46 protein-coding genes and 1 pseudogene (1 of these 47 running past the window's edge) are annotated in these 57,671 nt (G+C 60.3%); 25 read left to right on the top strand and 22 right to left on the bottom strand.

Features of this window, described 5'->3' with window-relative positions; all coding sequences use genetic code 11:
* On the top strand, positions 1–570 hold the 3' portion of the coding sequence (locus DTP52_RS25535) for an aspartyl/asparaginyl beta-hydroxylase domain-containing protein (protein WP_109755840.1). The gene continues 369 nt to the left of window position 1, outside the view; only the last 570 of its 939 coding nucleotides appear in the window; its start codon lies off the left edge, out of view; it ends in the stop codon at positions 568–570.
* 339 nt (positions 571–909) lie between these two features.
* A complete protein-coding gene (locus tag DTP52_RS25530) occupies positions 910–1,773 on the top strand; it encodes a DMT family transporter (RefSeq protein WP_109755839.1) in 864 nt (287 codons plus the stop codon).
* A 146-nt stretch (positions 1,774–1,919) separates the two neighbouring features.
* Here DTP52_RS25530 and DTP52_RS25525 read toward each other — a convergent pair whose 3' ends face one another.
* Positions 1,920–2,828, bottom strand: a complete 909-nt coding sequence (locus tag DTP52_RS25525; protein ID WP_109755838.1) for a DMT family transporter — start codon at positions 2,826–2,828, stop codon at positions 1,920–1,922.
* Between the two features lie 129 nt (positions 2,829–2,957).
* Between DTP52_RS25525 and aceK the strand changes: the two genes are divergently transcribed.
* The 7 genes from aceK to DTP52_RS25480 all read left to right on the top strand — a co-directional run bounded on the left by aceK (position 2,958) and on the right by DTP52_RS25480 (position 14,165).
* Positions 2,958–4,679, top strand: a complete 1,722-nt coding sequence (aceK, locus tag DTP52_RS25520; protein ID WP_109755837.1) for a bifunctional isocitrate dehydrogenase kinase/phosphatase — start codon at positions 2,958–2,960, stop codon at positions 4,677–4,679.
* Between the two features lie 228 nt (positions 4,680–4,907).
* Positions 4,908–8,819: an ATP-dependent RNA helicase HrpA gene (hrpA, locus tag DTP52_RS25510; RefSeq protein WP_109755835.1), complete on the top strand. Its 3,912-nt coding sequence runs from the start codon at positions 4,908–4,910 to the stop codon at positions 8,817–8,819.
* A gap of 338 nt (positions 8,820–9,157) precedes the next feature.
* Positions 9,158–10,279, top strand: a complete 1,122-nt coding sequence (locus tag DTP52_RS25505; protein ID WP_109755834.1) for a beta-ketoacyl-ACP synthase III — start codon at positions 9,158–9,160, stop codon at positions 10,277–10,279.
* A gap of 175 nt (positions 10,280–10,454) precedes the next feature.
* The gene (locus DTP52_RS25495; protein ID WP_109755833.1) at positions 10,455–11,066 is read left to right on the top strand and encodes an RNA polymerase sigma factor; all 612 of its coding nucleotides are present in this window, start codon (positions 10,455–10,457) and stop codon (positions 11,064–11,066) included.
* On the top strand, positions 11,060–11,296 hold the full coding sequence (locus DTP52_RS25490; RefSeq protein WP_109755832.1) for an anti-sigma factor: 237 nt from the start codon (positions 11,060–11,062) through the stop codon (positions 11,294–11,296). Before DTP52_RS25495 ends, DTP52_RS25490 begins: the two co-directional genes overlap by 7 nt.
* A gap of 290 nt (positions 11,297–11,586) precedes the next feature.
* Entirely contained in the window at positions 11,587–12,897 is a 1,311-nt protein-coding gene (locus DTP52_RS25485) for an OprO/OprP family phosphate-selective porin (protein WP_109755831.1), read from the top strand.
* A 143-nt stretch (positions 12,898–13,040) separates the two neighbouring features.
* A complete protein-coding gene (locus DTP52_RS25480; RefSeq protein ID WP_109755830.1) occupies positions 13,041–14,165 on the top strand; it encodes a GNAT family N-acetyltransferase in 1,125 nt (374 codons plus the stop codon).
* A 16-nt stretch (positions 14,166–14,181) separates the two neighbouring features.
* Here DTP52_RS25480 and aqpZ read toward each other — a convergent pair whose 3' ends face one another.
* From aqpZ to DTP52_RS25455, 5 genes are all read right to left on the bottom strand, one after another.
* Positions 14,182–14,871 carry an aquaporin Z gene (aqpZ, locus tag DTP52_RS25475; RefSeq protein WP_109755829.1) on the bottom strand — a complete coding sequence of 230 codons (690 nt, stop codon included), beginning with the start codon at positions 14,869–14,871 and terminating at the stop codon, positions 14,182–14,184.
* A 401-nt stretch (positions 14,872–15,272) separates the two neighbouring features.
* Positions 15,273–17,105 carry an ABC transporter ATP-binding protein gene (locus DTP52_RS25470; protein ID WP_109755828.1) on the bottom strand — a complete coding sequence of 611 codons (1,833 nt, stop codon included), beginning with the start codon at positions 17,103–17,105 and terminating at the stop codon, positions 15,273–15,275.
* Positions 17,106–17,188: 83 nt separating this feature from the next.
* The gene (locus tag DTP52_RS25465) at positions 17,189–17,752 is read right to left on the bottom strand and encodes a peptidylprolyl isomerase (RefSeq protein ID WP_109755827.1); all 564 of its coding nucleotides are present in this window, start codon (positions 17,750–17,752) and stop codon (positions 17,189–17,191) included.
* Positions 17,753–17,756: 4 nt separating this feature from the next.
* Positions 17,757–18,560 (bottom strand): alpha/beta fold hydrolase, encoded by an 804-nt coding sequence (locus tag DTP52_RS25460; protein WP_109755826.1) that lies wholly within the window; start codon positions 18,558–18,560, stop codon positions 17,757–17,759.
* Between the two features lie 14 nt (positions 18,561–18,574).
* Positions 18,575–19,498, bottom strand: a complete 924-nt coding sequence (locus DTP52_RS25455) for a LysR family transcriptional regulator (RefSeq protein WP_109755825.1) — start codon at positions 19,496–19,498, stop codon at positions 18,575–18,577.
* Between the two features lie 50 nt (positions 19,499–19,548).
* On the opposite strand from DTP52_RS25455, the gene DTP52_RS25450 reads away from it, so the two are divergent.
* A complete protein-coding gene (locus DTP52_RS25450; protein ID WP_109755824.1) occupies positions 19,549–19,863 on the top strand; it encodes a 3-phosphoglycerate kinase in 315 nt (104 codons plus the stop codon).
* Positions 19,864–20,013: 150 nt separating this feature from the next.
* Positions 20,014–20,613, top strand: a complete 600-nt coding sequence (locus tag DTP52_RS25445) for an FMN-dependent NADH-azoreductase (protein WP_109755823.1) — start codon at positions 20,014–20,016, stop codon at positions 20,611–20,613.
* A gap of 173 nt (positions 20,614–20,786) precedes the next feature.
* Here the strand turns inward: DTP52_RS25445 and DTP52_RS25440 are convergent, their stop codons facing one another.
* The gene (locus DTP52_RS25440) at positions 20,787–21,488 is read right to left on the bottom strand and encodes a cyclase family protein (protein ID WP_109755822.1); all 702 of its coding nucleotides are present in this window, start codon (positions 21,486–21,488) and stop codon (positions 20,787–20,789) included.
* Positions 21,489–21,650: 162 nt separating this feature from the next.
* Here DTP52_RS25440 and DTP52_RS25435 point away from each other — a divergent pair, with 162 nt between their 5' ends.
* Positions 21,651–22,517 carry a carboxylate/amino acid/amine transporter gene (locus tag DTP52_RS25435; RefSeq protein WP_109755821.1) on the top strand — a complete coding sequence of 289 codons (867 nt, stop codon included), beginning with the start codon at positions 21,651–21,653 and terminating at the stop codon, positions 22,515–22,517.
* A gap of 117 nt (positions 22,518–22,634) precedes the next feature.
* On the opposite strand, the gene DTP52_RS25430 is transcribed toward DTP52_RS25435, so the two are convergent.
* Complete coding sequence (locus DTP52_RS25430; RefSeq protein ID WP_109755820.1) at positions 22,635–23,933, bottom strand: mechanosensitive ion channel family protein; 1,299 nt, start codon at positions 23,931–23,933, stop codon at positions 22,635–22,637.
* Between the two features lie 193 nt (positions 23,934–24,126).
* Between DTP52_RS25430 and DTP52_RS25425 the strand changes: the two genes are divergently transcribed.
* Positions 24,127–25,473: a DEAD/DEAH box helicase gene (locus tag DTP52_RS25425; RefSeq protein WP_109755819.1), complete on the top strand. Its 1,347-nt coding sequence runs from the start codon at positions 24,127–24,129 to the stop codon at positions 25,471–25,473.
* 221 nt (positions 25,474–25,694) lie between these two features.
* On the opposite strand, the gene DTP52_RS25420 is transcribed toward DTP52_RS25425, so the two are convergent.
* Positions 25,695–25,967 carry a hypothetical protein gene (locus DTP52_RS25420; RefSeq protein ID WP_109755818.1) on the bottom strand — a complete coding sequence of 91 codons (273 nt, stop codon included), beginning with the start codon at positions 25,965–25,967 and terminating at the stop codon, positions 25,695–25,697.
* A 339-nt stretch (positions 25,968–26,306) separates the two neighbouring features.
* On the opposite strand from DTP52_RS25420, the gene DTP52_RS25415 reads away from it, so the two are divergent.
* From DTP52_RS25415 to DTP52_RS25405, 4 genes and pseudogenes are all read left to right on the top strand, one after another.
* A complete protein-coding gene (locus DTP52_RS25415) occupies positions 26,307–28,793 on the top strand; it encodes a sialidase family protein (protein WP_109755817.1) in 2,487 nt (828 codons plus the stop codon).
* Between the two features lie 247 nt (positions 28,794–29,040).
* Positions 29,041–31,884: pseudogene (locus DTP52_RS25410) on the top strand (hemagglutinin repeat-containing protein); the annotation flags it as partial.
* Positions 31,885–31,890: 6 nt separating this feature from the next.
* Complete coding sequence (locus DTP52_RS31755; protein WP_371925647.1) at positions 31,891–32,973, top strand: hypothetical protein; 1,083 nt, start codon at positions 31,891–31,893, stop codon at positions 32,971–32,973.
* Positions 32,970–33,362, top strand: coding sequence for a hypothetical protein (locus DTP52_RS25405; RefSeq protein ID WP_109755816.1), 393 nt, complete (start codon positions 32,970–32,972; stop codon positions 33,360–33,362). Before DTP52_RS31755 ends, DTP52_RS25405 begins: the two co-directional genes overlap by 4 nt.
* Positions 33,363–33,532: 170 nt before the next feature.
* On the opposite strand, the gene DTP52_RS25400 is transcribed toward DTP52_RS25405, so the two are convergent.
* A complete protein-coding gene (locus tag DTP52_RS25400) occupies positions 33,533–33,805 on the bottom strand; it encodes a hypothetical protein (protein WP_109755815.1) in 273 nt (90 codons plus the stop codon).
* 249 nt (positions 33,806–34,054) lie between these two features.
* Positions 34,055–34,786: a thioredoxin family protein gene (locus tag DTP52_RS25395; RefSeq protein ID WP_109755814.1), complete on the bottom strand. Its 732-nt coding sequence runs from the start codon at positions 34,784–34,786 to the stop codon at positions 34,055–34,057.
* A 184-nt stretch (positions 34,787–34,970) separates the two neighbouring features.
* Between DTP52_RS25395 and DTP52_RS25390 the strand changes: the two genes are divergently transcribed.
* On the top strand, positions 34,971–35,363 hold the full coding sequence (locus DTP52_RS25390) for a transcriptional regulator (protein ID WP_109755813.1): 393 nt from the start codon (positions 34,971–34,973) through the stop codon (positions 35,361–35,363).
* A 142-nt stretch (positions 35,364–35,505) separates the two neighbouring features.
* Here DTP52_RS25390 and DTP52_RS25385 read toward each other — a convergent pair whose 3' ends face one another.
* The 3 genes from DTP52_RS25385 to DTP52_RS25375 form a co-directional block, all read right to left on the bottom strand.
* Positions 35,506–36,372, bottom strand: a complete 867-nt coding sequence (locus DTP52_RS25385; RefSeq protein ID WP_109755812.1) for a DUF6279 family lipoprotein — start codon at positions 36,370–36,372, stop codon at positions 35,506–35,508.
* An 81-nt stretch (positions 36,373–36,453) separates the two neighbouring features.
* On the bottom strand, positions 36,454–37,170 hold the full coding sequence (locus DTP52_RS25380) for a TorF family putative porin (protein ID WP_109755811.1): 717 nt from the start codon (positions 37,168–37,170) through the stop codon (positions 36,454–36,456).
* Between the two features lie 192 nt (positions 37,171–37,362).
* Positions 37,363–37,551, bottom strand: coding sequence for a hypothetical protein (locus tag DTP52_RS25375; protein WP_172436054.1), 189 nt, complete (start codon positions 37,549–37,551; stop codon positions 37,363–37,365).
* Positions 37,552–37,890: 339 nt separating this feature from the next.
* Here DTP52_RS25375 and DTP52_RS25370 point away from each other — a divergent pair, with 339 nt between their 5' ends.
* Both DTP52_RS25370 and DTP52_RS25365 read left to right on the top strand, forming a co-directional pair.
* Positions 37,891–38,727, top strand: coding sequence for a S1 RNA-binding domain-containing protein (locus DTP52_RS25370; protein ID WP_109755810.1), 837 nt, complete (start codon positions 37,891–37,893; stop codon positions 38,725–38,727).
* A gap of 402 nt (positions 38,728–39,129) precedes the next feature.
* The gene (locus DTP52_RS25365; RefSeq protein WP_109755809.1) at positions 39,130–40,575 is read left to right on the top strand and encodes an NCS1 family nucleobase:cation symporter-1; all 1,446 of its coding nucleotides are present in this window, start codon (positions 39,130–39,132) and stop codon (positions 40,573–40,575) included.
* On the opposite strand, the gene DTP52_RS25360 is transcribed toward DTP52_RS25365, so the two are convergent.
* Positions 40,576–41,748: an MFS transporter gene (locus DTP52_RS25360; protein WP_109755808.1), complete on the bottom strand. Its 1,173-nt coding sequence runs from the start codon at positions 41,746–41,748 to the stop codon at positions 40,576–40,578.
* Positions 41,749–41,852: 104 nt separating this feature from the next.
* Here DTP52_RS25360 and DTP52_RS25355 point away from each other — a divergent pair, with 104 nt between their 5' ends.
* Entirely contained in the window at positions 41,853–42,746 is an 894-nt protein-coding gene (locus DTP52_RS25355; protein ID WP_109755807.1) for a LysR family transcriptional regulator, read from the top strand.
* A gap of 139 nt (positions 42,747–42,885) precedes the next feature.
* Positions 42,886–43,014: a PA1414 family protein gene (locus tag DTP52_RS31440; protein ID WP_003198971.1), complete on the top strand. Its 129-nt coding sequence runs from the start codon at positions 42,886–42,888 to the stop codon at positions 43,012–43,014.
* Between the two features lie 268 nt (positions 43,015–43,282).
* On the opposite strand, the gene DTP52_RS25350 is transcribed toward DTP52_RS31440, so the two are convergent.
* From DTP52_RS25350 to speB, 4 genes are all read right to left on the bottom strand, one after another.
* A complete protein-coding gene (locus DTP52_RS25350) occupies positions 43,283–44,671 on the bottom strand; it encodes a sodium:solute symporter (protein WP_109755806.1) in 1,389 nt (462 codons plus the stop codon).
* Positions 44,672–44,867: 196 nt separating this feature from the next.
* The gene (locus DTP52_RS25345; RefSeq protein WP_109755805.1) at positions 44,868–46,379 is read right to left on the bottom strand and encodes a cytosine permease; all 1,512 of its coding nucleotides are present in this window, start codon (positions 46,377–46,379) and stop codon (positions 44,868–44,870) included.
* 54 nt (positions 46,380–46,433) lie between these two features.
* Positions 46,434–46,841 (bottom strand): nuclear transport factor 2 family protein, encoded by a 408-nt coding sequence (locus DTP52_RS25340; RefSeq protein WP_109755804.1) that lies wholly within the window; start codon positions 46,839–46,841, stop codon positions 46,434–46,436.
* Positions 46,842–46,850: 9 nt separating this feature from the next.
* A complete protein-coding gene (speB, locus tag DTP52_RS25335) occupies positions 46,851–47,801 on the bottom strand; it encodes an agmatinase (protein ID WP_003184135.1) in 951 nt (316 codons plus the stop codon).
* 340 nt (positions 47,802–48,141) lie between these two features.
* Here speB and DTP52_RS25330 point away from each other — a divergent pair, with 340 nt between their 5' ends.
* Both DTP52_RS25330 and DTP52_RS25325 read left to right on the top strand, forming a co-directional pair.
* Positions 48,142–49,035 (top strand): LysR family transcriptional regulator, encoded by an 894-nt coding sequence (locus DTP52_RS25330; protein WP_003184133.1) that lies wholly within the window; start codon positions 48,142–48,144, stop codon positions 49,033–49,035.
* A 2-nt stretch (positions 49,036–49,037) separates the two neighbouring features.
* Positions 49,038–49,640: a tRNA-uridine aminocarboxypropyltransferase gene (locus DTP52_RS25325; protein ID WP_109755803.1), complete on the top strand. Its 603-nt coding sequence runs from the start codon at positions 49,038–49,040 to the stop codon at positions 49,638–49,640.
* Positions 49,641–49,783: 143 nt separating this feature from the next.
* Here the strand turns inward: DTP52_RS25325 and DTP52_RS25320 are convergent, their stop codons facing one another.
* From DTP52_RS25320 to DTP52_RS25310, 3 genes are all read right to left on the bottom strand, one after another.
* Entirely contained in the window at positions 49,784–51,148 is a 1,365-nt protein-coding gene (locus DTP52_RS25320; RefSeq protein WP_109755802.1) for an HlyD family type I secretion periplasmic adaptor subunit, read from the bottom strand.
* Positions 51,149–51,255: 107 nt separating this feature from the next.
* Positions 51,256–53,415, bottom strand: a complete 2,160-nt coding sequence (locus DTP52_RS25315) for a type I secretion system permease/ATPase (protein ID WP_109755949.1) — start codon at positions 53,413–53,415, stop codon at positions 51,256–51,258.
* Between the two features lie 27 nt (positions 53,416–53,442).
* Complete coding sequence (locus tag DTP52_RS25310) at positions 53,443–54,801, bottom strand: TolC family outer membrane protein (protein ID WP_109755801.1); 1,359 nt, start codon at positions 54,799–54,801, stop codon at positions 53,443–53,445.
* Between the two features lie 453 nt (positions 54,802–55,254).
* On the opposite strand from DTP52_RS25310, the gene DTP52_RS25305 reads away from it, so the two are divergent.
* The coding region (locus tag DTP52_RS25305; protein WP_146206880.1) for a retention module-containing protein at positions 55,255–57,671 on the top strand (2,417 nt) is incomplete at its 3' end.

Here is a 57,671-nt window from a genome sequence, read left to right as displayed (position 1 = left end):
CTGCCGTCGGCTGAGTTGCTGTGCCCCAGGACTGTCGAGCTGGTCAACCGGATCCCCAACGTGCGGGGCGCGATGTTTGCCCTGCTGCCGGGTGGCAGCCACCTGAACCCACATCGAGACCCCTTCGCCGGTTCGTTGCGTTATCACCTGGGGCTGTCCACGCCCAATTCCGATGATTGCCGGATCTTCGTCGACGGCCAGATCTACGCCTGGCGCGATGGCGAAGACGTCATGTTCGATGAAACCTATGTGCACTGGGTGAAGAACGAAACCCCGCAGACCCGCGTGATCCTGTTCTGTGATGTCGAGCGGCCCTTGAAAAGCCGCTTGATGACCCGCCTCAACCGTACCATCAGCGCTTTCCTCGGCCGCGCCACCGCGCCGCAGAACCTGGACGATGAACACGTCGGCGGCATCAACCGGGCGTATGCCTGGAGCAAGTCGTTCAGCGACGGCATCAGTGGCCGGGTCAAGCAATTCAAGCGCAAGCATCCCAAGGCGTACCGGGTGATGCGGCCCGTGTTGGCGGTGGTGGTGCTCACGGCGCTTGGTTATTGGTTGTTCGTTTAAATATTGCATAGTCCCTCGGGCGCTGGTTATAGTCAGCGCTCTTCGGGTTTTCGAACCCACTCTTCAAGAGATCGGCTCATGCCTGCATCCCCTGTCATCGCGGTCGTGGTTCCAGCGTTCAACGCTGGCGTCGTGCCGTGTGGGAATCAGCAGCCTGCGCAGATCGGTCAATACCCCCCACCTGTCCGTAGCTCATCGGTGTACGCCGTCGTATCACCGCCGGGTGTTGGCATTCAGGGCTGATCGGCAACTGTTGCCATCCCCTGTGCCCGCCTGAAAAAAACTACTGGACTTCAGCCTCGGCTGAGTTGGCTTTTTGCCTGACTACAGGTGGTATCCATGTTTTCCCTTTCCAAAAACGCCTTATTGGCGGCGGCTTCCACGAGCCTGTTCGTTTTGCTGTGGAGCAGTGGGGCGATCTTTTCCAAGCTGGGCCTGGCCCACGCTTCACCCTTCGCCTTTTTGCTGATCCGTTTTGCCATTGCGCTGTTTGCGTTGGTGCTGTTGATTCCGTTGCTCAAGTTCAAGCTGCCCAAGACCGGCAAGCCGATGCTGTACGCGGCAACCACCGGGTTGGTGCTGCTGGGCGCCTACCAGATTTTTTATCTGCTGGCGCTGCAAATGAGTGTCACGCCCGGGGTCATGGCAACCCTGATGGGCGTGCAACCGATCCTGACCGTGGTGCTCATGGAACGTCAGCGATCCTGGTCGCGGATGTTCGGCCTGGTGCTGGGGTTGGTCGGATTGGTCATGGTGGTGTACCAAGGCATTGGCCTGGCGGGCATGTCCCTGGCGGGAATGGTGTGCGGGTTGCTGGCACTGGTGAGCATGACGGCCGGTTCCATCATGCAGAAGCGCATCACCGACAACCCACTGGGTACGCTGCCGGTGCAATACCTGGCCGGATTGTTACTGTGCGCGGTGTTCGTGCCGTTCCAGCCGTTTCACTTCGAATACAGCACGGGGTTCTTCGTGCCGGTGTTGTGGATGGGGCTGGTGGTGTCGGTGCTGGCGACGTTGCTGCTGTATCGACTGATCGCCCGTGGCAACCTGGTGAATGTCACCAGCCTGTTCTACCTGGTGCCGGCGGTGACGGCGATCATGGACTACCTGGTGTTTGGCAATCGGCTGGCGTTGTTGAGCTTGCTGGGGATGGTGCTGATCATCGTGGGATTGGTGTTTGTGTTTCGTAAAAGTCGCTGAGCCTTGGATGCTCGCTGACTGAACAACCGCTATCGCGGGCAAGCCTTGCTCCCACAGGTTATGTACAAGCCTGCTCCCACAGGTTATGTGTAGTCCTTGTGGGAGCAAGGCTTGCCCGCGATGGCATCTTGCGCTGCGCCGATGAACTACCGGGCAGGCACCTCAGCCGGCTTTGCCACCCCAGGCTTGAGCACCAACCACAACGCCGCCGCAATCAACACCCCGCCATACAAATGCGCCATCCCCAACGGCTCATCCAGCAGCAACGCCCCCCACAACACGCCGAACGGCGGAATCAGGAAGGTCACGGTCATCGATTTGACCGGACCGATGGAACTGAGCAAGCGGAAGTAAAGAATGTATGCCAGGGCGGTACACACCAGGCCCAGCCCCAGCAGTGACAACCAGACGCTCCAGCCACCCCAGCTGGCCGGTGGCTGGCTGATGACGCTGTAGCCAAACAGCGGCAGCAAGAACACCGTGGCACCGAACATGCTGCCCAGGGCCGAGAGACGGCTGTCCAGGCCTCCTTGGTGATCGAGCCAGCGACGGGTGAGGAAGCCGGCAAAGCCGTAGCAGGTCGTGGCCAGCAGGCAGGCGAGGGCGCCCATCAACAATTGCAGGTCGAACGCCACCGGGCCGGCGCGGGTCAGGATGCCAACACCCAGCAGCCCCAGGCAGACACCGCTGACCTTGGCCAGGGTGAGTTTTTCGCTGAAGAACAAACCGCCGATCAATACCCCCATCAATGGCGTGGTGGCGTTGAAGATCGCCGAGTAACCGGCCGGTAGCACCTGGGCCGCCACTGAATAGAACGTTGCCGGAATGCCCGAGTTGATCAGGCCCAGCCCCATCACGACTTTGAGCTTGCCGCGAAAATTCCAGTCGACGCGCATCAGGGCCAGGATCACCAGCAACCCGACGAAGGCGATGGACACGCGAAAAAAAGCAGTGGGGATTGTGCCAATGACGGGGGCGATAATGCGCATGAACAGGAAACTGGCCCCCCAGATAGCGGCCAGTGACAGTAAACGCAGGATATCGACGAGGTTCACGAGTCATTCCTTCCTTGATCGGGCGGCAAGTGTCGCCGTCCTGAATAGCGATGGCAATGGTTGCGTTGCCGCCTGATTGGCCTCTAAGCTCAGTCGCCAATAACAAGCATGACCCGCCGAGGTTTACCTATGCCGCAGCCATGGCCCGCCATTGAAATCGCCCGTTCGATCCTCGACGGCTTCGACGATTATCGTGAGCATTTCCGGCAGATCACCGATGGCGCCCGCGCCCGGTTCGAGCAGGCCCTGTGGCTGGAGGCGCAAGCGGCTTCGGCGGCGCGCATCAACTTGTACGAAGAAAAAGTCTTCGAAACCGTCGCCAAGCTGCACAAGGCCTTCGATGCCGAAACCCTGATGGATGTGGGCTGCTGGCCGCTGGTCAAAAGCGCCTACATCAGCCTGATCGACCTGCGCTTCGACGATGAGCTGTCGGAAACCTGGTACAACTCGATCTTCTGCGGGTTGTTCAGCCACGACCTGATCAGCGACGGCACCATGTTCATCCACACCACCCGGCCCAGCCTGCGTCGGGCCCGCGCTGCCCAGACCCGCACCTACAAGCCTCAGGGGCAGTTGGACCGGATACTGGCGAGCGTGTTCGCCGACTACCGTTTCAGCGAGGACTACGCCGATTTGCCGGGCGACCTGCAACGCCTCGAAGCGCAGTTGCGCGAGAACCTGCCGGACTGGGTCTGCAAGGATCCGGAACTGACGGTGGAGTTGTTTTCTTCGGTGCTCTATCGCAACAAGGGGGCCTACCTGGTGGGGCGGATCTACACCCGCGACGATCAATGGCCGCTGGTGATCCCGCTGTTGCACCGTGAGGGCCGGGGTATCCAGATCGATGCGCTGATCACCGACGAGGCGCAGGTCTCGATCATCTTCTCGTTCACCCGCTCGTACTTCATGGTAGACGTGCCAGTGCCGGCGGAATTCATCGGCTTTCTCAAGCGCATCCTGCCGGGCAAACACATCGCCGAGTTGTACACCTCCATCGGTTTCTACAAGCACGGCAAATCGGAGTTCTACCGGGCACTGATCAATCACCTGGCGAACACCGACGACCAGTTCATCATGGCCCCCGGTGTGCGTGGCATGGTCATGAGCGTGTTCACCCTGCCGGGCTTCAACACGGTGTTCAAGATCATCAAGGACCGGTTCTCGCCGTCGAAAAACGTCGACCGGGCCACGGTGATCGAGAAGTACCGATTAGTGAAAAGCGTCGACCGGGTCGGGCGCATGGCCGATACCCAGGAGTTCGCCGATTTTCGTTTTCCCCTGAGCAAATTCGAGCCGGCGTGCCTTGAGGAACTGCTGGAAGTGGCGCCGTCCACGGTGTCGGTGGAAGGCGATACGGTGCTGATCCGTCACTGCTGGACCGAACGCCGGATGACACCGTTGAACCTGTACCTGGAAAACGCCAACGACGCCCAGGTGCGCGAGGCCCTGGAAGATTATGGCCTGGCGATCAAGCAACTGGCGGCGGCGAATATCTTCCCCGGCGACATGCTGCTCAAGAACTTCGGCGTGACCCGCCACGGCCGCGTGGTGTTCTACGACTACGATGAAATCTGCTTCCTCACCGAAGCCAACTTCCGCCACATCCCCCAGCCCCGCACGCCGGAAGACGAAATGGCTTCCGAGCCCTGGTATTCCATCGGCCCGCTGGACGTGTTCCCCGAAGAATTCCCGCCGTTCCTGTTCGCCGACGCGGGGCAGCGCAAGCTGTTCGACCAGTTGCACGGTGAGTTGTACAACGCCGATTACTGGAAAGGCCTGCAAGAGGCGATTCGGGCGGGGAAGGTGATTGATGTGTTCCCGTATCGGCGCAAGGACCTGGACAACGAGTAACCCTGCGACTGCTCTCCACAAAAGGCATCCTTGACGCAAATCCCCTGTGGGAGCGAGCCTGCTCGCGATAGCAGAGGATCAGCCAGCATTCATGTCGACTGACACACCGCCATCGCGAGCAGGCTCGCTCCCACAAGGGAACCGCCGGCAGACTGCCATGTGTCGGCGCAATAGCCGCAAATCTGCGACAATCGCCCTCTGCTCAAACCGACGACCCTTGCGTACCTGATGACTGACCAAGCCCCCGCTATCGACAAGCTGCTGAAAAACCTCGACCACGCCATGCTCGCCGACCGTCACCGGTTGCGGCGCCAGTTGCTTGAGCTGCGCAAGAAGCCCGACGAGGCCAAGCTGGCCCAGTGGGTGACGCGCATGCAGGCGTCGTGCGATCAGGTGCTGGCGCGCAAGGCGAGCTTGCCGGTGATCCGCTATGACGACAATTTGCCGATTGCCGCCAAGCGCGACGAAATCAAGCAGGCGTTGCTCAAGCATCAGGTGTTGATCATCGCCGGCGAAACCGGCTCGGGGAAAACCACGCAGTTGCCGAAGATCTGCCTGGAAATCGGTCGCGGCCAGCATGGCTTGATCGGTCACACCCAGCCGCGCCGGATCGCTGCCCGCAGCGTCGCCAGTCGGGTGGCCGAGGAACTGGCCACCCCCTTGGGGGCGCTGGTGGGTTATCAGGTGCGGTTCGAGGACCAGAGCGACGCCAACACCCTGATCAAGTTGATGACCGACGGCATCCTGCTGGCCGAGACCCAGAACGACCGCTACCTCGAACGCTACGACACGATCATTGTCGACGAAGCCCACGAGCGCAGCCTGAACATCGACTTCCTGCTCGGCTACCTCAAGACCCTGCTGCCGCGCCGCCCGGACCTCAAAGTCATCATCACCTCGGCGACCATCGACCTGGAGCGCTTTTCCAAGCATTTCGATGACGCGCCGATCGTGGAAGTCTCGGGCCGCACCTTCCCGGTGGAAACCTGGTATCGCCCGCTGACCCTGGAGCAGGACGAAGAAGGCAACCGCGTCGAGGACGACTTGACCGTCGACCAGGCGATTCTCGCCACCCTCGATGAAATCGCCGCCTACGAGCGCAGCGAGCGCCGCAGCCCCGGGGATGTGCTGGTGTTCCTGCCGGGCGAACGGGAGATTCGCGACGCAGCCGAAATGCTGCGCAAGGCCCAACTCAAGCACACCGAGATTCTGCCGCTGTACGCGCGCCTGTCGCCGGCCGAACAGCAACGGATCTTCCAGTCCCATCCAGGCCGTCGCGTGGTCCTGGCGACCAACGTTGCCGAAACCTCGCTGACCGTGCCGGGCATCCGCTACGTGATCGACAGCGGCACCGCGCGCATCAGCCGCTACAGCTATCGGGCCAAGGTCCAGCGCCTGCCCATCGAAGCCATTTCCCAGGCCAGCGCCAACCAGCGCAAGGGTCGCTGCGGACGGGTCGAGCCGGGGATTTGTGTGCGGCTGTACAGCGAAGAGGATTTCCTCGGTCGGCCGGAATTCACCGACCCGGAGATCCTGCGCACCAACCTGGCGGCAGTAATCCTGCAGATGCTGCACCTGCGCCTCGGCGAAATCACCGATTTCCCGTTCATCGAGCCGCCGGACGGCAAGGCCATCAGCGACGGTTTCAACCTGCTGCAAGAATTGTCGGCGGTGGACCGCAACAGTCAACTGACCCCACTCGGTCGCCAGTTGGCGCGCCTGCCGGTGGACCCGCGCATGGGCCGCATGCTGCTGGAAGCGGCGAAGCTGGGCAGTTTGCAGGAAGTGCTGATCGTCGCCAGCGCCATGTCGATCCAGGACCCGCGCGAGCGCCCGCCTGAGCGTCAACAAGCGGCCGACCAGGCCCACGCCCAGTGGAAGGATGCAGACTCGGACTTCGCCGGGCTGGTCAATTTGTGGCGCGGTTTTGAAGAGCAGCGCCAGGCCCTGACCGCCAGCCCGCTGCGTAACTGGTGCCGCAAGAATTTCCTCAACTACCTGCGCCTGCGTGAATGGCGTGATTCCCATCGCCAGTTGAGTCTGATCTGCCGCGACATGCAGTTGAGCCTCAACAAAGAACCGGCCGATTACCCGAAACTGCACAAGGCGGTGCTCTCGGGCCTGTTGAGCCAGATCGGCCAGAAAACCGAAGACGGCGACTACCTCGGCGCCCGTCAGCGGCGGTTCTGGGTCCACCCCTCGTCGGGCCTGGGCAAGAAGCGTCCGCAGTGGTTGATGACCGCTGAGCTGGTGGAAACCACCAAGCTCTACGCGCGCATGGTGGCCAAGATCGAGCCGGACTGGATCGAGCCGCTGGCCGGGCACTTGATCAAGAAAAACCACTTCGAACCCCATTGGGAGAAGAAGCGCGGGCAAGTGGTGGCGTATGAGCAGATCACCCTGTTCGGGCTGATTGTCGTCGGTCGGCGACCGGTGCATTACGGGCCGGTGGACCCGGTGGTGTCGCGGGAGCTGTTCATCCGTGAGGCGTTGGTGCGCGGTGAGATCCAGTCCAAGGCCAAGTGCCTGGACGCCAATACCAAGTTGCTGGAGCAGCTCGACGAACTGGAAGCCAAGGCCCGCCGCCGTGACATCCTGGCGGACGAAGAAACCCTGTTCGCTTTCTACGATGCGCGTTTGCCGGCCGAGATCCACCAGACCGCGACCTTCGACAGCTGGTACCGGATCAACAGCCAGAAAGATCCGCAGCTACTGATCATGCGCGAAGAAGACGTGCTGGCCCGCGAGGCCAGTGAAGTCACGGCCGCGTACTACCCGGACACATTGCGCGTCGGCGATCTGACCTTGCCGCTGAGCTATCACTTCGAGCCCAACCATCCTCGTGATGGCGTGACGCTGCGGGTACCGGCGCCGCTGTTGCCGATGCTGCCGCCGGAACGCCTGGAGTGGTTGGTGCCGGGAATGATCGAGGCCAAGTGCATCGCCCTGGTGCGCAACCTGCCCAAGGCCTTGCGCAAGAACTTCGTGCCGGTGCCGGACTTCGTCAAGGCCGCACTGCAACGCATCACCTTCGCCGAAGGCTCGTTGCCGCAATCCCTGGGCCGCGAACTGCTGCGCATGACCGGCGCGCGGGTCAGCGACGAAGCCTGGGCGGAAGCGGCGCAGCAGGTGGAAAGCCATCTGCGTATGAACCTGGAAATCGTCGACGGCCAGGGCAAGTTCCTTGGCGAAGGTCGCGACCTGGCCGAACTGACGGCGCGCTTTGCCGAAGCCAGCCAGGCGGCCTTGGCCGTGCCGCAAACGGCGAAGAGCCAGGCACCGGTGGAGGCGAAGGTTTTCGCACCGGTGGCGGAGAAAACCCAACAGAAGATCGCCGGGCTGTCGATGACGGTCTACCCGGCGCTGGTGGAAGAGGGCGGCGTGGTCAAGGAAGGGCGATTCCCGACCCCGGCCGAAGCCGAGTTCCAGCATCGTCGTGCCTTGCAGCGCTTGTTGATGCAGCAATTGGCCGAGTCGGCCAAGTTCCTGCGCGGCAAGCTGCCCGGCCTGACGGAGCTGGGCCTGTTGTACCGCGACCTGGGTCGCATCGACAGCCTGGTGGAAGACATCCTGCTGGTCAGCCTCGACAGTTGCGTGCTCGAAGGCGAAGCGAGCCTGCCCCGTGACGGCGCAGCGCTGGCTTCCCTGGCCGAGCGCAAGCGTGGCGGCTGGACCGAACACGCCGAACGCCTGGCGAAGCTGACCCTGGACATCCTCAAGCTCTGGCACGGCCTGCAAAAACGCTTCAAGGGCAAGATCGACCTGGCCCAGGCCGTGGCGTTGAACGACATCAAGCAACAGCTCAGCCACCTGGTGTATCCGGGCTTCGTCCGCGAAACCCCGCATCAATGGCTCAAGGAACTGCCGCGCTACCTCAAGGCCATCGAGCAACGCTTCGAGAAACTGGGCAGCCAGGTGCAGAAAGACCGGGTCTGGAGCGGCGAACTGTCGAACCTCTGGGCCCAATACCAGACCCGCGCCAGCAAACACCTCCAGGAAGGCAAGCGCGATCCGCAACTGGAGCTGTACCGCTGGTGGCTGGAGGAGTACCGGGTGTCGCTGTTCGCCCAGCAACTGGGGACCAAGGTGCCGATTTCCGATAAGCGCTTGAGTAAGCAGTGGGGGCAGGTGGAGGCCTGATGCCACAAACCAGATGAACACTACTAACCCCTGTGGGAGCGAGCCTGCTCGCGATAGCGTTGTGTCAGTCGACATAAATACTGAGTAATCCACCGCTATCGCGAGCAGGCTCGCTCCCACAGGGTTAGTTGGTGTAGCTCACTGAGAATGGGCCAAACGCCAGCGTTTGTGGCAAACTTCGCGGCTATAAATGCCGGTCCCGTGGTTTTGAGCTTCAATGCCCCGGGCGGATCGGAATAAAGCGATGCCAGGACTGCTTCCCCGGATGGGAAAAGTCCCTTTGTGTATTGGTACGTCGGTGCCAATGCTTTCTGCCTGAACAGATCAGAGACACGACCATGCATAACGTCGTCATCAGCGGCACCGGCCTGTACACCCCGGCCAACAGCATCTCCAACGAAGAGCTGGTGCAATCTTTCAATACCTATGTCGCGCAATTCAACGCCGACAACGCCGAGGCCATCGAGCGCGGTGAAGTCGAGGCGTTGACCGAATCCAACGCCGCGTTCATCGAAAAGGCCTCGGGCATCAAGAGCCGCTTCGTCATGGACAAGGACGGCATCCTCGACCCGCAACGCATGACCCCTCGTTTGCCCGAGCGCTCCAACGACGAGTGGTCGGTGCTGTGTGAAATGGCTGTCGGCGCGGCAAAACAGGCGTTGGAACGCGCCGGTCGCACCGCCGCCGACATCGATGGCGTGATCGTCGCCTGCTCCAACCTGCAGCGCGCGTACCCGGCCATCGCCATTGAAGTCCAGGAAGCCCTGGGCATCGAAGGTTTCGGTTTCGACATGAACGTGGCCTGTTCCTCGGCCACCTTCGGCATCCAGGCCGCGGCCAACAGCGTGCAACTGGGCCAGGCCCGGGCGATCCTGATGGTCAACCCGGAAGTGTGCACCGGTCACCTGAATTTCCGCGACCGTGACAGCCACTTCATCTTTGGCGACGCGGCCACCGCCGTGATCATCGAGCGTGCGGACCTGGCGACCTCGCCGTACCAGTTCGACGTGGTCAGCACCAAGCTGCTGACCAAGTTCTCCAACAACATCCGCAACAACTTCGGCTTCCTCAACCGCGCCGCAGAAGAAGGCATCGGCAGCCGCGACAAGTTGTTCGTCCAGGAAGGCCGCAAGGTGTTCCGTGACGTCTGCCCGATGGTGGCCGAACTGATCGGTGCCCACCTGGAGGAAAACCAGTTGAACGTTGGCGAGGTCAAGCGCTTCTGGTTGCACCAGGCCAACCTGAGCATGAACCACCTGATCGTACGCAAACTGCTGGGGCGTGAAGCCACCGAAGAGGAAGCCCCGGTGATCCTCGACCGCTATGCCAACACCAGTTCGGCGGGGTCGGTGATTGCGTTCCACAAGTACCAGGACGACTTGCCCAGCGGTTCGGTCGCCGTGCTCAGCTCGTTCGGCGCCGGGTATTCGATTGGTAGCGTGATTTTGCGCAAGCGTTGATCCACTGTTGCTACGCCGAAATTTTTTGTGGAGCAAGGCCATGTGGGAGCAAAGCTTGCTCGCGAAACAGGCGACTTGGTTTATGGAAAACCTCGTCGCCTGCATCGCGGGCAAGCCTTGCTCCCACATGAATTCCCATGCCACAACAGCGATCTATCCAGCCATAGGGCGTTGAATGACGGTCACCGACGACACCCACCTGCTCCAACGCCTCCTGGCCGGTGAGCAGCAGGCCTTCAAGGAACTGGTCAGCACCTACCAGAGCCCGATGCGCGCCGTGGCCTATGCCATCGTTGGCAGCCGTCATGCCGACGAAGTGGTGCAGGACGCCTGGCTGTCGGTGGTGCGCAATCTCAGCGGTTTCCAGGGGCGTTCCAGCCTCAAGACCTGGTTGTTGACCATCACGGCCAATGCCGCCAAGGGCCGCTACAAACAGAACCGTCGGGAAGTGCTGCTCGACGATCTGCCGTCGCCCCACGGCACCCTTGGCGATGATCGTTTCGCCGCCGATGGGCATTGGCTGCTGGCACCGTTCGCCTGGCACCAGGACACGCCCGAAGCGTTGCTCACCGAGCGTGAGTTGCGTGATTGCCTGGAGCATACGTTGCTCAGCCTGTCGGAACTGCAAGGCAGCGTGCTGACTCTGCGGGAACAACAGGGCCTGGAACTGGACGAAATCTGTAATCTGCTGGGCATTTCGCTCTCCAATGTCCGCGTGCTGCTGCATCGCGCCCGACTGAAGGTCTTCGCGACTGTTGAACATTTCGAGGAAACCGGCGAATGCTGACCTGCAAGGAACAAGTGGCGCGCTCCAGCGATTATCTCGACGGCCAGTTAAGCTTTCGTGAACGCCTGATGGTGCGCCATCACCTGATGTTCTGCCCCAATTGCCGACGATTCATCCGCCAGATGCGCCTGATGCAGGCGACCCTCAGAAAACTGCCGCATCCGCCGGTTCCCGACCTGGATCACCTCGCCGAGAAACTCGCCGCCGAGCGTCGCAAAACATCTAAGTAATCTTCGATACACCACCGACCCCCTGTGGGAGCGAGCCTGCTCGCGATAACGGCGGATCAGCCAGCGTTGTGTTGACTGACCCACCGCTATCGCGAGCAGGCTCGCTCCCACGGGGGTTTATGTTTGTGTTGGTTATATTCCCATTCGAAGTAAAAAGTTCCGCTGTCATAAAATCTTTATGTGATAGCAACTCGCCTGACACAACCGGCCGCCAAGATCCCCTCCCAACACCAGCGGGCCCAGTTCCGCGTGTTTTCTAACGCATAGACTACCAACAGGGGAATTCTTCGATGATCCGTAAGCACTTCGCAGGTGTTGCCGCCAGCGCACTGGCAATGGCAGTAACCGCCCAGGCTTTCGCCGGCACCGTCACCACCGATGGCGCCGATATCGTGGTCAAGACCAAGGGCGGCCTTGAGGTCGCTACCACTGACAAAGAGTTCAGCTTCAAGCTCGGTGGTCGTGTGCAGGCTGACTACAGCCAGTTCGACGGTATCTACACCGACAACGGCAAATCGGCCGACGCCGCTTACATCCGCCGTGCGTTCCTGGAACTGTCCGGTGTGCTGTACACGGATTGGGCCTACACCATCAACTACGACATGTCCCACAACAGTGGCGACTCCGATAACGGCTACTTCGACGAAGCGTCCCTGGCCTACAACGGCTTCAAGCCGGTGTCGATCAAGGTCGGTCGTTTCGACCCCGACTTCGGCCTGGAAAAAGCCACCAGCTCCAAGTGGGTGACCGCGCCTGAGCGTAACGCCGCCTACGACCTGATCGACTGGGCCAACAGCCATCAGAACGGCCTGGGCATCCAGGCGTCCAGCACCTTCGCCGATTCGTTCTATGCTTCGGCCGGCGTGTTCAGCAAGGACACCGACGACACCGACGGCGACAGCGTCAAGCAAGTCAACGGTCGCTTCGTGTTCGCCCCGATGCACGAAGCGGGCAACGTGCTGCACTTCGGTTTGAACGTAGCCTCCCGTGACGTTTCGGACACCGCGTTCGATGCGCGTTATCGCTCCCGTCTGGGCATGCGTGGTGTTGAAACCCTGGGTGGTAACGACGCCGGTCCTAACGGCAACCGTCCGGTACTGGGCGGCGCCAACAACTCGCCAGCCGGCTCTTACGACACTGATACCGCTTTCGGCCTGGAAGCCGCGTTCGCCATGGGGCCTGCGTCGATCCAGGGTGAGTACATCTCCCGTAAGACCAAGGCTGACAGCGACGCCTTCGAAGACCTCAAGGGCCACGGCTTCTACGTCCAGGGTGCCTACACCATCACCGGTGAGTCCCGTGGTTATAAAGTCGGCAAGTTTGACGCGATCAAGCCTCAGAACAAATCCATCGGTGCCTGGGAAGTGTTCTACCGCTTCGACAGCATGACCGTCGAAGACGACAACATCACCACTGCCTCGGCGACCCGTGAAGTGGGCGATGCCGAAGCCAAGGTGCACAACCTGGGCGTGAACTGGTACGCCAACGAAGCGGTGAAAATCACCGGTGCCTACGTCAAGGCCAAGACCGACAAAGTCACCAACGCCAATGGCGATGACGATGGCGACGGTTTCGTAGTCCGTGCCCAGTACGTGTTCTGAATCGCGCTGACTTGATACACCGCTCTGACTTCATCCGTTAAAGCGCTCCTTTGAACCCCGCCCCTGGCGGGGTTTTTTTTGTGCCCGGCCGCTCAGGATCGGCGATACTCGCCCCATCCGCCGTCTGGATATCGAGGAACCGCATGCCGCTTCACGTCTTGGATAGCCTGTCCGCCATCGCCCCGCACGAGTGGGACGCGCTGGTGCCCGCCAATCAACCGTTCCTGCGCCACGCCTTCCTCGGTACCCTGGAAGACAGCGCCAGCCTGGGCCTGCAATCCGGTTGGCAGCCCGAGCATTTGCTGCACATTGAAGACGGTCGTCTGCTGGCAGCCTTGCCCAGTTACCGCAAGTGGCACTCCTACGGCGAGTACGTGTTCGATCACGGTTGGGCTGACGCTTGCGCCCGGGCCGGGATCGAGTATTACCCGAAGCTGCTGACGGCGGTGCCGTTCAGTCCGGTCAGTGGCCCGCGATTGCTGGCGGCGCGTGCCGAAGATGGCTTGGAACTGCTGGGCAGCCTGCCGGGTTATCTGGAGATCGAAGAGCTTTCCAGCGCCCATATCAACTTCACCGATGCTTTCACCGATTCGGCACTCGCCGGGCAAGAAGGCTGGCTGCAACGGATCGGCTGCCAGTACCACTGGCAAAATCGCGGTTACCGGGACTTCCAGGACTTTCTCGATGCGCTCAGTTCCCGCAAGCGCAAGCAGATGCGCAAGGAGCGTGAACAGGTGGCGGGGCAGGGCATCGAGTTCGAATGGCTCGAAGGTCATCAGTTGGACGAGGCGCAGTGGGATTTTGTCTACGCCTGTTACGCCAACACCTACGCGATACGACGGCAGGCGCCCTATTTGACCCGGACATTCTTCAGCCTGCTGGCCGAACGCATGCCCGAGGCCATTCGTGTGGTGCTGGCCAAGCAAGGTTCGCGGCCAGTGGCGATGGCGTTCAGCCTGGTGGGCGGCGACAGTTTCTACGGGCGCTACTGGGGCTGCCTGGCGGAGTTTGACCGTTTGCACTTCGAGACTTGTTTCTACCAGGGCATGGACTACGCGATTGCCCATGGCTTGCAGCGTTTCGATGCCGGTGCCCAGGGCGAGCACAAATTGATTCGCGGGTTCGAACCGGTGATTACCCGCTCATGGCATTACCTGCGTCATCCGGGGCTGAAAGCAGCGGTGGCGGATTTCCTCGTGCGCGAGCATGAGGGGGTGCTGGCATATGCCGAAGAAGCGAAAACAGCACTGCCTTATCGGCAGTGCTGATCCTTGAAGGCGTGACTCAGCGGCTTTCCTGGCCTAGCCAGCGGTACGAGAATCCGCCGATGACCGCGCCCAGCAGCGGCGCCACCCAAAACAGCCATAGTTGCTCGATGGCCCAACCACCGACGATCAGCGCCGGACCGGTACTGCGGGCCGGGTTGACCGAAGTGTTGGTGACCGGGATCGAGATCAGGTGAATCAGCGTCAGGGCCAGGCCGATGGCAATCGGTGCCAGCCCGACCGGCGCACGTTTATCGGTGGCGCCGAGGATGATCAGGATGAACATCGCCGTCATGACCAGCTCGGTGACAAAACCGGCCGCCATCGAATAGCCACCGGGCGAATGCTCGCCGTAACCGTTCGCTGCCAGGCCGGAAGTGGCCAGGTCAAAGCCTTCCTTGCCGCTGGCGATGAAGTAGATCAACGCGGCGGCCAGCACCCCCCCGATAACCTGGGCGATGATGTAGGCAGGCAACTCCCTGGCCGGAAACCGCCCGCCCACGTACAAGCCCAGTGAAACGGCGGGGTTCAAATGGCAACCCGAGATATGACCGATGGCGAATGCCATGGTCAACACCGTCAGGCCGAACGCCAGGGCTACCCCCAGCACGCCAATCCCGGAAGCGGCCAATACCGCGCTGCCGCAGCCGCCCAGTACCAGCCAGAACGTACCCAACAACTCAGTCGTTGAACGTTTGAGTAAAGACATAAGCATCCTTGATAGAACAGTCGTGATAATCGGTTATGCATCCAGCAGAATTACGACAGGTTCATCTCCAGAACCTGAGCTGAGTACAGCAGGGTTTATCGACAAATCCAGCGGTACAAAAAACCGCCAGAGTCAGGGACTGTGGCGGTCTTGGCCGTGGTCGGCGGGGAGTATGTCGTTGCTATGTGGGCTAAATGGATTCTGGACAGAATTTTTCAGTATTGCTGATTCAAACCGGATCCCCGTGGCGAGGGAGCTTGCTCCCGCTGGGCTGCGCAGCAGCCCCAATAAGGCTGGGTGTCCAACCTATTGATTGCGTTGGGGCGCAGATTTGGGGGGCGCTTCGCGCCCCAGCGGGAGCAAGCTCCCTCGCCACAGGGTTTGGCTGTGTCAGGTAGAGCTCAGTCGATCCCCACGAACCCACCCGTCTGATGTTGCCACAACCGCGCATACAACCCGCCATGGGCCAGTAACTCGGTATGGCTGCCGGTTTCGGCGATGCGGCCGTTTTCCAGCACCACCAACCGGTCCATCCGGGCAATGGTGGAGAGGCGGTGGGCGATGGCGATCACGGTCTTGCCTTGCATCAGGGTCTCGAGACTTTCCTGGATCGCGGCCTCGACTTCCGAATCCAGTGCTGACGTCGCTTCGTCCATGATCAGGATAGGCGCGTCCTTGAGCAGCACCCGCGCGATAGCGATGCGCTGGCGCTGGCCACCGGACAATTTCACGCCGCGCTCGCCCACATGGGCATCGAAGCCGGTGCGGCCTTCGGCGTCCGACAGCAGTGGGATGAACTCGTCGGCCCGGGCCTTGCGCACGGCTTCCCAGAGTTGCGCGTCGGTGGCGTCGGGCTTGCCGTAGAGCAGGTTGTCACGAATCGAGCGATGCAGCAGCGAGGTGTCCTGGGTGATCATGCCGATGCGCTCGCGCAGGCTTTCCTGACCAACTTCGGCGATGTCCTGGCCGTCGATGAGAATACGCCCGCCTTGCACGTCATAGAGGCGCAGCAGCAGGTTGACCAAGGTGGATTTACCCGCGCCGGACGGGCCGATCAGGCCGATTTTTTCGCCAGGCCTGATGGTCAGGTTGAGGTCGCCGATCACGCCGCTTTTCTTGCCATAGTGGAAATCCACATGCTCGAAGCGTACCTCGCCCCGGCCCACGGCCAGGGGCTTGGCCTGGTCGCGGTCAGTGACGCTGACGGGCTGGGAAATGGTCTGCAGGCCGTCCTGGACCATGCCGATGTTTTCGAAAATGCCGGTGACGACCCACATGATCCAACCGGACATGTTGACGATGCGGATCACCAGGCCGGTGGCCAACGCGATAGCGCCGACGCTGATCAGCGACTGGGTCCACAACCACAGCGCCAGCGCCGTGGTGCCGACGATCAGTAACCCGTTCATGCTGGTGATGGCCACGTCCATGCTCGTCACCACGCGGCCGGCCAGTTGGGCCTTCTCGGTCTGTTCCTCGATGGCTTCGCGGGCGTACTGCTGTTCGAAGTTGGTGTGGGCGAACAGCTTCAGGGTGGTGATGTTGGTGTAGCCATCGACAATCCGTCCCATGAGCTTGGAACGGGCGTCGGAAGACACCACAGAGCGTTCCTTGACCCGTGGCACGAAGTAATAAAGGGCGCCGATGTAACCGGCGATCCAGAGCAGCAAGGGAATCATCAGGCGCCAATCGGCTTCGGCAAACAGCACCAGGGAACTGACGGCGTAGATCAGCACATGCCACAGGGCATCCACGGCCTGGACCGCCGAGTCGCGCAGGGAGTTGCCGGTCTGCATGATGCGCTGGGCGATGCGCCCGGCAAAGTCGTTCTGGAAGAAGTTCAGGCTCTGCTTGAGCACGTAGCTGTGATTCTGCCAGCGGATCAGGCTGGTCATACTGGGGCTCAGGGTCTGGTGCACCAGCAGGTCATGCAGGGCCACGAAAATGGGGCGGAAGATCAGCGCCACCACGGCCATCCAGGCCAGTTCCAGGCCATGGATCTTGAAGAAGTCGACATTGGGCGTGCCCTGGGTCAGGTCGATGATGCGGCTCAGGTAGCTGAACAGTGCCACCTCGATCAGCGCGCCGATCAGGCCGACCACCAGCAGCACGGCGAAGCTGGGCCAGACTTGTTTCAGGTAGTACGTGTAGAAAGGCAGGACGCGGTTCGGTGGGGCCGAGGTCGGGGCGTCGCGGAAGATATCGATCAGTGTTTCGAAGCGGCGATAAACCATTTGTAAATGCCCTGGCAGGGGCTCTCCTTATTGCTATGGGCGGCACGGGATCACCGCGCCGCCCAGGCTTGCCGTGTGCCTCTTCAGTCGATGCGCTTGGCCGACTTGATGATCACAGGGTCGACCGGCACGTTTTGCATGCCTTGTTTAGTGGTGGTCTGGGAGTTGACGATGATGTCCACCACATCCATGCCTTTGACCACTTTGGCGAACACCGCGTAACCGGCGTCGCGGCCCGGGTCGAGGAAGGCGTTGTCGGCGACGTTGATGAAGAACTGGCTGGTGGCCGAGTCCGGGTTGGAGGTGCGAGCCATCGACAAGGTACCGCGAACGTTGTGCAGGCCATTGCTGGCTTCGTTCTTGATCGGTGCCTTGGTGTCTTTTTGTTGCATCTGTGCGGTAAAGCCGCCGCCCTGGGCCATGAAGCCCGGGATCACGCGGTGGAAAATCGTGTTGGTGTAGAAACCACTGTCCACGTACTCAAGGAAGTTCTTGGTACTGATGGGGGCCTTGACGGGGTCCAGTTCGATTTCGATCTGGCCGTTGGTGGTGTCCAGCAATACATGGGGTGCCTTGGCAGGCGTGGCGGCCATCAGGTTGGCAGCAAACAGTACGGTGCCGGCGGCGAGGGCGATTTTTTTCAGCATGGGGTCAGTGATCCTGAGTGGTGGAATCGGTTGCAGTCAAAAATTCGAGCAGGGTCTGGTTGAAGCGTTCGGGTTGATCCAGCGGGGTAGCGTGCCGTGAATCGGCGATGACCGCCAGCCGTGCATCGGGCAGCAGCTTTACATAGGCTTCTTTCAGCGCCACCGGGGTATAGTCGTGGTCGGCGCAGATGACGAGGGTTGGACAGGCGACCTGCGAAAGTCGTTCCTGAACGCCCCACCCTACGATCGCATCGAAGCTGGCGAGATAAGCACGTTTGTCGTTCTTTGCCCAGCGTCGGGCCATTTCCAGGCGCAACTCGGTTTGCTCTGGCTTGGGGAACAACTTGGCGCCCAGGGCCTTGCCGATGGTTTTCAGGCTGAGCAGACGCATCAGGCTCCAGCGCTTGAACCACTGCCAGCAGTCGTCGGGCGTGCGGACCTTGACTTCAGGGGCGCTGTTGACGATGCACAGGCTCTTGATTCGCCCGGGTTCATCCACGGCCAGTTGAAAGCAGATCATGCCGCCCATGGACCAGCCCACCAAGTGCACCGGGCCAAGGTCCAGGTGTTCGATCAGGGCGCTCAGGTCGGCGCTGAAGCCTTTGATGCTGTAGCGCTCCCGTGGTTTGTCGGAGCGACCGTGACCGCGCACATCTACTACGATCAGATGGTAATGGGCGGACAGCACCGGGATCTGCTTTTCCCAGTCCCGAGTGCTGGAGCCCAGCCCGTGGACCAGCACCAGGGGCGTGCCGTGGCCGTATTCCTCGTAGTGCAGGTTGCAACCTTCGTGTTCGAAGTAGGCCATCGGCGAAGTCCTTGTCAGGCTTGTTCAGGGGCGGCGAACGGCGCATCCAGCGGCGCGGTGTCGAAGGTGCGCAGCAATTCGATCAGGATTTGCGTGGCCGGGCCCAGGGGTTTTTCCTTGTTTGAAAAAAGATAGAAGGTCGAGTTGCGGCTGCCTCCCTGTTCCAAGGGTAGACGCTTGAGCAAGCCTTCCTTGAGTTCCCGTTCGATCATGTGCCGGGGCAACCAGGCGAATCCCAGGCCGCTGCCGACAAAGGAGGCGGCGGTGGCCAGGCTGCCCACGGTCCAGCGCTGTTCGGCGCCGAGCCAGCCGACGTCCCGGGGTTGCTGGCGGCCGGAATCGCGGATAACCACTTGCAACTGGCTTTCCAGGTCCTGGAAATTCAACTCGCGATTGAGGCGGTGCAAGGCATGCTCGGGGTGGGCCACCGCAATGAACTCCACATCGCTCAGTTCCGCGCCCAGGTAACCGGGAATGCTGAAGCCACTGATGGCCAGGTCGGCCACGCCTTCGAGCAGCACTTCTTCGACACCCGACAACACTTCTTCGCGCAGCCGCACCCGGCAGCCACGGCTTTGTGGCATGAACGCGGTCAAGGCGCGAACGAGGCGGGCGTTGGGGTAGGCCGCGTCGACCACCAGGCGCACTTCCGCTTCCCAGCCTTGCTCCATGTGGTGGGCCAGGTCTTCCAGTTGGCTGGCCTGTTTCACCAGTTGCCGCGAGCGGCGCAGCAGCACGCCGCCGGCTTCGGTCAACACGGCCTTGCGCCCATCGATGCGCAGCAACGGTACACCGAGCTGATCCTGCATGCGGGCCACGGTGTAGCTCACTGATGACTGGGAGCGATGCAGCACTTCGGCGGCCTGGGCGAAACCGCCATGGTCGACCACGGCCTGCAGGGTGCGCCATTGATCAAGGGTCACGCGGGGCGCTTTCATAATGAGCTCCTCTTGTCCTAAGCTGGCGGTCCCTTGGTGGAGACTGCCGAATGAAAAAAATCTGTTGTGCGGTGCTGGCCTTGCTGCCGCTGACTGCGTTTGCCTACCCGATCGATGTGGAAAAACACCTCAACGGCCTGAGCATCGACTACAACGCCTATGACACCGATGCCGATATCGGCTCTATCCAGGTGAACAACTACGGCAACGTCGACGCGGCCTGTACCGTGGTCTTCAACAATGGCCCCGAGGCGCCTCGTACCCGCAAGATCGAAGTCGCCGCCGGCAAGTTCAAGAACGCCACGGCCAAGTTCAACCGCAACATCATCAAGTTGCGCATCAAGCTGACCTGCCAGCCGAAATAACCTGGCAGAGGGGCAAGCGACATGGCTTGCTCCGCTTATAAACGAAATTATCGATGCTTTACAGCAGTTATTTGCGCTTTTTCATCGATAAGCTCGCGTTTAACCTTCACTCCATCGACTGACAACATTCTCAGATGGAGCCTACAAGCCATGTCCCGCGTTCTGATCATCGAAAGCAGTGCCCGCCAGCAAGACTCGGTTTCCCGTCAACTGACCCAGACCTTCATCAGCCAGTGGAAAGCTGCACACCCGGCCGACGAAATCAGCGTTCGCGACCTGGCCATCAATCCGGTGCCGCATCTGGATGCCAATCTGCTGGGTGGCTGGATGAAGCCTGTCGAGCAGCGCAACGAGGTTGAAAATGCCTCGCTGGAGCGCTCCAACCAACTGACCGATGAGCTGCTGGCCGCCGACGTACTGGTGATGGCTGCGCCGATGTACAACTTTGCCATCCCCAGCACTTTGAAAGCCTGGCTCGACCATGTACTGCGTGCCGGCGTGACGTTCAAATACACTCCAACCGGTCCCCAAGGCCTGCTGGCCGACAAGCGCGCCTTCGTGCTGACTGCCCGTGGCGGCATTCATGCCGGTGGCAGCACTGACCACCAGGAACCCTACCTGCGTCAGGTCATGGGCTTCATCGGGATCCACGACGTGACCTTCATCCATGCCGAGGGCATGAACCTGGGCGGCGACTTCCAGGAGAAGGGCCTGAATCAGGCCAACGCCAAACTGTCCCAGGTCGCCTGATCCGTTAATCCTCGGGTAATCGCCAGGTGGTCTAGTGTCCTGGCGCTTCCCTTCAAACCGTTTTGCGCATCGAACCTCCCTTTGCACTTATTGCTCCTGAGTGCATCAGCCCGATTGAACGCGTTAGCGAGATCGGGCTTTTTTTTGCCTCGATGATCTGCGCCTGACTGGGCTCAGGGTACAAACGCCATGACGGAAACAGGAGAGCCCGAACCCTTTTTCAGTCGAAGCACGCCAATCACCAGCGTCGTGCCTTTCGCGGGCAACTGATCGAGATTGGTCAGGCATTCCAGGACGATGCCCTCATTTGCCAGGATCTGGCTGTTGGTGGCGTAAACCGTGTCCTGGCCCGGATCGGCGCCATGGGTATCGATACCAACGCCAGCTATACGGCGTTCTTCAAGCAGAAATGTGGTGGTTGCAGCACCTATGCCGGGAAAGTGCGGGCCCTTGTCATCCGCATTGATAAAACGCCTGGGGTCGTCCCACAGGGTCTGCCACCCCGTGTAAAAAAGCACGACGCTGCCCTGATCGATGCGTCCGTGAGCCTGTTCCCATTTTTCGATGTCTTGGATGCCGATCACGTAATCTGGATTGTCCCGCGCCTGGATGCGTAGATCGATCACGACGGCCGGCCGGACCAGGGACGCCGGCTCATAGGCATCAATCCCGATGGCATTGGGGTGAAAGCTGTTCGGCGCGTTCATATGGGTTGCACTGTGCTCGCCCATGGCGAAACGGCGCAGGTAATACCCGTCCTTTTCCGGTGATGCCACCTCATCGAACGTCACCGGAGGATCGCCAGGCCAGAGCGGAATGTCCGGGCTGATGATGTGGCTGAGGTCGATGACTTTTCGAAAATCAATACGTTGCATGGAGGGGCTTCCTTATCCTTGGCGAAACTTTGAGCGATGCTGATCGGACAGTACTGCGCTCAGCCTTCCTGTGCATACCCGTGACCCGAAACTAGCGGCCCATCACGCTCGCGCCCATCCCTCAAAACCGCTATCTTCGCCGCCATTCGAAACGAGGGGCTTATGGGCTATCTACTTTTTGTGACGCTGATCCAGGCGTTTTCCTTCAGCTTGATCGGTGAGTACCTGGCCGGACATGTGGACAGTTATTTCGCGGTGTTGGTGCGGGTGCTGCTGGCCGGGCTGGTGTTCATTCCGCTGACGCGCTGGCGCCAGGTGGAGCCATCGTTCATGCGCGGCATGCTGTTGATCGGTGCCTTGCAGTTCGGCGTGACCTACGTATGCCTGTACTTGAGCTTCCGGGTCTTGACGGTGCCCGAGGTGCTGCTGTTCACCATCCTTACGCCTTTGCACGTGACCTTGATCGAAGACGCGTTGAACCGTCGCTTCAATCCCTGGGCGCTGATCGCGGCGCTGGTGGCCGTGGCCGGCGCGGCGGTGATTCGCTACGACCGGATCAACCCGGATTTCTTCATGGGCTTTTTGCTGCTGCAACTGGCCAACTTCACCTATGCGGCCGGACAGGTGCTGTACAAGCACCTGGTGGCCCGTCACCCGAGCGACCTGCCGCATTACCGGCGTTTCGGTTATTTCTATCTTGGTGCACTGATGGTGGCGTTGCCGGCTTTCCTGCTGTTCGGCAAGGCGGATTTCTGGCCCGAAGCGCCGCTGCAATGGGGCGTGCTGGTGTTCCTCGGCCTGGTCTCCACCGCGCTGGGGCTGTACTGGTGGAACAAAGGCGCGTGCCTGGTCAACGGCGGGACGCTGGCGGTGATGAACAACCTGCACGTGCCGGTAGGGCTGCTGGTGAACCTGCTGATCTGGAACCAGCACGAGGAACTTGGGCGATTGCTGCTGGGTGGGTCGGTGATACTGGTGGCGGTGTGGATCAGTCGGTTGGGCGTGCGCCAACCGCTAGTCACACGCTGACTCTCTGTGGGAGCGAGCCTGCTCGCGAAGGCGTCATATCAGTCGGTATATCTGTTGTCTGGCACTCCGCTTTCGCGAGCAGGCTCGCTCCCACAAGGGATCTTGGATGGTTGAGGGTCAGACCACCTGCTTCTGCGGCTCCGGCAGATGGCTCGCCCCCAGCACCGCCGGCAGCAGTCCCGAGCGCAGGTCCATGCCGCTCGGCTGCTGGTACAGGTTCAACCCGAACTCCGGCATCACGGCCAGCAGGTAATCGAAAATATCCCCCTGGATGCGCTCGTAGTCGGTCCACGCAGTGGTGCGGGTGAAGCAGTAGATTTCCAGCGGGATGCCTTGGGCGGTGGTCTGCATCTGCCGGACCATGCAGGTCATGTTCGGCTGGATTTCCGGGTGGCTCTTCAAATACGCCAGGGCATAGGCGCGGAAGGTGCCCAGGTTGGTCATTCGCCGACGGTTGGCCGACATCGCCGCGACGTTGCCCTGGGCCTCGTTCCAGGCCTTGAGTTCGGCTTGCTTGCGGCCGATGTAGTCGGTCAGCAGGCGAACCTGGGTCAGGCGCTGCTCTTCCTCGTCGTGCAGGAAACGCACGCCGCTGGCATCGATGAACAGACTGCGCTTGATCCGCCGTCCACCGGATTGCTGCATGCCGCGCCAGTTCTTGAACGATTCGGACATCAGGCGCCAGGTCGGGATCGAGACAATGGTCTTGTCGAAATTCTGCACCTTGACCGTGTGCAGCGTGATGTCCACCACGTCACCGTCGGCGCCGACCTGGGGCATCTCGATCCAGTCGCCGACCCGCAGCATGTCGTTGCTGGTCAACTGCACACTGGCGACGAACGACAGCAAGGTGTCCTTGTAGACCAACAGGATCACCGCCGACATCGCACCCAGGCCCGATAGCAACAACAGTGGCGAACGGTCGATCAGGGTGGCGACGATGATGATCGCCCCAAACACATACAGCACCATCTTCGTCAGTTGCACGTAGCCTTTGATCGAACGGGTACGCGCATGTTCGGTGCGTGCGTATACATCCAGCATGGCGCTGAGCAGGGCACTGAGGCTCAGCACCATGAACAAGATGGTGAAAGCCAGGGCGACATTGCCGAGGAAAATCATGCTGGTCTTGCTCAGTTCCGGCACCAGGTGCAGGCCGAACTGGATGATCAGTGACGGCGTCATCTGCGCCAGGCGATGGAACACTTTGTTCTGGCGCAGGTCGTTGACCCAGTTCAGGGCCGGTTGGCGCCCCAGCAACTTGGCGGCATGCAAAATCAGGTAGCGCGCCACGCGCCCAAGCACCAGGGCGATGACCAGCAGCAACACCAGGGCGAGGCTGGAATGCAGGAGCGGGTGCTGGTCAAGGGCACCCCAGAGGTCTTGGATGTTGACCCAGAGTTGTTTGATGTCCATGGACGAAACGGTTCTTCTATAAAGATGCGACGTGGCGATTAGAGCATTTAAGCCTGCTCAAGTGACCGTTGATGCAATAACGGCTGATAAAAATGCACTGATTTACCGCCGTTTGTATAAAGAAACTCGGCCTTCGCGCTCGAAACCGTTACCCTATGCAGCTGTTTTTTTGCATTTCTTCGAGGTAGCACCCGTGTTTTCCCAATTCGCCCTGCACGAACGCCTGCTCAAAGCCGTGGCCGAGCTTAAATTTGTCGAGCCAACGCCGGTGCAGGCAGCGGCCATTCCGCTCGCGCTCCAGGGGCGTGACCTGCGGGTGACGGCGCAGACCGGCAGCGGCAAGACCGCCGCGTTCGTGCTGCCGATCCTCAACCGCCTGATCGGCCCGGCCAAGGTCCGCGTCAGCATCAAGACCCTGATCCTGTTGCCGACCCGTGAACTGGCCCAGCAGACCTTGAAGGAAGTGGAGCGTTTCTCGCAGTTCACCTTCATCAAGTCCGGCCTGATCACCGGCGGCGAAGACTTCAAGGTCCAGGCCGCCATGCTGCGCAAGGTGCCGGACATCCTGATCGGCACCCCAGGGCGGATGATCGAGCAGTTGAACGCCGGCAACCTCGACCTCAAGGAAGTCGAAGTACTGGTGCTGGACGAAGCCGACCGTATGCTCGACATGGGCTTTGCCGAAGACGTGCAGCGCCTGGTGGACGAATGCGTCAACCGCCAGCAGACCATGTTGTTCTCCGCCACCACCGGCGGTTCGGGCCTGCGCGAGATGATCGCCAAGGTGCTGAACAACCCCGAGCACTTGCAGCTCAACGCGGTCAGCCAACTGAACTCCACCACCCGCCAGCAGATCATTACCGCCGACCACAACCAGCACAAAGAGCAGATCGTGAACTGGTTGCTGGCCAACGAGACCTACGAAAAAGCCATCGTGTTCACCAACACCCGGGCCATGGCCGACCGTATCTATGGCCGCCTGGTGGCCCAGGAATACAAGGCGTTCGTCCTGCACGGCGAGAAAGACCAGAAGGACCGCAAGTTGGCCATCGACCGCCTCAAGCAGGGCGGGGTGAAAATCCTCGTCGCCACCGACGTCGCCGCCCGCGGCCTGGACGTGGAAGGCCTGGACATGGTCATCAACTTCGACATGCCCCGCAGCGGCGACGAGTACGTGCACCGCATCGGTCGTACCGGTCGTGCCGGTAACGATGGCCTGGCGATCTCGCTGATCTGCCACGGCGACTGGAACCTGATGTCGAGCATCGAGCGCTACCTCAAGCAGAGCTTCGAGCGCCGCACCATCAAGGAAGTCAAAGGCACCTACGGCGGACCGAAGAAGGTCAAGGCCTCGGGCAAGGCTGTTGGCGTGAAGAAGAAAAAGGTCGACGCCAAGGGCGACAAGAAGAAAACCGGCGCCAAGGCCCCGACCAAGCGCAAGACCGCCAACCGCCCGAAGAGCGACGCTCCATCGCTGGTCAGCAAGGACGGCATGGCCCCGCTCAAGCGCCGCAAGCCAGAGGCACCGGCGGCTGAGTGAGTCGGCGTTAGTGCTTGATAAAAAACCGGACGTTGAGTCCGGTTTTTTTATGGGTAACTGAATCTGACGCAAAACCCCGTGGCGAGGCAGATTTGTGGGAGCAAAGCTTGCTCGCGACACAGACGCCTCGATTTCTGAAAGACCGCATCGCCTTCATCGCGGGCAAGCCTTGCTCCCACAAATCCCCTCGCCACCAAAGCGGGTTGTGCGGCTTTGGCTGATCACCCAGCCTTCTTCTCTGCGTTCTTCAACTCTTCCAGACGCTTATCGATCAACTGGCACTTGTCCGGCAAATCCTTGCTGGCGGTTTTCAGGTCCATGTTCTGCAACTCGTCGTTGATCTCCTTGGCCTTGGCCGGGTTCTGCTCGGTGAGTTTGCTCACTTCCTGGGCCAGTTGCTCTCGCTTGGCGGTGGCTTCCTCGGGGGTGCAGGCCCAGGCGGGCAGGGCGCAGGTAAGGGTGGCGGCCAAGGTGAGTTTCAAGAGGGTTTTCATGGCAGGGCCTCATATTCCTTGTTGGGCAGGTAATGGGTTGAGGCCCGGGTTGGCTGGAAAGTTCATCTTGAGTCGCCACCGCTTGAGGTCTTTTTTGGCGTTCTCCTAGCCGATATTAAACAGTCGACTACCATGGAGGATGCGCCTGCCGCACATCCGCTGCAAAACACGGAGCGTGCCTGCAGTCGATGCCTTCCACCCCATGCGTATCCCCGAATAACAACGGAGGTGAGTTGAACCTGGACACTTCGCTGTCGGTATCGATCACGCTTTAGCAATGGAATAATTACCCAGGCACACGTATGGCCTGGAGTAGCCACTCACTCAAGGAATGAATCTATGAGCGTTAAAGCAATACTCAGTCGGCTGATGTTGTGCTTGTGTGGTTTATTTATTATCTCCTCGGCCTATGCGGAGAGTGTGATTGTTGCGACGCCGCAACAAGGCGTGGGGATCGAAGTCAATGTATTTGATAATCCAGATGCCTCAAGTGGCAAACCCTCTTCAACGAGCGTGGTGCGCTACAGTTCATCGTACTTTGTCCCCGTGGTGCAGTCGTTCAAGGGCAAGGTCTACATGTTCTGGGCCAGCAACAATGATCAAAAAAATATCTATTTTTCCTCTTCAGCAGAGGGGAAGGTCTGGTCCGCGCCGAAGCCCATCCCGGTCGATAACATCTACAGTGGCGTCTCCGCCACCGTCTTCAAGCAAAAACTGGTACTGACCTTTGCCGACGCCCCGCGCCAACAGTTAAAGAGCATCAGTTCCGACGACGGCATCAATTGGTCACCTGTTGATTCGATCAATACTCGCCATACCGCCCTGAATAACAAAGCCGTCGTGTACAACGGCCAGTTGTTCGTTTTGTATAACGAAAACGGCGGCAAGGCTGTTTACTACGTGACCTACGATGGCCTTAAGTGGAGTCCGGAAAAAACAGCGTTTCAGGAAACCGCCGACACGATCTTGAACCTGGTACCCGTGGTCTATAACGGTGACTTGAGGGTCTATTACACTTTTTTTAACGGCGGCCTGTTCGAACGCACTTATGACCGGGGTGGTAACTGGGGTGCGAAGCAGGGGCTGACCGGTATACCTGAAAAGGGCTTCCTCAACAGCGCTGCGATGGTCAATGAGCGCCTGTTCATCAGCAGTGGCGCCACTACTTTTTATTCAACCGATGGCCTCAAATGGGCGCCCTATTTCGCTTTTTCCGGGCGTTCTGCCTATCCCTCGGGATTGGGCGTTTCCTATGGCATTACCGAAAACGATCTAACCGTACGCAACCCGCAACTACCGTCGGACCTGGCCACAGGCCTCAGCCATACCGACTATGCCACTTTCGCCTGGCGGAGCTTTTTCGCACTGAACAATACGGCCAAGGCGCCGTTGCCGGCCAACCGTGGCGTCGGCAACCCTGCCAGCAGCTTTGCAGATTCGGGCAAGGTGCCACAATCTCCAAGCCCTTTGTTGTGGCAAACCTTCGCTCACCGCACCGAGTTGTTTCCAGCGGGACCAGAAAAAAACACTGCAGGTGGTCCGACGCGTCCGTTTGGTTCTGACCCGCAATACAGCTATATCAAATTCCCCAACGGTATTCGTTTGGCGCCAGGCGCTACCTTTAACCATTACAACAACCTGGATGAAGCAACCCAAATAGGACAAAACGCTATTTTCTTCCCGGTCAATCCGCCAAATGTGGCGAAGACAGGGAGCGATTATGCCCCTTCAAACGACAGCCAGATCCTGTTCGAGGCCAAGGCGAACCCCGTTGTCTACGAGTATGCGAAAGGCCTGAGCAGCTTCCCGGATACTCATGTAGTACTGCCCGACGGCGCGCTGGAGGTCAAGGCGACATGGCGCAAGCTGGCAGACATCCCGGTACAGAATCGTGGGCGCTACCATACGGCGACGGTGGTGACTTATAAGGGCCTCGACAGTGACCCTGTGGCGCAAAACGAAGACTACGCACTGGTCGCCTTGCATATCATCCATAAGACGCCCAACTACCCGACCTTCATCTTCGCCACGTTCGAGCACGAGGACGCCCTGACGCTGGCCGACGGTAAATCACCAACCGGGCTCTACTACATCGCCAACTACAACAAGATTGATTATCCCGGCTTCGCTATAAACAATCCCCCGACCGCCACCTTCTCTGACGGCAACAAGACCTACACGGTTTCCCTGCCGAAGGCGGGCGATGTCGCAAACGCAGCCCTTATTCCGCCGGTCTACTCCGGCCGTAACGGGATCCCCGAAGGGCAGGCCGGCCCGATCCGGGTCGTGCAACCGCTCACCATGCATTCCGAAGTTGCAGCGGTGAACAATCAGGTCAAGCAGCTGATGGACGGCAGCAGCGAATTCAATAATTCGGTCTGGAAGCACTATCAGCTCAAAGGGGTGCAGGCCATCCCGTCGAGCACTCAAACCGACCCGGATTATTACCTGGCCAATATCATGGTCGAAAGCAGCCAGCCGGGAATCCAGCTGTTTCGCGGGAGCAACGTATTCCCCATCCCGAATAACAACACCCTGACCAATGCGCGCAACCAACCGAACATCAAGGTGCCGGATTATGATCACAGCACTCAAAGCCTGACCATGGGCGGTTGCATGGGGTGTCACGGCATCGCCCAGAGCTCGCTCAAACAAGGTTTCAGTTTCCTGTTCGATGCCATCAATCCCACGCTCAGCAAAGGTGTCACCGGCTTTGCGGGCCCAGAGACCGTAGGTTTACCTGATCCGCGGACCTCGAAGGCAAGGGCCCTGAAATATTCGTTTGGTCCTCGGAATACGGAGGCAGTCGAGGAGGCAAACAAGTAGTCGTAAACCTCTTCGAAGCAGGAAAACCCCGCTTTCTGAGGCGGGCGCCATAGCCCTTTCGATAAAAAACCGGACCTTGAGTCCGGTTTTTTATGGGATGGACGAGGGCTACAGCTCAAGCACGAGGTCGTGGACGAGTGCTGCTGGTTCGATTTGTAGGAGGTTTCCAGATCGGTCTCGGGACCTTTCGTACCTCCGTACCGGAGCCATCTGATTTCAGACGAATGGTTCCAGCAATAGCCTCAAAGGGCAAAACGGCCTGTTTCGCTTGAGTGGTCAAGGGGGATCGGCCCAGCAAGCGACCCAAACCAATACCGGGCCACAAAGCTGGAGCATGAGCAGCGCATCGATCAGCACCGCCCAGCGTCAGCAAGACTTGCCGGATACCCAGACGCGTAGCATACAGATCGGTACTAGTGCCCCAGTGGTTTCCAGTGATCGACAACTGACCGCGACCACTCGTCAAACCACCGACAGTAATGTCAGTGCCAGTGCCCTCAACGTCAGTGCGCCCATAGAAAGCGGCGGCCACTCAACGCCAATGCCGGCCCACAACAGCGGCCCTGTCGCCGTTACCCAAGTGGGCGCCGTCAATGTCGATGGCGCCAGCTCGACCCCAACCACCAACCTCGTCCCGCTGGCGGGGAATGTGGTCACCACGCCAATGGCCAGCCAGACCGTCACGCGGGTTCAGGGTCTGCCGGACACCTCGTTCAAAACCAACCCACAGAAATACCTCATCGAAACCAACCCGGTGCTCACCGACCTCAAGCCGTTCATGAGCTCGGACTACCTGCTGGAAAAGCTCGGCTACGACCCGGATGTCAGTGCCAAGCGTCTAGGCGATGGTTTCTATGAGCAGAGGATGATCCAGGAAGCCGTCGTCGCCCGCACCGGCCAGCGCTTCATCGACGGCCAGACCTCCAACGAGGACATGTTCAAGTACCTGATGAACAACGCCATCGCCAGCAAGCAAGAACTTGGCTTGTCGATGGGCGTGACGCTGACCTCAGAGCAAGTCGCGGCGCTGACCCACGATATTGTCTGGCTTGAAGAGCACGTGGTGAATGGCGAGAAAGTCTTGGTGCCGGTGTTGTATATGGCCCAGGTCAACAATCGGCTGGCGCCTAATGGGGCGTTGATTCAGGGGGCGGATGTTCAACTGATTGCCGGGCAGGATCTGAAAAATTCCGGGACGTTGCGTGCGACCAATAACCTCAGTGCCTCGGCGGGTAACGATCTGGTTAACAGTGGGCTGATTGAGGCGGGTGATCGGCTGGATCTGTTGGCGGGTAATAACATCGTTAACAAGGCCGGTGGTGTTATTGCTGGACGTGATGTGGGCATGGTCACCCTCTTGGGAGACGTGATCAATGAGCGTTCTGTTAGCGCCACCGGTGACAACACGCATCTGCATCGAGAGTTCGTAGACAGTGCCGCGCGTATCGAAGCTGCTAATGACCTGAGTATCAATGCTGGGCGCGATTTCATCAGCAGCGGCGGTGTGCTCGATAGTGGACGAGACACCAGCATCGATGCTGGTCGGGATGTGAATATCGTCACAGCTGAACAGCGCAACAGCGGAAATCTCGGAAAGCAGACCTCCAGCATCACTCAATACGGTTCCACGCTCGACATCGGCCGGGACCTGACTATCCGTGCGGGTCGAGACCTTGCCGAAATTGGCAGTCAGATCGAAGCCAAGCGTGACATCGGTATGACGGCCGTCGAAAACATCCTGCTGAGTTCCGCAGCGGATGAAACCCACTCCTATTCCAAGTCCAAGAAACTCACGACGCAGGAAGACCACGTCAAGCAAGTCGGTAGCAGCTTGAAGGCGGGCGGTGACGTCACCCTCGACGCCGGTAAGAACATGACGCTGATCTCGACCCGCATCACGGCTGGCGACGAAGCCTACCTGATAGCCGGTAACAAACTTGAACTGCTGGCTGCGCAGGACAGTGATTACTCCCTGTATGACAAGAAGAAAAAGGGCAGTTGGGGCAGTAAGCAAACACAGCGTGACGAGGTTACCAAGGTTGTCAATGTCGGAAGCGAGATCACGACGGGGGGCGATCTGACTCTGGTGAGTGGGGGTGACCAGCGATACCAAGCGGCCAAGCTCAACAGCGGTAATGACCTGATCGTGGACAGCGGCGGCGACATCACCTTCGAGGCTGTGAAGGACCTGCATCAGGAGAGTCACGAGAAAAGCAAGTCCAGCGCCGCGTGGTTCAGCATGAAGGGCAGCGGCCGCACGGATGAGACGGTTCGTCAGAGTGAACTGACTGCTCAAGGCGACTTGGTCATCAATGCGGTTGGCAAGATTCATGCGGATGTGCTGCAGGTCAACAAGCAGACGGTCAGTGAGTCCATCGATGCGATGGTCAAGGCCGATCCAAAACTGGCTTGGCTCAAGGAGCTTGATGAGCAGGGGGGTGTTGACTGGCGGCAAGTGCAGGAGATCCACACCAGCTTCAAGTACGCGAACTCGGGCCTGGGTCCGGCTGCGCAGATGATAATCGCCATTCTGATGACGGTGCTGCTCGGCCCTGCTGGTGCTGGCCTTGGCGGCTGGGCCTTGGCAGGTGCGTCCAGTCTGGCAACCACCGGTACGGTTGCGACCATCAATAACAAAGGAGGCATAGGCGCCGGTTATAAAGCCGTTCTTAGTAGGGATGGCCTTACCAACGCCGCGATTGCAGCGATCACTGCCGGTGTAGCCGAGAACTATCTGGGCGATATGACCATGACCAAGCAGGTCAATGGCAAGACGGTGATTGACTTAAGTTCGATCGAAGCTGTCAGCCATTTTGCGGGTCAGCAACTGATCAACAACGCATCTGCTGCTGCGATCGCCAAAGCTTTCGGTCGAGACGTTACGTTAGCGGGCATCCTGCAGTCGGCGGTCTACAACACCTTGGCGGCTTATTCCTTTGACCAGGTAGGTAACCTCGGCCTGAAGACCGGCAGTCCGGAGAAGATCGCCCTGCACGCCTTGGTAGGCGGCATGATCGCCGAAGCGTCGGGCAGCGACTTCGCTGTCGGTGCGATGGCGGCGGGTGTGAACGAGACGTTCGCTAACCAGTTGCGGCGGATGTCGGCTCAGATGAGTCCGGAGAACCGTGACCATCTTATGCTCATGTCTTCGCAATTACTGGGTGTTGTGGCTGCCGCAGCTGTGGCTGGCGATGATGCGAATAGCCTGCAGACCGGCTCGTATGTGGCTGGCAATGCGACCCAGTACAACAATCTCAATCACCACGACATGAGTGACTTTGTCGGGGACATGAATGCCTGCGGTAGCAACGAGGCTTGTCAGAAAAACACGTGGATAGGGGGGAAGTACGAACAGATCAGTAACGAAATCACCGATTGGTCGGATAAGGCCGTCAGCGGCGCGTTTGCCAAATCCTTGTTGACTTCGATCCAGGGCGGGCTGACTGCTCTGAGGGATCTCAATTGCACGACCGCGACCTGCACGCAGTACAAGGATACTTTGACCGAGCGTGCATTGAACGATCTGACGAATCTGGCGAAGGTCACCGACCAGTGGGAAAACGCCACAAGCTTGGCCTCGTTGGTTATACCAGGCTCTGGCGGTGCGCGTGGTCCTGGCGCTGGTGAAGGAGGGCTTTCGCCTAGGGTTCAGGCGGCTTTGGATAAGTTTACGGAAGCCAAGGCCATACGTACGGGAGCTTCTACGGGCAAAAATAGCAATCCCTGGAGCGCCGTCACCGACTCAGAGGCTGCGGTAAGCGGCTTGCCTAAAATCGGTTCATTGAAGGGGGAGGCAGAAATCCCTCCACCCAATGCTCCACCGGATATGGTTCGATCCATTCAGCGACAGAATGAAGCTGCGAGAGAGTTTGCAAAAGCTGGTTATGACGTCGAGCAATTACCCAACCAAGGGAGTAAAGGCGAAGCGCGTCCTGATCTTCGAATAAATGGAGAGCTCGCTGATGTATATTCACCGACTTCGACGAGCGCTATCTCGGTGTTGAAAACTGTTGCTTATAAAGTACAAAAGCAAGCTGATAATATTGTTATCAATCTTGCGGACTCACCGTTGAGTATCGAGGCGATAGAGCAGGCATTGAAAGTGAACCCTATTGACAAGCTGAAACGGTTGTTTGTTATGAAGGGTGACAACAAGCGGATCATTGAGGTTCAGCGATGACGATCACTATGTTCATGGAAATTGAGGCTGGCGCCACGCTGGAAACTATCCGGCATATTGTGCAGGACGTAGCCAGTGCTGTAACGGTGGAGAAAAACTCGTTAGAAGGCTATTTTTCCGATTCGAACAGTTTCTTTTATTTTGAATTGGTTGAACCGCCTAGTACCGTGTCGGCTGAGGGCTGGGTCGTGGATTGGCTTGTCGGTGTCATGGGGGCGTTTCATTGCCCCCTGCATGAACTGGAGCAGAGTTGGCGCGAGATTAAATATGTCATGGAAGCGTTATCTTTGAAATCTTCGGCGCGCTTTGTTCTTTCCTTTCAATACGATAGCGTCTATGCGTTCAATGAAGGGGAAGGTGTGGTGTATAAAAAAAGTATGGTTGTTTAATGGACGCGGATTCAAGAGAGTCTGGAAAAGGGGGCTACACATCGATCAAGCGAGGACACAGCCCGAGCGAATCGTAGACGCCAAGTCTGCAGGGTTAAACTCTGTAAAGGTCTCAATAATTTTGCTCTCGCGCATGTGAAAAACGGGCGACCAAAGGTCGCCCGTTTTCGTTACTCAGCAGCCTGTACCCGCAACCGTCTCCCAATCACATCCATCACATCACACCCATCTCGTAACGCTATCGTCAGCATCTTGCAAAAGTCAGAAAGCACCACCGTATCGGAGCTGATATCCGAGCGGAACGCGATGTTTTCCAGCAGTTGGGTCACGGTGCGGATGCGGTAGTCGGCGGTTTCGAAGAGGACGTCGAGCGGAGCTTCGGTGTCGATGAGCAGGGTGGCCGGGGTGCAGTCGATTCCGGTGATGGGCATGTATCTGGTCATAAGCAGAGCCTCGAAAGTTGATGAGTCTCTCTGTAGATCGGGTCGCCAAACCCGGTCGCCTTTTTGGGTGACGAGGGACTATAGGGCGATCCGCTCTTGAGCTACAAGACACCGCTTTCCGTGCTTCATGTAGGACGTTTGGCCTGGCAGTTGTCGGCTTTGGCTGAGGTAAAGCAAACGACTGCTGCGCAGTCGAGCGGGAGCAAGCTCCCTCGCCACAGGGGGCGGTGCTCGACTTGGGTTGGCGTATCAGCCATGGCAGCAGCCATGGGGCTTGGCCTCTTCGTATTTATCGTGATGCCGCACCCAGTCCATGATTTCGTCTTCGTTGCGGCCCTTGGGCGTCAGGTCGAGGTAGTTGTAGGTGCCGACCAATATGTCCAGGCCGCGGGCATAGGTGGAGTAGGTGTGGAAGATGTCGCCGGCTGCGTTGCGATAGAAGACGCTCAGGCCGGGGAGTTCGCCTTCGGTGGTGTCGGTTTTTTCGTAGTTGTAGGTGGCTTTTCCGGTGGCGGTGTCTTCGGTTTTGAAGCTGACGCCGAAGTTGTAGTTGAAGTCGCTGCCGTTGGACGAGACCCAGTCGAAGGCCCAGCCCATGCGGCGTTTGAAGGCTTGGAATTCGGCGAACGGGGCGCGGGAGACGGCCACCACGGCCACGTCATGGTGGGCCAGGTGTTGGTTGGCGCCGTCGATGTGGTCGGACAGGAACGAGCAGCCTTGGCAGCCTTCGGTCCAGCCGGGGCCGAACATGAAGTGGTAGACGATCAGTTGGCTGCGGCCGTTGAATAGGTCGGCCAGGCTCAGTTCGCCGTGGGGGCCTTGGAAGCGGTAGGGTTTGTCGATTTTTACCCAGGGCAGGGCGCGGCGTTCGGCGCTGAGTTTATCCCGTTCGCGGGTGAAGGCTTTTTCGTGGGCCAGGTGTTGGCGGCGGGCGGCGAGCCATTCTTCCCGCGAGACGACTGGATGATTCTCTACGTTCATGGTGATTTCTCCTGTGGCTGAGCTGCGAAATCGGCTTTCAACAGGTGGTCGTTCGGCCTTGGAAGAATTCGACAGGCCGTTGGTCGGCTCAAGACGGAGACCGCCCGGAAACCCGGCTGAACGGCGACGCAGCGCCTCGGTCACACCTTAAGTAGGCATCTCACTCTTTGGAGGATGGACCAGGATGACGACTTATAACTGGGACTTGATCGAACGGTTGTTGCACGAAGTGCAGAACGGCGCCGGCCACAGCTTTACCCCTCGGCCTTATGCGGAGCAGTACGCGGCGGAGAAAGCAGCCGCAGGCGAGGCGATCGAGAACCTCGATCATCTGAAAGCGGTCGCCGGGGAGTACGAAAAGTTGTTGCTGGAGCGTGGCTATATCGAGCCGCGGCCGGAGGAAGAGGGCGGTAATGGCGAAAATTTTGTGCTGACGCCCCGTGGCTCGAGGTTGTTGAGCCTGATCGACAGCAGCATTCCGGGCAATGATCATCCGCGCCAGGTGTTGGATGAGCAGGAAGATGCGCTGGATGAGTTTACCTTTGATGATTTGGCTTCGAAGGCGCAGATTGCCTGACAGGTCTGCATCGATTCCTGATGTGGGAGCGAGCCTGCTCGCGATAGCGGCCTGACAGTCATAGATAAGTTGCCTGTCGGAATGCTATCGCGAGCAGGCTCGCTCCCACATAGGATCTCTGTGTTTTCAAGTTCGTGCTTATTCAGCTTTGTGCCGCTTTCAGGCACTTCAAGTCAGTGAAGTCCTTCTTCACCCCGTCGATTTTCTTCAGCAGCTGTTCGCGCTGGGCTGGGGTGCTTTCGGCCATCAGGTCCACCAGGAGGCTGCGGGCCTGGGCTTCGGTTTTGCTGAAGGCCTCGCGGTAGGCGGGGGTCCAGAGGCTTTCGCGGTTGACCAGCAGTTGCTCGATGCGTTTGGGGAAGTCGGGGCTGTGGCGTTGGGCCACGGCTTCGCTGAACTGGTTTTGCCAGTGGGCGCGGTTGGCGATCCATTGCTGGTTCTGGTCGCCCAGGGCAGTGGACCAGGCCATTACCCGTTGGCGCTGGGCGTCGTTGAGTGGGCCGAGCCAGTCGTCCAGGCGTTTGACCATGCGTTCGCTGCGCTCCTGGATCTGTTCCTGCAACGTCGGCTTGAGGTATTGCTGCTGGCGTTTGCGCTGGTCCTTGACGAAGGCTGCGTCCATGTCGTCGACCTGGTCGTCGCTCAAGCCTTGCAGCAGTTCAATGGCCGAGGGGGTGATTTCCCGGGCGGTCTCGGCGATGGCGGCCTTGGCTTCCCGGGTACGCTGTTGCAGGGCTTCGTCGGTCACCTGGTCGGTTTGCACCATGGTCTTGAGGCGATCCAGCCAGTCGAGGTAGCCGGGCAGTTGCGTGGTGCAATGCCAGCTCAGGTGCTCCTTGAGGCGTTCGTTGAACCAGTCTTTTTTCTCGCCGTTGATCTCCAGGTAGTCGTTGAGGGTCCAGGGGATGATCAGGTCGAGGTTGCGGTAGGCCAGGCCTACACGGCTGCAGGCGGTAAGCGTCAACAGCAGGGCGATGAACATGGCAGTGCGAGTCAACCAGCGCGGCATGAGCGAGTCCTTGCGAAGGCGTAGGTGCTTTGTTTGAGCATGGCAGGCGCGCGGCAGTTCAGCCGATCGAATAAGTAACGCTTAGTAAAAAGGATGGGCCATCTTGAGGGTCAGCAGGCTGTCGCATTCGCTGTTGTGGCCGGAGTATGCCGAGCAACTGCTGCCGCTGAGGCTTGAGTCGCTGTAGATCAGGTCCAGGTCGATGCCTTTCCAGGGACGGGAAATTTTCAATGACCAGTCGCTGAAACTGCCTACATAGCCGTTCTCGACCGAGACCGGTGTATTGAGCTGGTGGGTGGTGTATTTGGCGCTGATGCCAATGCCAAACGGCACGTTGCCGCCCAGGTCGGCAAACAGCGTGCTGTTCTGTTTGTCCGGATCGTTGCTCAGGGCCGCGCCGAAACGGCTGCCGAGCACGGTCAGGCCGCCGTAGAACTCCTGGCTGTCGAGGGTATCGGCGGTGGGATAACTGTAGTGGATCAGGCCGACCTCGTAGCCCAGGGTCTGGTCGAAAGGTTGTTTAAAGCCCATGTAGGAATCGACTTCCAGTTCGGTGGAAGGTGTGAGGCCGGCGCTGGGTGACCATTGGCCGACGTACCAGCCGCTGTCGTGGCTCAGGTCCAGGCCGCCATGAAACGAACCGGTGCTCGACGGCGTGACCAAACCTTCGGCCATGCTGCGGCTGGGCGTGGTGCCGAGTTTGAGGTCGAAGTCGCCGAGTTCGCGTTGGAACACCTGCCCCTGAGCGAGGGAACATGTCAGTAGGCTGATCATCAGCAGAACGATAGAGCTGCGCATGCTTCCTCCATGAATAGCGAGAAGCAGGATCGGTATTAAGCTGAAACGCTTGAGCTAGAGAGGTGAAAGCATACCGGCGAATGCTCGGCAGCGAAGGCCGTTCGTCGATTCATGGGAAATGGGTGGGGCGGGGAGGGTTCCAGTCCAAGCGCTTCGAAGTTCAAAGCGCCTTGGGACCAGGTGACACGCAGGTTACTTCTTGCCCAGGCTGATCTGCTTGGACGGGCCGAATGTCTGGCCGCTGACGCCTTTGGCAATTTGCTGGATCTCACCGCCGGACTTGAGGAACGCAGCGATCTGATCGTTGATCGACTCGCTGGTTTCAACGGCTGGAGCTGGCTTCGATTTGCTGTTGGATGCTTTTACGCGCATGACGACCATTAACCTGTAAATAATTAATTGGGCCAGGCATCGTACAGTAAATACTTGACAATTGCTTGGCAAATATCCTTCTCAATTATCGCTATGGTGACGGCAATAATGCGCGATTACCCTGCAATTATTGCCCTAAGCCTCTGTTTTAAATAACAACCGTGAAAGAAATAGGGTGCTGATGGCGAGCGGTATGCACCGTCGCCGGCCTGACGAATGGCCGTGTGCCGGGGGAAAACCCAGGAAAATCAATGATTGCGCAGGGGCTTGCCGGCAAACCTTGCTGGCGGCCACGAATCGCGCTGCAAAACCGGGTAGAATGCCGCCCAGGCAATGAGGGTATTGGAAATGGCTTTAGTCGGGCGCTACAACAGTTTGCAAGTGGTTAAACACACTAACTTCGGTTTATATCTGGACGGCGGTGCGGACGGCGAAATCCTGCTGCCCAACCGATATATTCCCAAGGATATTCCCAGTGAAGATGAAGATTGGCTCAATGTTTTCATTTATCTGGACAGCGACGACAAACTGATCGCCACCACGGAAAAACCAAAAGTGCAGGTGGGTGAGTTCGCCAGCCTGAAAGTGGTCGAGGTCAACAGCATCGGCGTGTTCCTGGACTGGGGCCTGCCCAAGGATCTGCTGCTGCCGTATTCCGAAGAAAAGCGCCAGATGACCGCTGGCGAATACTGCGTGGTGCATGTCTACCTCGACAAGCACACCCGTCGCATTACCGCCACGGCGCGCCTGGATCGTTATCTGGACAAGACCCCGGCCAACTACACGCCAGGGCAGGAAGTGGATTTGCTGGTCGCCGAAGCCACCGACATGGGGTTCAAGGCGATCATCAACAACAAGCATTGGGGCTTGATCCACAAGAACGAAATCTTCAAGTTCATGCGCGCCGGCAAACAGGAAAAAGGCTTCATCAAGGAAATCCGCCCGGACGGCAAGATCAGCCTGAGCCTGCAGCCGGTGGGCCAGGAAGCCGCCACCAGCCTGAATGCCAAGATCCTCGCCAAGTTGCGCGAGAACAACGGCACGCTGGCAGTCAGCGACAAGAGCGACCCGGCGCTGATCAGCAGCCTGTTTGGCGTGAGCAAGGGCAACTTCAAGAAAGCCATTGGCGCGCTGTACAAGAATGGGCAGATCGTCATTCATGCTGATCGCATTGAATTGAGCTGATCTTCAGCCGAGCCACAAAATCCGTGGCAAGTGAGGGTTTATGTGGCCAGGGAGGCCAGCTGTGGGAGCAAGGCTTGCCCGCGATGAAGGCGATGCGGTCTTTTCTGAAACCGAGGCGCCTGTTTCGCGAGCAAGCTTTGCTCCCACATAATAGCGACGTACTGCGACTTCCCTCTGTATACAAAACCCTGCACCTTTAGCATGCATCCGCGCCCTGTTCGTGGGCGCATGTCTGCTCTTGCTCGCCTTTTACTCCCGCTACACACCCCGGTTTGTCTCACATTTCGCCGCTATGGCACGCATTCTGCGTGGCAACGCGTATACAAACCATGCCGGCTCCCGTGCGCAGTATGGTGAGCAGGTTGATGCGGGGGCACGGCGGTACTCAAAAGGAGCCCCGCAATGTCCGAGCAATTGCCCAACGGCTACAGCCCCCGCCTCTATAACGAGGACTTGGGCCCGCTGCCGCAGAAATGGAATTGGTACAACATCTTCGCGTTCTGGATGAGCGATGTGCACAGCGTCGGCGGTTATGTCTTCGCCGCCAGCCTGTTCGCGTTGGGCCTGGCGAGTTGGCAAGTGTTGATCGCCTTGCTCGGTGGGATTTGCATCGTGCAGTTGATCGCCAACCTGGTCGCCAGGCCGAGCCAGCAGGCGGCGGTGCCGTATCCGGTAATCTGTCGGCTGGCGTTCGGGGTGTTCGGGGCGAATATTCCTGCGGTGATCCGGGGCTTAATCGCCGTGGCCTGGTACGGCATTCAGACGTACCTGGCGTCCAGCGCGTTGATCATCGTGGTGCTGCGGTTTTTTCCTTCGATGGAAGTCTACGCAACGGCGCATTTTGCCGGTTTGTCCTACCTGGGTTGGTTCGGCTTCCTCAGCCTGTGGTTCGTCCAGGCGCTGGTGTTCTGGACAGGCATGGAGTCGATCCGTCGCTTCATCGACTGGGCCGGGCCGGTGGTGTATGCGGTGATGTTTCTGTTGGCCGGCTGGATCGTCTGGAAGGCCGGTTGGAGCAATATCAGCTTCACCTTGGCGGAAAAGTCATTGTCCGGTTGGCAGGCGTTCGGCCAGGTGATCGTGGCCACGGCTTTGGTGGTGTCGTACTTTTCCGGCCCAACCCTGAATTTCGGCGATTTCAGCCGTTACTGCCGGAGCATGTCTGACGTACGCCGGGGCAATTTCTGGGGGCTGCCGGTGAATTTCCTGGCGTTCTCCCTGGTCACCGTAGTGATTGTTTCCGGGACCTTGCCGGTGTTCGGCGAAATGCTCCATGACCCGATCGCCACCGTGGCGCGCATCGACAACGATGTGGCGGTCTTGCTGGGCGCCTTTGCCTTCGTGACCGCCACCATCGGCATCAACATTGTCGCCAACTTCGTCTCTCCGGCCTTTGACTTCGCCAACGTCGCGCCCAGCAAGATCAGTTGGCGCGCCGGCGGCATGATCGCGGCAGTGGCCTCGATTTTCATCACGCCGTGGAACCTGTTCAACAACCCCGAAGTGATCCACTACACCCTGGACGTACTGGCGGCGTTCATCGGCCCGCTGTTCGGGATCCTGCTGGTGGATTACTACTTGATCAAAAAACAGCAGATCGACGTCGACGCGCTGTTCAATGATGGGCCGAGCGGGCGCTATTACTACAGCGGCGGTATCAACTGGACCGCGGTCAAGGCGCTGATCCCGGCAACGTTGATGGGGGTGGCGATCACCTTCACGCCACTGCTGCAACCGATGGCCAACTTCGCCTGGTTCACCGGTTGCTTCCTCGGCGGGGTGTTGTATTTCGCCTTGGCGCGGCGCGAACCGGTCGCGCACTTGAGTTCATCGCTCAGCCAGGCCTGATCAACGCAGGGCGGTCTGGGCGCAAGGGCTCACCGCGCCCCGGCTGGCGGGCCGCAGCAACAGCCCGCCGGCCAGCAGCAGGCCACTGCCGGCAATGATCAGCGCCGGTTGCAGGCCGCCGCTGAAATGGCTGCTCAACGCCGCCAGCAGTGGCCCGCTGAGCTGGCCCACGGCAAAGCAGGCGGTCAACAGGCCCGCGTTGCGCTGGGTGGCGTGGGGCGCCAGTTCCCGGGAGTGCTGCATCACCAGCTGCATGCAGGCCAGGAACGGTGCGCCACACAGGATCACCCCCAGCGCCAGCCCCGGGCCGCTGCCCAGCAGGCAGGCGAACACCCCGGCGGCTTGCAGCCAGAGCGTACCGATCAGCCAGCGGTCGGTGGTGTTCGGGTTGGGGCGACGCAGGCTGACCAGCAACACGCCAGTGGCGGCGGCCAGGCCGAAGCAGGGCCAGAACAGGTCGGCCTGCCATTGCCCATGGAACTGCGCCGAGGCCATCTGCGACAGGAACGTTGCCGGGATGATGTAGCCCACGCCGTACAGGGCGTACACCACGCCAAGTCGAGCGATGCCACGGTTCGGCGAGGCGCTCACTGGCGCGGCAACGGTCGCGGCTGCGGCGGGTTGCGGCAGGATCGGCAGAATCACCAGCAGCATCGCCAATGCCACGCCAGCATACACCAGCCACAGGGTCGCGGAGGTCTGGCCCAACAGGTTCGAGCCCAGGGCGAGCAAACCGGTCAGGAAAATCCCCAACCCAGGGCCGGCAAACACCAGGGCTCCGAGCCGTGGCCGTCCCGCCGTCGCAGCCAAGGGTTGGCTCAGGGCGGTGATCATCACCAGCACCCAGGCGCTTGCCACACCAGTGCCGAAACGCAGCGCCAAGTGCGGCCAGAAACCCCAGGCCCAGAACGACGCCAGTGTCAGCAGCACACACAGCCACAGCCCACCCAGCAAACGCCGGCGCACCTGTTCCGGGCGGCGGGCGAACATGGCGTCCAGCGCGCCGAGGAAGTAACCCAGGTAGTTGGCGGCGGCAATCAGACCGGCGGCGGTCAAGTCGAGCTGACCTTCGCCGATCAAATGAGGTAACTGGGGGGTAAGGGCGAAGCGGCCAATGCCCATGGCCATCATCAAGGCGATGAAGCTGCCGAGCAGGCGAGTAAGAGGTGACATGGTCGTTCTCCGGGTATCGGGGCGAATGACCGTCAGGCTAGGACTGATTGACTTTCATTAAAAATGAATAATAGTGAGTAACTTGTTCTTTTTTGGAGAATGTCGTGGAGTTCAGCCAATTACGGATTTTCCAGGCCGTGGCCGAGGAAGGTTCCATCACCCGAGCCGCAGAGCGCCTGCACCGGGTGCCGTCGAACCTCTCGACCCGGCTCAAGCAGCTTGAAGAGCAATTGGGCGTGGACCTTTTCCTGCGGGAGCGTCAGCGTTTGCAGTTGTCACCGGCGGGAAAAGTCCTGCTGGACTATGCGGCCAAGCTTTTTGCCCTGCACGACGAAGCGCATGCCGCTGTGCAGGGCGGGCAGCCAGCCGGGGATTTTCTACTGGGCACGATGTACAGCACGGCGGCGACGCATTTGCCGGACCTGTTGGCGGCCTATCACCGGGCGTATCCGGCGGTGAACCTGCAAGTGCAATCCGGGCCCAGTGGTGAATTGCTCGAAGGCCTGCTCACCAATCGTCTCGACGCAGCGTTGGTGGACGGCCCACTGGAACTGGCGGGGCTCGATGGCGTGCCGTTGTGCGACGAGCGGTTGGTACTGATTACCGAGGCCGATCATCCCCCGGTACGCAGCGCGCTGGATGTGCAAGGCCGTGCGGTGTTCACGTTCCGGCGTGGTTGCTCATACCGGATGCGCTTGGAAGCCTGGTTTGCCCATGATCATGCGACCATGGGCCGGGCGATGGAAATCGAGTCTTACCAGGGGATGCTGGCGTGTGTGATCGCCGGGTCTGGGGTGGCGTTGATGTCCGAGTCGATGCTGGCCAGCCTGCCGGGTCGCGAGCGGGTGACGGTGCATCCGCTGGCCGAGCCGTTCGCCAGCGCCACCACCTGGCTGATGTGGCGCAAAGGCATGGTCGGGGCCAACCTGAACGCCTGGATCGAATTGCAACAACAGGCCTGGCCGCGAGGGCCAATGATCACGGCGCAATCGGCTTGAACTCCGGGAGGTGGATTTGGATCAATTCAGTAACAGATCATTGCAAACTGAGACGAGCATTGCGTAGAACATCGGACTATTATCAGTGCGAAGGGGCCACAGAAATCTGCCGCTCGCACCACCCTGAGGGGGCACCACGATGAAAGAGAAAATCCAGAACTGGCTTCACGACCTGGGTGTCGCGCTGGGGCTGATCGAGCCGCCAATGCAACCGGTACCGATCCGCACCGATGACGAGCAACGCCGCCGCCAACCGCGCCGCCGGTAAATACAGCGCAGAATTTGGAGAGATCGCAGTTCCGGACCATTTCATTGAGATGGGCCGGAACTGCGATCTTTTTATTTCCAGGGCAACCCTATGGTGAGGGGGTTTACTTGTGGCGAGGGGATTTATCCCCGCTGGAGCGCGCAGCGGTCCCAAACGCTGACACTTCGGTGTGGCAGACAGATTGAATTGACTGTTTTGGGCTGCTTCGCAGCCCAACGGGGATAAATCCCCTCGCCACAACTGCGTTCGGCTTGATTTCAGTTGTCGATCAAACCGCCTTGGCCACCACCTCCGGCCGCGGCGCCAACACACTCACCAGCACAAAACTCACCAGCGCCACGCTCAGGCTGTAGTAGATCGGCGTGTTCGCGTCCAGGCCATCCTTAAGCATGAAGAACAAGGCGGTCAAGAAGCCCAGCGACATGCTGGTGATTGCGCCGGCAGTGGTGGCGCGCTTCCAGTAGATGGCACCGATCAGCGGGATCAGCATGCCGCCCACCAACAGGTTGTAGGCCAGGGTCAGGGCGCTGATGACGTCGCTGACCACCAGGGCGATCACCAGCACCACGGCCCCCATCAGCAGGGTCGCGATACGGTTTTCGTGGACGTCGCCACTGCCGCTTTCACGGCCCTGGCGCAGGCGTGGCAGCAAATCCTGGACCACCGTGGTGGACGCCGCGAGCAGGCCTGCCGCGGCGGTGGACATCAAGGCCGCCAGGGCCGCGGCGATCACCAGCCCGCGAATGCCGTTGGGCAGGCTGGTCTGGACGACGCTGGCAAAGGCGTTGTTGACGTTCGCAAGGTCCGGCAGCAAGACCTTGGCCGCCATGCCGATCAACGCCCCGGCCAGGCCGTACAGCACGCAGTACAGGCCGGCGGCGGTGCCGGCGACTTTGGCCACGCCTTCGCTGCGGGCGGTGAACACCCGTTGCCAGATGTCCTGGCCGATGAAGATGCCGAAGAAGTAGATCAGGAAGTAGGTGAGGATGGTGTCCCAGCCAATGGCGGTGAAATCGAAGTAGCTGGCCGGCAGCTTGGCCACCATGGCGTCCCAGCCGCCGGCATCGACGATGGACATCGGCATCAGCAGGAACACCAGGCCAACGGTCATGATCAAGAATTGCACGATGTCGGTGAGGGTCAGCGACCACATGCCGCCAATGGTGGAATACAACACCACCACGCCGCCGCCCACCAGGATCGAAACCCAGAACGGCAGGCCGAACAGCACCTGCATCACGGTACCAATGGCGATGGTCGAGGTGGCACCGATCATCAATGCGTAAACCAGCATGATCAGCGCACTGGCCTGGCGCGCGGCGGGGTTGTAGCGACGCTCCAGCACTTGGGTCACGGTGTAGATCTTGAGCTTGAGCAACGGCTTGGCGAGAAACAGGCTGAGGCCGACGATGCCCAGGCCGATGGCGCCGCACAGCCAGAATCCAGAGATGCCGTAGACGTAGCCCAGGCGTACGGTGCCGATGGTGGAGGCACCGCCCAGCACGGTAGCGGCCATGGTGCCCAGGTAAAAGCCCGGGCCGAGGTTGCGCCCGGCGACCAGGTAGTCGTCACGGGTCTTGGCGCGGCGCATGCCGTACCAGCCGAGGGCGATCATGCCGGCAGCGTAGATAAGAACGACGATTAAGTCCAAAGCCATGGTGGCGTGTCTCCGATTGTCTTTTTTATAGTGAGTCGGGGTGCTGCCGTCCCTGGCACCTCAACCCCTGCGTGAGCGCGCTTTTTGTGGCGAGGGAGCTTGCTCCCGCTCGACTGCGCAGCAGTCGCCATCAGCGGCCGCGACGCGCCCCAGCGGGAGCAAGCTCCCTCGCCACGGGTCTTTCGTTGATCTCGGGTCAGGCGGTCTGGCTGAGGGAGGGTTTATCGATTGGCTCCGCAGCACCCTTGCTACGCGGATCCCCCGGCCCATACACCGTTGCCGGCTCTGGAAACAGCCCCAGCAACACCAGGTACACCACCGAAGCCAAACCCAGGGTCACCGGCAGGCTGATGTCGATCCCGCCGGCCAGTTCCCCCAGCGGCCCGACGAACTGGCCCGGCAGGTTGACGAAGCACAAGCCCACCAACGCGCTAGGGATCCACGCCCCCAGGCCGCGCCAGTTCCAGCCGTGGCTGAACCAGTAGCGCCCGCCGGTTTCGCCACGGGTGAACACTTGCAGGTCATCCGGGCAGTAGAAGCCGCGGCGTATCAGCAGGCCGATGATCATGATCACCATCCACGGCGTGGTGCAGGTGATGATCAGTACGGCGAAGGTGGACACGCTTTGCACCAGGTTCGCGGCGAAGCGGCCGATGAAGATGAAGGCAATCGACAGCACGCCGATCAGCAGTGTCGCCTTGACCCGCGACAGCACCCGTGGGAACACGCTGGACATGTCCAGGCCGGTGCCGTACAGCGACGTGGTGCCGGTGGACATGCCGCCGATCACCGCGATCAGGCACACCGGCAGGAAGAACCAGCTCGGCGAGACCGCCAGCAGGCCGCCTACGTAGTTGTTGGCCGCGATGTAGTCCGGCGCCTTGATCGCCACGATGGTGGCGGTGGCGAGGCCGAACAGGAACGGAATCAGCGTCGCCAGTTGCGCGGCGATCACCGCCAGCATGATGCGGCGCTTGGGCGTGTTGCGCGGGATGTAGCGCGACCAGTCACCGAGGAACGCACCGAAGGAAATCGGGTTGCTCATGGCCACCAGCGCCGCGCCGATGAAGGCGGCATAGAAGCCCGGCTGGCCGAGGCTGACGGTGCCGGCGAACTGGCTGTCGAAGGTCGGCGCGAAGGCCACGATGCCCAGCAAGAACAACAGGCTGGCGGCCCACACGGCGATGCGGTTGACCCACAGCATGAAGCGAAAGCCGTAGATGCACACGGTCAAGACCAGCAAGGCGAACAGGCCGTAGGCCAGGCCCAGGCTCAGGTCGGTTTCCGGTACGCCGATCAACCGCTTGGCACCGCCGATCAATGCGTCTCCGGAACTCCACACCGACAGTGAAAAGAACGCGATGGCGGTCAACAGTGACAGGAACGAACCGACGATCCGTCCGTGCACGCCGAAGTGCGCACCGGAAGACACCGCGTTGTTGGTGCCGTTGAGCGGGCCGAACAGGCCCATCGGCGCGAGGATGATCGAACCCACCAATACCCCCAGCACAATCGCCCAGACTCCAGCCTGGAATGACAGGCCGAACAGCACCGGGAAACTGCCGAGCACTGCGGTGGCAAAGGTATTGGCGCCGCCGAAGATCAGGCGAAACAGATCGCCTGGGCCGGCGGTGCGTTCGTGGTCGGGGATCTGTTCGACCCCGAAGGTTTCGATTTGCGTAAGGCTGTTGTCGTTATTGTTATTCATGATCTGCTCCGATCATAAAGGCGCGCTCATCGAGTGTGAGCGTCGCCTGTTTGGCTAAGGGATTGGCAGCCCTTCCGGCATTGCGGACAAATGTTCGTGACAGGCCAGCCATAGGCCTTGTTGTTCTTGGCGAAACACAATGGTTTCGCGCTCCTGGCTAAAGTGAAGCTCCCCTTGCATGCGCAGCTCAGTGGCCACGTCATGGATGAAAACCGCCACGTCCCCTTGCAGGCTGACGAAGGCGTTGCTTGAGGTGCAGTCCAGCACCTCGAAGCCATCCTCGGAGCGCCAGCGGTCCCACAACACCTGGTAGGCATCGCGTGACAGCAGGGGCTGTTCGAGGGTGTGGAACACGAAACTCGCATCGGCCGTGAACGCGCCGAAGTAGGCGTCACGGTCATTGCGGGCGAAGGCCGACACCAGTTGTGCGGCGGCTTGGCGTACTTGGTCCTGTTGGTTCATGGGCGCACCTCAGCGATGAACCACGCCGGGCAGTACGCAGAGCATCTCGTACAGCAGGTTGGCGCCCAACAGCGAAGTGTTGCCGGTGGTGTCGTACGGTGGCGAGACTTCTACCAGATCGCAACCGACCAGGTCGAGACCCTGGCAGCCGCGCACGATTTCGATTGCCTGGATAGTGGTCAGGCCGCCGATTTCCGGGGTGCCGGTGCCAGGGGCCCAGGCAGGGTCGATGCCGTCGATGTCGAAGCTCAGGTACACCGGACCGCCGCCGACTTTCTCGCGCACTTCGGCCATCAGCGGGGCCAGGGATTTGTGCCAGCACTCTTCGGCCTGGACCACGCGGAAACCCTGGTTGCGGCTCCAGTTGAAATCATCGGCCGTATAGCCCTGGGCCCGCAGGCCGATCTGGACCACGCGGTCGCAGTCGAGCAAGCCTTCTTCCACGGCGCGGCGGAAGGTGGTGCCGTGGGCGATTTTCTCGCCGAACATGTGGTCGTTCACATCGGCGTGGGCGTCGATGTGCACCAGGCCGACCTTGCCGTGTTTCTTGTGGATCGCCCGCAGGATCGGCAGGGTGATGGTGTGGTCGCCGCCCAGGGTCAGGGGAATGACGTTGTGTTCGAGGATCTTGTGGTACGACTCCTCGATGATCCGCACCGCATCCAGCAGGTTGAAGGTGTTGATCGCCACGTCTCCGATGTCGGCCACCGACAGCGAGTCGAACGGCGCGGCGCCAGTGGCCATGTTGTAGGGGCGGATCATCACGGATTCGGCGCGAATCTCCCGCGGCCCGAAACGGGTGCCAGCGCGAAGGGAGGTGCCAATGTCCAGCGGCACGCCGACGAACGCAGCGTCCAGGCCGGCAGCGGTCTGCAAATGGGGGAGTCGCATCATGGTGGCGATGCCGCCGAAGCGCGGCATTTCGTTGCCGCCCAGTGGTTGGTGAAGAATCTTGTCCACGGGTAGGGCCTCATCGTTGTTTTATTTATCAGGGGCCGATTCTGCGAAAAGCCTGGGAGGGGAAGAATCGCTGGGGGCAAATACTTAGTTCAGATTTTTCTAAACTAATGTGGGAGAGGGCGATAGACTTCGCAGCAGTGCAGTCCTGGAGGACAGGATGCCCCTGTGGCGAGGGAGCTTGCTCCCGCTGGGCAGCGAAGCGGCCCCAAAACCATTCACCTCGGTGAATCAGACAGACCGCGTCGCCAGGTTTTACGACGGCTGCGCCGCCGAGCGGGAGCAAGCTCCCTCGCCACAACAGCGCGACAAGTGCTATCCATATGTGATCGGGAGACACCCAATGGCCAACGCTCTACCCGACCTGAAACTGCTGCGCATTTTCGTCAGCGTGGTCCGGCACCAGGGGTTCGCCAATGCCCAGCACGAACTCAACCTTTCCACGTCGGCCATCAGCACCTATATGAGCCAGCTTGAATCAGCCCTGGGCCTGGTGTTGTGTCATCGCGGCCGGGGCGGGTTCAGCCTGACCAGCAAGGGCGAGTTGTTCCATCAGGAAACCCTGCGCCTGCTGGGCGAACTCGAAGGGTTCGAGCAGTACGCCGCCGCGCTCAAGGGCGAATTGCGCGGCACGTTGAACCTGGGGGTGATCGACTCCACGGTCAGCGACAAGGCCTTGCCATTCGCCGAAGCCATCGGCGCCTACAGCCAGGAGCATCCGGCGGTGCATTTGCACCTGTCGGTCATGAGCCCTTACGAACTGCAACTCGGCGTGCAGGACAACCGCCTGGACCTGGCCATCGGTGCGTTTTCCACGCGCATGAGCGGGCTGGTCTACATGCCGCTGTACCGCGAGCAGCACTGGTTGTATTGCAGCAACCGCCACCCGCTGTTCAACGAGCGGCGCATCCCCGAGCAAGTCATCACCCAGCAGCGCATGGTCGGGCGCGGTTACTGGAGCCAGGCCGAGCTGGCCCGCCATGGCTTCAAGCACAGCGCGGCGACGGTGGAGAGCATGGAGGCGCAGTTGATCCTGGTGTTGTCCGGCGCCTACGTCGGTTACCTGCCTGAGCACTATGCCCAGGCGTGGGTCGACAAGGGCGATTTGCGTGTGTTGCTGCCGGCGACCTTCGGTTATCAGGCGCCGTTTTCGATGATCGTGCGCCGTGGTCGCAGCCGCGAGCCGCTGATCCAGACATTCCGTGATTTGCTCAAAGCTCAACTGAATCAGGCCTGACCATGTCCAGAACTCAATGCTCGCGCTGCCAACGACCGCAAAGCCATTGCTTGTGCCCGTTGATCCCCAGCCTCGACAGCCGCACCCGGGTCTTGCTGTTGCAGCATCCCAGCGAAGTGGACCATGCCTTGAACACGGCCAGGCTGGCGGCGCTGGGGCTCAACAATGCCGAGTTGATCGTGGGCGAGGTGTTCGAGGACTTGCCCAGGCTGCTCAATCCACCGGGTTATCGGGCGCGGTTGCTGTTTCCCAGTGAGGATGCGCAGCCGCTGCAGGCTTATGTTCCGTCCGAGGAGCCGCTGCTGTTGGTCGTGCCCGACGGTACCTGGCGCAAGGCGCGCAAGCTGCTGCACCTCAACCCGTTGTTGGCGGCGCTGCCGAGGGTGACCTTGGCCGAAGGCGGCGTGTCCCGTTATCGCTTGCGCAAGGCCCCGGGGCCGGGGGCGTTGTCGACGGTGGAGGCGATTGTCCAGGCGTTGCAGACATTGGAAGCGCCAAGCAGCTTCGAGCCGTTGCTCAGGCCGTTCGAGGCATTGATCGAGGGGCAGATTGCGGCGATGGGGGAGGAGACCTACCAGCGTAACCATGCTGAGAATAGGTCGTGACTGTGCTGGCCTCATCGCGAGCAGGCTCGCTCCCACATTGGATCTGTGGTGTTAGCAGATTTGTGCATGCACTGGAGATCAACTGTGGGAGCGAGCCTGCTCGCGATAGTGGTAGAACAATCAATGAAGTCTCAGCTCAGGGGCTACCGCTCGCGCATCGCCTCGGTCCGCGCCTTCAACACCGGCTTGAGCAAGTAATCCAGCACGCTTTTCTCCCCGGTAATGATATCCACCGTCGCCACCATCCCCGGAATGATCAGCAACGGTTTGGCATCCCCGCCCAAATGATTTTTATCGGTGCGCACCTGGATCAGGTAGAAGCTGTTGCCCTTGTCGTCGGTGATGGTGTCGGCGCCGATCAGTTCGAGCTTGGCGCTCAGTCCGCCATAGATGGTGTAGTCGTAGGCGCTGAATTTGACCATGGCTTTCTGGCCCGGATGCAGGAACGCCACGTCCTGGGGGCGAACCTTGGCTTCGATCAGCAGGTTGTCTTCCAGGGGCACGATTTCCACCATGTCGTTGCCCGGCTGCACCACGCCGCCGATGGTATTGACCTTCAGTTGCTTGATCACCCCATGCACCGGCGAGACCACGGTGGTGCGGGTCACGCGGTCGTCGATGGCGATGCTCGAGGCGGTGATTTTTGACAGTTCGGTGCGTTTCTCGTTGAGGTCCTTGGCCGCTTCGGAGCGGAAGGTCTGTTCCGATTCGTCGATCTTGCTCTTGATCTCGTTGATAGCCGATTCGGCCCGGGGAATGGCCAGGGTGGTGGCGTTGAGTGAGCCGCGGATTTCCACCGCGCTGCGCTTGAGTCGCAGGATCTCCACTGGCGACACTGCCCCGGTGCGCACCAGCGGTGCGGACATGTTCATTTCTTCTTGCAGCAAGGCCAGGGCAGAGCTGAACTGGCCTTGCTTGGAGCGAAACTCCGCCAGTTCCTGGGTCTTCTGCCGCAATTGTTCGGTCAGGGTGCGTTGCTCGCTGGCCAGGCGACGCTGGCGTTGTTCGTACAGCGAGCGTTCGTCCTCGGCCACTTGCGGGGCCTTGGCGGTTATCTCTGCCGAGAGTGCGAATGGCCGCCCTTCAGCCTCGGCCGACAGGCGTTCGACCTGGGCGGTCAAGGCATAGCGGTCGGCCTCGCTCTCGCCCTTGTTCGACAGATAGCGCGTGTCGTCCAGGCGCAGCAGGGTGTCGCCCTTGTTCACCATCTGCCCTTCGCGCACGAAAATCTCGGTGACGATGCCGCCCTCCAGGTTCTGGATCACCTGGACCTTGCTCGACGGAATCGCCTTGCCTTCGCCTGTGGTGACTTCTTGCAAGACCGCCAGTTTGGCCCAGACCAGCCCGGTGACGATCAAGCCGGCGGCCAGCCACACGGTGACCCGCGAGCGGCGCGGCGAATCCTGCAATGTGGCGCCGGCGGTTTCCGCCATGAACTCGCTTTCGGCGCTTTTGCTGAAACTGCCGAAGTAGCTTCGGGCGGCTGAATCCGGGGTTTGAGCAGACATGGGGCGGTACCCGTCAGTTAAGTGAAATAAAGCCGAACACATACCTGTGGCTTGAGAGGGTTATCTGTGGGAGCAAGGCTTGCTCCCACAGGTTGCTGTGTTGGCAGCTATACCGCCGCAGACCCCACCCGTCCCTTGCGCAATGCATCGATCACCGCGTCCTTCGGTCCATCCGCCACGATCCGGCCGTTGTCCAACACCACCAACCGATCCACCAGACTCAGCATCGAGGTACGGTGGGTCACCAGCAGCACGGTCTTGCCCTGCACGTGGGTGTGGAGCTTTTGTCGCAAGGCGTCTTCGCTGCTGTTGTCCATGGCGCTGGTGGGTTCGTCCAGCAGCAGGATCGGCGGGTCGAGCAACAAGGCCCGGGCCAGCAGCACGGCCTGGCGCTGGCCTCCGGAAAGCAACTGCCCACGCTCGCCCACTGGGCGGTCGAAGCCTTGGGGGTGTTGGCGCGCCAGTTCCGTGACGCCGGTCAGTTCCGCCACTTCCAGCATGCGCGCATCGCTGATGTAGCGGGCGCCCAGGGTGAGATTGTCCCGCAGGCTGCCGGCCAGCAATGGCAGGTCATGGGCGACATAGCCGATCTGTTGGCGCAGGTCGGCGACGTCCAGTTGCCGCAGGTCCAGGCCGTCCAGCAGCAACTGGCCTTCCTCCGGCGCGTAGAAGCCCATCACCAGGCGCGCCAGGGTGCTCTTGCCCGAACCGCTGCGACCGATGATCCCGACCCGTTCGCCGGGCTTGAGGCTGAAGCTGATATTGGCCAGTGCGGGGGAGCTCTGGCCGTTGTAATGGAAGGTCACGCCGTTGACCTCCAGCGCGCCCTGCAATTGGGTGCGATCCAGTGGCCGTTGCTTGGCGTCACGCTCCTGGGGCAATGCCATCAAGGCATCGGTGCTGCGCATGGTGAGCTGGGCTTGTTGGTAGCGAGTGATCAGCCCGGCGATCTGCCCGAGAGGGGCGAGCACCCGGCTGCCGAGCATGTAGGTCGCCACCAGTGCGCCGACGCTGAGGTTGCCGGCGATGATGCTGTAGACCCCGGCGACGATGGTCGCCATGCCGGCCAGTTGTTGCAGGAACAACGTGCCGTTGGTCGCCAATGCCGAGAGGTTGCGCGCATGGCTGTCCAGGCGGGTGAGGGCGCCGTGGGTGCTTTCCCACTGATGCTGGCGTTCGCTTTCGGCACTGCAGGCCTTGAGGGTTTCCAGGCCGCCGAGGGTTTCAATCAACAAGGCTTGGCGCTGGGCACCCAGGGCCAGGCTTTTTTGCACGGTGTCGCGCAGGCGCACCTGGATGATCATCGCGAAGACAATGGTGATGGGAAACGCCACCACTGGAATCACCACCAGCCAGCCACCGAGCAGGCCGATCACCACCAGCATCAGCAGGGCGAAGGGCAGGTCGATGAGGCTGGTGAGGGTTACGGCGGTGAGAAACTCCCGCAGGCCCTGGAAGTCATGGATGCTCTGGGCGAAGCCGCCGATGGTCACCGGCTTGGCCTTCATCGCCATGCCGGTGATGCGCTCGAACAGAGTGGCGGAAAGAACCACGTCGGTTTTCTTGCCAGCGGTGTCCAGCAGGTGGGCGCGTACCACCCGCAATACCAGTTCGAAACCGGTGCCGATCAGCAGCCCCACGGCCAGCACCCATAAGGTCGACGTGGCCTGGTTCGGCACCACGCGATCGTAGGTCTGCATGACGAACAGCGGCACCATCAGGCCCAGCAGATTGATCAGGAAACTCGCCAGGATCGCGTCGCTGTACAGCCAGCGCGACAGTTTCAAGGTGTCGCGAAACCACGCCTCGACCCGCGGCACCAAAGGCGAGCGCAGGTCTTCGAGTTCATGGCGCGGCCGGGCGAACAAGGCCTGGCCGCTGTAATCGAGGGCCAGTTCCTCGCGACTGACCCATTGTTCGCCGCCGTCGGCTTCGCTGGGCAGGATCAGCGCCTTGCCATCCTCACCCCAGCGCCGCAATACCGCACAGCGGCCACCCACCAGGACCAGCATCACCGGCAGGTTCAGGGGCGAGATATCCGCCAGCTCACGACGCAACAGTCGCGCCTGCAAGCTCGCCCGGGCCGCTGCGCGTGGCAGCAGGTCCAGGCTCAAGCGTTGGTGCGCCATAGGAAGCCCGGCGCTGAGGCTGGCGCGGCTGACCGTCGCGCCATGGAGTTTGCAGAGGATCAACAGGCCGTCCAGCAAGGGATCATCGAAATTCAGCCGCGGATCAGCGCCGGGGGTTGCAGGTTCCATGCTGGTCACATTGATCGCTCCCATTTTTCGGGGGGACTACTTCAGTTCCGGCAGCCGGGCCTGATTCTTGACTTCGGTCTGCGCGACCGCGTCGGCCGGCAGCACGATCCGTTGCTTGTGCAACAGCAGGCCCATGTTCGCCAGCACCCGGTACATCGAGTATTCCTCGGTGTAACGCACCTCGGTGTAGCGACGGTTGGCGTTGTACAGCTCGTTTTCGCTGTCGAGCAGGTCGAGCAGGGTGCGCTGACCGAGACCGAACTGATCCTGGTAGGCGGCCCGCACACGGGAAGTGGTTTCGGCGTATTCCCGGGCGGTAGGCGTCTGTTTGCGAGCGTTGAGCATTGCGTTCCAGGCCAGGCGCGTGTCTTCGTTGAGCTGGCGCAGGGCATTGTTGCGGATGTCCATGGCCTGGTTGATCTGGTGGGCGTTGGAGGCCAGCCGCGCCTTGTCGCTGCCACCGCGGAACAGGTTGTAGTTCATCACCACGCCGACCCGCCAGTTGTTGTCATGGCCTTCTTCGCCACCGATGTTGTTATTGGCGCCCACCGCCGCCTCGGCATCGAAACGGGGGTAGAACGGTGACTTCGCCACTTCGTACTGGCTTTCGGCGGACTGTATGTCGGCCTGGGCCGATTTCAGGTACGGGTTGTTATCCACCATGCTTTGCTGGGCTTCGCGCAGATCGGCGGGGATTTCGCCCTTGGTCGAGGGCGGCATTTCCAACTCATCGGGCATGCGCCCGACCACGCTGTAGAAATTCGCCTCGGCGTCGGCCAGGTCCACCTGGGCGGTGTCGTAGTTGTTTTCCGCCAGGGCTCGACGGGCATTGGATTGGTCGGAGTCGGCGGTGCTGCCCACCCCACGTTCGGTGCGCAGGCCGATCTGGTCGTTGACCCGCAGGTGCGCCTGCAGGTTGTTCTTGGCCAGGGTCACCAGTTCGCGACGCTTGAGCACTTCCAGGTAGACCTCGATGGTACGTAGCGCCAGATCCTGGGCGGTGCCCTGGGCGTAATAGGCCCGGGAGTTGACCACGCCCTGGGTACGTTCCACTTCATTGGCGGTGTTGAACCCGTCGAAGATCATCTGCCGCAGGCGCAGCTCTGATTGGGTGTAGGTCAGGATATTGGTGTGGTGGTTGCCCAAGGCCCGGGTGTTGGTGTTGTCGCTGTAGCCGCGACCGTAACCGGCATTGAGATCCACCGACGGGAAAAAGCCCCCCCTGGCGACCTTGACGTCTTCATTGGCCGACAGACGGCTGTCCACCCGTTGTGCCAGCTCCGGGTGGGTAGCGATGGTGCTCTGGATCGCTTCGGTCAAGGACATGGCCTGCGCCTGAGAAGAGCAGGCCATGGCCAGCAAAACCGCGCTGCAGAGGGGGGTTAGAACGCGCATGGGGTGCATCTCCTGAGGGCTGTAGTGCTTCGTTGTCGCCAATATATTGACGTATTTAAGATCAAAACCGTTTCAACCTTGTAACAACACAGCTAAGAACATCCTGCGCAAAACCTAAGAAGAATTTCTCATAACGCTTATGCCGAAAAAAACTTATGTACTTGAAAAAAACCAGCACATTGTTCAAAGCGAAAGCCTTTGAATTCGCGGGTTCTGACGGCTTTTAGGCGTCAATAAAAGTTCCGTTCAGTTTTTTAAGCGATGTGAAGAAGTGCCGAAAGGGCGATGTGAGAAGCAAGGTTGTGTGACGGTTTTTTGTCGTTTTGGCGAATTGCCAGCACCTTCCGCTTTCACGAAAGCTGGCAGATTTTCCAGCTTTCCCGGTCGCCAACCTGAGGACGGATTCTTCACCCAGACAGGTGCCGATTGCGGTCGGCAACGGAGGAAATGCACATGGCAGCGCTCATCGGTATCGTCAGTAAAGTGGTCGGGCAGGTTTTCGCAGAAGCGGCCGGTGGCCTGCGGCGGCCTTTGGTCGAAGGCGACCGGCTCTATGCCGGCGAACACCTGATCACCGGGGGCGAAGGGGCCGTGGCGGTGCATCTGCAAAATGGCCAGGAATTGACCTTGGGACGCGGAAGCAACCTGACCCTCACCCCACAGCTGCTTGCCAACCACGCGCCCCATGTCGACACGCCTGAAGCGCTGACACCGAGTAACGCGCAACTGACCGACGTACAAAAACTGCAACAAGCCATCGCCGCCGGTGCCGACCCGACCCAGACCGGCGAAGCCACGGCCGCGGGCCCCGAGGGTGGTAACCCCGGAGGCGTGGGCGGCGGGCACAGTTTCGTGTTGTTGGAAGAAGTCGGTGGCGAGGTCGATCCGCAGATTGGCTTCCCCACGGCCGGGTTCAACGGGATACCCGAGTTTCCGCAACTGCGCCTGGCCGGTGATCCGGATAACGACGGCGATAGCACCGTGCCGCCAGTCACCCCCGAAACACCAGACAACCCCGTGACCTTGGATGGCGTGGACGTGGAAGGCGGCGAACTGACCACCAATGAGGCCAATCTGGCCGATGGTTCGGCGAGCAACCCAAGTGCACTGGTGCAAAGCGGCACCTTCACGGTTTCTGCCCCCGATGGGCTGAGCAGCCTGAGCATCGGCGGCATCAGCGTGATTGCTGGCGGTGTGCCCGCAGGTTTCCCTCAAACCATCACCTCGGCGCTGGGCAACACGTTGACCATCACCGGCTACAACCCGACTACCGGCGTGGTCAGCTACACCTACACTCTGACGGACAATGAAACCCATCCTGCCGGTGGCGGTGCCAACAACATCACCGAACAGTTCCCGGTCGTTGCCGTCGATTCCGATGGCGACACCGCTACCGGGACCCTGGATGTCAACATCACCGACGACGTGCCCCAGGCGATCGACGACAGCCACGCCAACACAGCCTCGGAAACCCTCGTCACCCTCACGGGTAACGTATTGACCAACGATCACCAGGGCGCCGACCGGATCCCCACCGGTCCCGACAGTGGGCCGATCATTGGCGGGACGTTCACCGGCACCTACGGCACCCTCGTGCTCAACCCCAATGGCACATACACCTACACCCTGAACACCAGCGACCCGCAATTCGTCGCATTGCACGGCGGGGGAAGCGGCACTGAGACATTCACCTATACCCTGACCGATGCCGACGGTGACACCAGTACCGCGAATCTGGTGCTGCAGGTGCATAACAACGACGATCCAGTGGTGTTGGTGGGCCTCGATACCGAAGGTGGCGAGCTGTCATTGCAAGAGAAAAATCTCAGCGACGGCAGCAGCCCGGATGCATCGGCCCTGACGCAAAGCGGCACCTTCACCGTGACGGCGTTGGACGGTGTGCAGACCTTGAGCGTCGGCGGCATCAATGTGGTTACGGGCGGCGTGGCAGCCGGTTTCCCACAATCGATTACCACCGCTTTGGGCAACACCCTGACCATCACCGGTTTCAACGCTGCGACTGGGGTGGTCAGCTATAGCTACACGCTGCTGGACAATGAAACCCATCCAAACGCCAACGGTGCCAACAACCTGAGCGAGCAATTTGCCGTGGTTGTCACCGACGACAACGGCACCACCGCCAACGGCAACCTCGACGTGAACATCGTCGACGACCTGCCGAAAGCCGTGGACGACAGCAACGCCAGCACCGCCTCGGAAACCAACCTGACCCTGACCGGTAGCGTGCTGACCAACGACACCCAAGGTGCGGATCATGTGGCCTCTGGTCCGATCACGCCTGGCACTTTCACCGGCACTTACGGCACCCTGGTGCTCAACGCTGACGGTTCCTACACCTACACCCTCAACACTGCCGACGCCGATTTCAAAGGTTTGCATGGTGGCGGCAATGGCAGCGAGACCTTCACCTACACCCTGACCGATGCCGATGGCGACACCAGTACCGCGAACCTGGTACTGCAAGTGCACAACAACGACGACCCGGTGATCATCACTGGCCTCGACACCGAGGGTGGTGAGTTGGCGGTCCAGGAGAAAAACCTCAGCGACGGCAGCAGCCCGGATGCGCCGGCCCTGACGCAAAGCGGTACTTTTACGATTACTGCTTTGGACGGTGTGCAGACCTTGAGCGTCGGCGGCATCAACGTCGTCACCGGCGGCGTGGCAGCCGGTTTCCCGCAATCGATTACCACCGCACTCGGCAATACGTTGACCATCACCGGCTACAACGCCACCACGGGCGTGGTCAGCTACAGCTACACGCTGCTGGACAATGAAACCCATCCAAACGCCAACGGTGCCAACAACCTGAGCGAGCAATTTGCCGTGGTTGTCACCGACGACAACGG

The organism is Pseudomonas sp. 43mfcvi1.1 (genome assembly GCF_900115935.1).
GTDB classification, from domain to species: Bacteria; Pseudomonadota; Gammaproteobacteria; order Pseudomonadales; family Pseudomonadaceae; genus Aquipseudomonas; species Aquipseudomonas bijieensis.
The sequence above is the reverse complement of the archived record's forward strand: the minus strand, read 5'-3'. Positions and strand labels throughout refer to the sequence as shown.

Excerpts from the sequence above, each read along its gene's own strand:
- DTP52_RS25530 (WP_109755839.1), top strand. The coding sequence starts at position 910 with ATGTTTTCCCTTTCCAAAAACGCCTTATTGGCGGCGGCTTCCACGAGC.
- aceK (WP_109755837.1), top strand. The coding sequence starts at position 2,958 with ATGCCGCAGCCATGGCCCGCCATTGAAATCGCCCGTTCGATCCTCGAC.
- hrpA (WP_109755835.1), top strand. The coding sequence starts at position 4,908 with ATGACTGACCAAGCCCCCGCTATCGACAAGCTGCTGAAAAACCTCGAC.
- DTP52_RS25505 (WP_109755834.1), top strand. The coding sequence starts at position 9,158 with ATGCATAACGTCGTCATCAGCGGCACCGGCCTGTACACCCCGGCCAAC.
- DTP52_RS25495 (WP_109755833.1), top strand. The coding sequence starts at position 10,455 with ATGACGGTCACCGACGACACCCACCTGCTCCAACGCCTCCTGGCCGGT.
- DTP52_RS25490 (WP_109755832.1), top strand. The coding sequence starts at position 11,060 with ATGCTGACCTGCAAGGAACAAGTGGCGCGCTCCAGCGATTATCTCGAC.
- DTP52_RS25485 (WP_109755831.1), top strand. The coding sequence starts at position 11,587 with ATGATCCGTAAGCACTTCGCAGGTGTTGCCGCCAGCGCACTGGCAATG.
- DTP52_RS25480 (WP_109755830.1), top strand. The coding sequence starts at position 13,041 with ATGCCGCTTCACGTCTTGGATAGCCTGTCCGCCATCGCCCCGCACGAG.
- aqpZ (WP_109755829.1), bottom strand. The coding sequence starts at position 14,871 with ATGTCTTTACTCAAACGTTCAACGACTGAGTTGTTGGGTACGTTCTGG.
- DTP52_RS25470 (WP_109755828.1), bottom strand. The coding sequence starts at position 17,105 with ATGGTTTATCGCCGCTTCGAAACACTGATCGATATCTTCCGCGACGCC.
- DTP52_RS25465 (WP_109755827.1), bottom strand. The coding sequence starts at position 17,752 with ATGCTGAAAAAAATCGCCCTCGCCGCCGGCACCGTACTGTTTGCTGCC.
- DTP52_RS25460 (WP_109755826.1), bottom strand. The coding sequence starts at position 18,560 with ATGGCCTACTTCGAACACGAAGGTTGCAACCTGCACTACGAGGAATAC.
- DTP52_RS25455 (WP_109755825.1), bottom strand. The coding sequence starts at position 19,498 with ATGAAAGCGCCCCGCGTGACCCTTGATCAATGGCGCACCCTGCAGGCC.
- DTP52_RS25450 (WP_109755824.1), top strand. The coding sequence starts at position 19,549 with ATGAAAAAAATCTGTTGTGCGGTGCTGGCCTTGCTGCCGCTGACTGCG.
- DTP52_RS25445 (WP_109755823.1), top strand. The coding sequence starts at position 20,014 with ATGTCCCGCGTTCTGATCATCGAAAGCAGTGCCCGCCAGCAAGACTCG.
- DTP52_RS25440 (WP_109755822.1), bottom strand. The coding sequence starts at position 21,488 with ATGCAACGTATTGATTTTCGAAAAGTCATCGACCTCAGCCACATCATC.
- DTP52_RS25435 (WP_109755821.1), top strand. The coding sequence starts at position 21,651 with ATGGGCTATCTACTTTTTGTGACGCTGATCCAGGCGTTTTCCTTCAGC.
- DTP52_RS25430 (WP_109755820.1), bottom strand. The coding sequence starts at position 23,933 with ATGGACATCAAACAACTCTGGGTCAACATCCAAGACCTCTGGGGTGCC.
- DTP52_RS25420 (WP_109755818.1), bottom strand. The coding sequence starts at position 25,967 with ATGAAAACCCTCTTGAAACTCACCTTGGCCGCCACCCTTACCTGCGCC.
- DTP52_RS25415 (WP_109755817.1), top strand. The coding sequence starts at position 26,307 with ATGAGCGTTAAAGCAATACTCAGTCGGCTGATGTTGTGCTTGTGTGGT.
- DTP52_RS31755 (WP_371925647.1), top strand. The coding sequence starts at position 31,891 with ATGTCGGCTCAGATGAGTCCGGAGAACCGTGACCATCTTATGCTCATG.
- DTP52_RS25405 (WP_109755816.1), top strand. The coding sequence starts at position 32,970 with ATGACGATCACTATGTTCATGGAAATTGAGGCTGGCGCCACGCTGGAA.
- DTP52_RS25400 (WP_109755815.1), bottom strand. The coding sequence starts at position 33,805 with ATGACCAGATACATGCCCATCACCGGAATCGACTGCACCCCGGCCACC.
- DTP52_RS25395 (WP_109755814.1), bottom strand. The coding sequence starts at position 34,786 with ATGAACGTAGAGAATCATCCAGTCGTCTCGCGGGAAGAATGGCTCGCC.
- DTP52_RS25390 (WP_109755813.1), top strand. The coding sequence starts at position 34,971 with ATGACGACTTATAACTGGGACTTGATCGAACGGTTGTTGCACGAAGTG.
- DTP52_RS25385 (WP_109755812.1), bottom strand. The coding sequence starts at position 36,372 with ATGCCGCGCTGGTTGACTCGCACTGCCATGTTCATCGCCCTGCTGTTG.
- DTP52_RS25380 (WP_109755811.1), bottom strand. The coding sequence starts at position 37,170 with ATGCGCAGCTCTATCGTTCTGCTGATGATCAGCCTACTGACATGTTCC.
- DTP52_RS25375 (WP_172436054.1), bottom strand. The coding sequence starts at position 37,551 with ATGGTCGTCATGCGCGTAAAAGCATCCAACAGCAAATCGAAGCCAGCT.
- DTP52_RS25370 (WP_109755810.1), top strand. The coding sequence starts at position 37,891 with ATGGCTTTAGTCGGGCGCTACAACAGTTTGCAAGTGGTTAAACACACT.
- DTP52_RS25365 (WP_109755809.1), top strand. The coding sequence starts at position 39,130 with ATGTCCGAGCAATTGCCCAACGGCTACAGCCCCCGCCTCTATAACGAG.
- DTP52_RS25360 (WP_109755808.1), bottom strand. The coding sequence starts at position 41,748 with ATGTCACCTCTTACTCGCCTGCTCGGCAGCTTCATCGCCTTGATGATG.
- DTP52_RS31440 (WP_003198971.1), top strand. The coding sequence starts at position 42,886 with ATGAAAGAGAAAATCCAGAACTGGCTTCACGACCTGGGTGTCGCGCTG.
- DTP52_RS25350 (WP_109755806.1), bottom strand. The coding sequence starts at position 44,671 with ATGGCTTTGGACTTAATCGTCGTTCTTATCTACGCTGCCGGCATGATC.
- DTP52_RS25345 (WP_109755805.1), bottom strand. The coding sequence starts at position 46,379 with ATGAATAACAATAACGACAACAGCCTTACGCAAATCGAAACCTTCGGG.
- DTP52_RS25340 (WP_109755804.1), bottom strand. The coding sequence starts at position 46,841 with ATGAACCAACAGGACCAAGTACGCCAAGCCGCCGCACAACTGGTGTCG.
- DTP52_RS25330 (WP_003184133.1), top strand. The coding sequence starts at position 48,142 with ATGGCCAACGCTCTACCCGACCTGAAACTGCTGCGCATTTTCGTCAGC.
- DTP52_RS25325 (WP_109755803.1), top strand. The coding sequence starts at position 49,038 with ATGTCCAGAACTCAATGCTCGCGCTGCCAACGACCGCAAAGCCATTGC.
- DTP52_RS25320 (WP_109755802.1), bottom strand. The coding sequence starts at position 51,148 with ATGTCTGCTCAAACCCCGGATTCAGCCGCCCGAAGCTACTTCGGCAGT.
- DTP52_RS25310 (WP_109755801.1), bottom strand. The coding sequence starts at position 54,801 with ATGCGCGTTCTAACCCCCCTCTGCAGCGCGGTTTTGCTGGCCATGGCC.